This window comes from Stenotrophomonas sp. TWI819 (assembly GCF_039673075.1).
Classification (GTDB): Bacteria; Pseudomonadota; Gammaproteobacteria; order Xanthomonadales; family Xanthomonadaceae; genus Stenotrophomonas; species Stenotrophomonas rhizophila_B.
In genome coordinates this window covers 518,328-575,998 of record NZ_JBDJKY010000001.1, presented here as the reverse complement: position 1 = coordinate 575,998, position 57,671 = coordinate 518,328, and the positions used below count along the sequence as shown (strand labels likewise).

General features: G+C 66.1%; 43 protein-coding genes. 26 read left to right on the top strand and 17 right to left on the bottom strand.

The window, feature by feature from the left end; genetic code table 11:
* Nucleotides 1–75: 75 nt before the first annotated feature.
* The 3 genes from aat to trxB all read right to left on the bottom strand — a co-directional run bounded on the left by aat (nt 76) and on the right by trxB (nt 3,026).
* Nucleotides 76–825, bottom strand: coding sequence for a leucyl/phenylalanyl-tRNA--protein transferase (aat, locus tag ABE463_RS02505; RefSeq protein ID WP_346467145.1), 750 nt, complete (start codon nt 823–825; stop codon nt 76–78).
* Nucleotides 822–1,949 (bottom strand): GNAT family N-acetyltransferase, encoded by a 1,128-nt coding sequence (locus ABE463_RS02500; RefSeq protein WP_346467144.1) that lies wholly within the window; start codon nt 1,947–1,949, stop codon nt 822–824. Before ABE463_RS02500 ends, aat begins: the two co-directional genes overlap by 4 nt.
* A gap of 114 nt (nt 1,950–2,063) precedes the next feature.
* Complete coding sequence (gene trxB / locus ABE463_RS02495) at nt 2,064–3,026, bottom strand: thioredoxin-disulfide reductase (RefSeq protein WP_102788476.1); 963 nt, start codon at nt 3,024–3,026, stop codon at nt 2,064–2,066.
* Between the two features lie 256 nt (nt 3,027–3,282).
* Between trxB and ABE463_RS02490 the strand changes: the two genes are divergently transcribed.
* From ABE463_RS02490 to ABE463_RS02465, 6 genes are all read left to right on the top strand, one after another.
* Nucleotides 3,283–5,640, top strand: coding sequence for a DNA translocase FtsK (locus ABE463_RS02490; RefSeq protein WP_121036781.1), 2,358 nt, complete (start codon nt 3,283–3,285; stop codon nt 5,638–5,640).
* Nucleotides 5,641–5,709: 69 nt separating this feature from the next.
* Nucleotides 5,710–7,683 (top strand): DUF3857 domain-containing protein, encoded by a 1,974-nt coding sequence (locus ABE463_RS02485; RefSeq protein ID WP_346467143.1) that lies wholly within the window; start codon nt 5,710–5,712, stop codon nt 7,681–7,683.
* A gap of 107 nt (nt 7,684–7,790) precedes the next feature.
* Nucleotides 7,791–8,429, top strand: coding sequence for an outer membrane lipoprotein chaperone LolA (gene lolA, locus ABE463_RS02480; RefSeq protein ID WP_346467142.1), 639 nt, complete (start codon nt 7,791–7,793; stop codon nt 8,427–8,429).
* A gap of 95 nt (nt 8,430–8,524) precedes the next feature.
* Nucleotides 8,525–9,826, top strand: a complete 1,302-nt coding sequence (locus ABE463_RS02475) for a replication-associated recombination protein A (RefSeq protein WP_346467141.1) — start codon at nt 8,525–8,527, stop codon at nt 9,824–9,826.
* A complete protein-coding gene (gene crcB, locus ABE463_RS02470; protein WP_346467140.1) occupies nt 9,826–10,224 on the top strand; it encodes a fluoride efflux transporter CrcB in 399 nt (132 codons plus the stop codon). The genes ABE463_RS02475 and crcB overlap by 1 nt, the downstream gene beginning before the upstream one ends.
* 97 nt (nt 10,225–10,321) lie before the next feature.
* Nucleotides 10,322–10,594: a hypothetical protein gene (locus ABE463_RS02465; protein ID WP_019184750.1), complete on the top strand. Its 273-nt coding sequence runs from the start codon at nt 10,322–10,324 to the stop codon at nt 10,592–10,594.
* On the opposite strand, the gene ABE463_RS02460 is transcribed toward ABE463_RS02465, so the two are convergent.
* Nucleotides 10,587–11,480: a LysR substrate-binding domain-containing protein gene (locus tag ABE463_RS02460; protein ID WP_346467139.1), complete on the bottom strand. Its 894-nt coding sequence runs from the start codon at nt 11,478–11,480 to the stop codon at nt 10,587–10,589. The genes ABE463_RS02465 and ABE463_RS02460 overlap by 8 nt on opposite strands.
* Before the next feature lie 53 nt (nt 11,481–11,533).
* A complete protein-coding gene (locus tag ABE463_RS02455) occupies nt 11,534–12,553 on the bottom strand; it encodes a WYL domain-containing protein (protein ID WP_346467138.1) in 1,020 nt (339 codons plus the stop codon).
* A gap of 123 nt (nt 12,554–12,676) precedes the next feature.
* Here ABE463_RS02455 and ABE463_RS02450 point away from each other — a divergent pair, with 123 nt between their 5' ends.
* Complete coding sequence (locus ABE463_RS02450) at nt 12,677–13,255, top strand: glutathione S-transferase family protein (protein ID WP_346467137.1); 579 nt, start codon at nt 12,677–12,679, stop codon at nt 13,253–13,255.
* 122 nt (nt 13,256–13,377) lie between these two features.
* Nucleotides 13,378–14,823 carry an amidohydrolase family protein gene (locus ABE463_RS02445; protein WP_346467136.1) on the top strand — a complete coding sequence of 482 codons (1,446 nt, stop codon included), beginning with the start codon at nt 13,378–13,380 and terminating at the stop codon, nt 14,821–14,823.
* A gap of 59 nt (nt 14,824–14,882) precedes the next feature.
* Here ABE463_RS02445 and ABE463_RS02440 read toward each other — a convergent pair whose 3' ends face one another.
* On the bottom strand, nt 14,883–17,051 hold the full coding sequence (locus tag ABE463_RS02440; protein ID WP_346467135.1) for a glycoside hydrolase: 2,169 nt from the start codon (nt 17,049–17,051) through the stop codon (nt 14,883–14,885).
* A gap of 186 nt (nt 17,052–17,237) precedes the next feature.
* Between ABE463_RS02440 and ABE463_RS02435 the strand changes: the two genes are divergently transcribed.
* Nucleotides 17,238–17,768, top strand: a complete 531-nt coding sequence (locus ABE463_RS02435) for a hypothetical protein (RefSeq protein WP_346467134.1) — start codon at nt 17,238–17,240, stop codon at nt 17,766–17,768.
* Nucleotides 17,769–17,843: 75 nt separating this feature from the next.
* Here the strand turns inward: ABE463_RS02435 and ABE463_RS02430 are convergent, their stop codons facing one another.
* Complete coding sequence (locus ABE463_RS02430; RefSeq protein WP_346467133.1) at nt 17,844–18,452, bottom strand: NAD(P)H-dependent oxidoreductase; 609 nt, start codon at nt 18,450–18,452, stop codon at nt 17,844–17,846.
* 72 nt (nt 18,453–18,524) lie between these two features.
* Here ABE463_RS02430 and ABE463_RS02425 point away from each other — a divergent pair, with 72 nt between their 5' ends.
* The 7 genes from ABE463_RS02425 to ABE463_RS02395 all read left to right on the top strand — a co-directional run bounded on the left by ABE463_RS02425 (nt 18,525) and on the right by ABE463_RS02395 (nt 25,502).
* Complete coding sequence (locus tag ABE463_RS02425) at nt 18,525–19,133, top strand: TetR/AcrR family transcriptional regulator (RefSeq protein WP_346467132.1); 609 nt, start codon at nt 18,525–18,527, stop codon at nt 19,131–19,133.
* A gap of 174 nt (nt 19,134–19,307) precedes the next feature.
* A complete protein-coding gene (locus ABE463_RS02420) occupies nt 19,308–19,985 on the top strand; it encodes a hypothetical protein (RefSeq protein ID WP_346467131.1) in 678 nt (225 codons plus the stop codon).
* 82 nt (nt 19,986–20,067) lie between these two features.
* The gene (locus ABE463_RS02415; protein ID WP_346467130.1) at nt 20,068–21,075 is read left to right on the top strand and encodes an alpha/beta hydrolase-fold protein; all 1,008 of its coding nucleotides are present in this window, start codon (nt 20,068–20,070) and stop codon (nt 21,073–21,075) included.
* A gap of 121 nt (nt 21,076–21,196) precedes the next feature.
* Complete coding sequence (locus ABE463_RS02410; protein WP_265307917.1) at nt 21,197–22,579, top strand: ATP-binding protein; 1,383 nt, start codon at nt 21,197–21,199, stop codon at nt 22,577–22,579.
* A 69-nt stretch (nt 22,580–22,648) separates the two neighbouring features.
* Nucleotides 22,649–23,683, top strand: a complete 1,035-nt coding sequence (locus ABE463_RS02405) for an ABC transporter substrate-binding protein (protein ID WP_346467129.1) — start codon at nt 22,649–22,651, stop codon at nt 23,681–23,683.
* 20 nt (nt 23,684–23,703) lie between these two features.
* Nucleotides 23,704–24,738: an iron ABC transporter permease gene (locus ABE463_RS02400; protein ID WP_346467128.1), complete on the top strand. Its 1,035-nt coding sequence runs from the start codon at nt 23,704–23,706 to the stop codon at nt 24,736–24,738.
* Entirely contained in the window at nt 24,735–25,502 is a 768-nt protein-coding gene (locus ABE463_RS02395) for a heme ABC transporter ATP-binding protein (protein WP_346467127.1), read from the top strand. The genes ABE463_RS02400 and ABE463_RS02395 overlap by 4 nt, the downstream gene beginning before the upstream one ends.
* A gap of 84 nt (nt 25,503–25,586) precedes the next feature.
* Here the strand turns inward: ABE463_RS02395 and ABE463_RS02390 are convergent, their stop codons facing one another.
* Both ABE463_RS02390 and ABE463_RS02385 read right to left on the bottom strand, forming a co-directional pair.
* Nucleotides 25,587–25,796: a hypothetical protein gene (locus ABE463_RS02390; protein ID WP_346467126.1), complete on the bottom strand. Its 210-nt coding sequence runs from the start codon at nt 25,794–25,796 to the stop codon at nt 25,587–25,589.
* A 331-nt stretch (nt 25,797–26,127) separates the two neighbouring features.
* A complete protein-coding gene (locus ABE463_RS02385; protein WP_346467125.1) occupies nt 26,128–28,326 on the bottom strand; it encodes a TonB-dependent siderophore receptor in 2,199 nt (732 codons plus the stop codon).
* 573 nt (nt 28,327–28,899) lie between these two features.
* On the opposite strand from ABE463_RS02385, the gene fusA reads away from it, so the two are divergent.
* The 4 genes from fusA to ABE463_RS02365 all read left to right on the top strand — a co-directional run bounded on the left by fusA (nt 28,900) and on the right by ABE463_RS02365 (nt 35,508).
* Nucleotides 28,900–30,942 carry an elongation factor G gene (fusA, locus tag ABE463_RS02380; RefSeq protein WP_346467124.1) on the top strand — a complete coding sequence of 681 codons (2,043 nt, stop codon included), beginning with the start codon at nt 28,900–28,902 and terminating at the stop codon, nt 30,940–30,942.
* Between the two features lie 165 nt (nt 30,943–31,107).
* Entirely contained in the window at nt 31,108–32,034 is a 927-nt protein-coding gene (locus ABE463_RS02375; RefSeq protein ID WP_346467123.1) for a M14 family metallocarboxypeptidase, read from the top strand.
* Nucleotides 32,035–32,165: 131 nt separating this feature from the next.
* Entirely contained in the window at nt 32,166–32,723 is a 558-nt protein-coding gene (locus ABE463_RS02370; protein WP_346467122.1) for an ECF-type sigma factor, read from the top strand.
* A 31-nt stretch (nt 32,724–32,754) separates the two neighbouring features.
* Nucleotides 32,755–35,508 (top strand): serine/threonine-protein kinase, encoded by a 2,754-nt coding sequence (locus ABE463_RS02365; RefSeq protein WP_346467121.1) that lies wholly within the window; start codon nt 32,755–32,757, stop codon nt 35,506–35,508.
* Nucleotides 35,509–35,538: 30 nt separating this feature from the next.
* Here ABE463_RS02365 and ABE463_RS02360 read toward each other — a convergent pair whose 3' ends face one another.
* Nucleotides 35,539–37,092: a thioredoxin family protein gene (locus ABE463_RS02360; protein WP_346467120.1), complete on the bottom strand. Its 1,554-nt coding sequence runs from the start codon at nt 37,090–37,092 to the stop codon at nt 35,539–35,541.
* A 295-nt stretch (nt 37,093–37,387) separates the two neighbouring features.
* Between ABE463_RS02360 and ABE463_RS02355 the strand changes: the two genes are divergently transcribed.
* A complete protein-coding gene (locus ABE463_RS02355; protein WP_346467119.1) occupies nt 37,388–40,381 on the top strand; it encodes a TonB-dependent receptor in 2,994 nt (997 codons plus the stop codon).
* Nucleotides 40,382–40,513: 132 nt separating this feature from the next.
* Nucleotides 40,514–41,212, top strand: coding sequence for a hypothetical protein (locus tag ABE463_RS02350; RefSeq protein WP_346467118.1), 699 nt, complete (start codon nt 40,514–40,516; stop codon nt 41,210–41,212).
* Nucleotides 41,213–41,366: 154 nt separating this feature from the next.
* On the opposite strand, the gene ABE463_RS02345 is transcribed toward ABE463_RS02350, so the two are convergent.
* Nucleotides 41,367–41,606, bottom strand: a complete 240-nt coding sequence (locus ABE463_RS02345) for a hypothetical protein (RefSeq protein WP_346467117.1) — start codon at nt 41,604–41,606, stop codon at nt 41,367–41,369.
* The gene (locus ABE463_RS02340) at nt 41,603–50,314 is read right to left on the bottom strand and encodes a glucoamylase family protein (RefSeq protein ID WP_346467116.1); all 8,712 of its coding nucleotides are present in this window, start codon (nt 50,312–50,314) and stop codon (nt 41,603–41,605) included. Before ABE463_RS02340 ends, ABE463_RS02345 begins: the two co-directional genes overlap by 4 nt.
* Nucleotides 50,315–50,727: 413 nt before the next feature.
* Between ABE463_RS02340 and ABE463_RS02335 the strand changes: the two genes are divergently transcribed.
* The gene (locus ABE463_RS02335; RefSeq protein ID WP_346467115.1) at nt 50,728–51,363 is read left to right on the top strand and encodes a hypothetical protein; all 636 of its coding nucleotides are present in this window, start codon (nt 50,728–50,730) and stop codon (nt 51,361–51,363) included.
* A 715-nt stretch (nt 51,364–52,078) separates the two neighbouring features.
* On the top strand, nt 52,079–52,687 hold the full coding sequence (locus ABE463_RS02330; protein WP_313210995.1) for an autotransporter outer membrane beta-barrel domain-containing protein: 609 nt from the start codon (nt 52,079–52,081) through the stop codon (nt 52,685–52,687).
* 47 nt (nt 52,688–52,734) lie between these two features.
* On the opposite strand, the gene ABE463_RS02325 is transcribed toward ABE463_RS02330, so the two are convergent.
* The gene (locus ABE463_RS02325) at nt 52,735–53,382 is read right to left on the bottom strand and encodes a hypothetical protein (protein WP_346467114.1); all 648 of its coding nucleotides are present in this window, start codon (nt 53,380–53,382) and stop codon (nt 52,735–52,737) included.
* Between the two features lie 302 nt (nt 53,383–53,684).
* On the opposite strand from ABE463_RS02325, the gene ABE463_RS02320 reads away from it, so the two are divergent.
* Together ABE463_RS02320 and ABE463_RS02315 are read left to right on the top strand one after the other, a co-directional pair.
* A complete protein-coding gene (locus tag ABE463_RS02320; protein ID WP_282261720.1) occupies nt 53,685–54,065 on the top strand; it encodes a hypothetical protein in 381 nt (126 codons plus the stop codon).
* A gap of 181 nt (nt 54,066–54,246) precedes the next feature.
* Entirely contained in the window at nt 54,247–54,393 is a 147-nt protein-coding gene (locus ABE463_RS02315; RefSeq protein ID WP_282261718.1) for a hypothetical protein, read from the top strand.
* A gap of 191 nt (nt 54,394–54,584) precedes the next feature.
* Here the strand turns inward: ABE463_RS02315 and ABE463_RS02310 are convergent, their stop codons facing one another.
* The 4 genes from ABE463_RS02310 to ABE463_RS02295 form a co-directional block, all read right to left on the bottom strand.
* A complete protein-coding gene (locus ABE463_RS02310; RefSeq protein WP_313218340.1) occupies nt 54,585–55,142 on the bottom strand; it encodes an isochorismatase family cysteine hydrolase in 558 nt (185 codons plus the stop codon).
* A gap of 15 nt (nt 55,143–55,157) precedes the next feature.
* Nucleotides 55,158–55,796, bottom strand: a complete 639-nt coding sequence (locus tag ABE463_RS02305) for a DUF6766 family protein (protein ID WP_346467113.1) — start codon at nt 55,794–55,796, stop codon at nt 55,158–55,160.
* Between the two features lie 459 nt (nt 55,797–56,255).
* Nucleotides 56,256–56,753: a ferritin-like domain-containing protein gene (locus tag ABE463_RS02300; RefSeq protein ID WP_313218342.1), complete on the bottom strand. Its 498-nt coding sequence runs from the start codon at nt 56,751–56,753 to the stop codon at nt 56,256–56,258.
* 84 nt (nt 56,754–56,837) lie between these two features.
* Entirely contained in the window at nt 56,838–57,260 is a 423-nt protein-coding gene (locus ABE463_RS02295) for a low affinity iron permease family protein (RefSeq protein WP_282261711.1), read from the bottom strand.
* Between the last annotated feature and the right edge of the window lie 411 nt (nt 57,261–57,671).

Sequence of the window (57,671 nt, the reverse complement as noted above, 5' to 3'; positions counted from 1 at the left end):
CAGTTCTGTAACCGGCCGAGCTGGCCTGAAGAGCGGGCATTTTACGCGCGTCGGACGTTTGATGCAAAGTTTTGGTTAAGGCGGTCCCGGATCAGCGAGTTCGGCGGCGGTCAAGGCGCCGAACAATTCCGCCCAATCGCCTGCGGGGGCTGGCTGTTGGACCTGTTCACGGACCAGGGCGAGAAAGCGCTGCCGGGGCCAGTGTTCGGCCCCCATGCGCAGCAGGTGGTCGTTTTCGACCTGCGCATCGATCAGTGGCCATCCCCAGCTGGCCAGCCGATGGGCCAACCCGGCCAGGGCGACCTTGGAGCCGCCCGATGCGGCACTGAACATACTTTCCCCGAAAAACACCCGCCCGATCGCCACCCCGTAGATGCCACCGACCAAGGCATCGCCATCGAATACCTCCACCGAGTGCGCGAAGCCGAGCCGGTGCAGGTCGACATACGCATCGCGCATGTCACGCGTGATCCAGGTGCCGTCCTGGCCGGGGCGCGGGCTGGCTGCGCAGGCATCGATCACCTGCTCGAAACACGTATCGGCGCGCAGCGTCCAGGTGCTCTGGCGCAGGGAGCGACGAAAGCGGCTGGACAGGTGCACGCCGTCGGTGCGGAACACCATGCGCGGGTCCGGCGACCACCACAGCAGCGGTTGGCCCTCGGAGAACCACGGAAAGATGCCGCCGGCATAGGCGTTGAGCAGCCGCACCGGGGAGAGATCGCCGCCGAGGGCCAGCAGGCCGTCGGGATCGCGCAGGGCGGTCTCGGCGGGCGGGAACGGGGCATCGGGCGCGTCGTCCAGGCGCCAGGGCAGGTGGCGGGTCACGCCGGGTCGGCCTTGAACGGACTGTGCGACGCCAGTACACGTGCGTAGTGGGCGACCTCGGCACGTTCCTGTGCGCACCACGCGATCAGTGCCTCGGCGAAGGCCGGCTCGGCGATCCAGTGCCGGCTGCGCACCCGGTGCGGCAGGAAGCCGCGCGCCAGCTTGTGCTCACCTTGGGCGCCGGGCTCGAAGCGGGCCAGTCCTTCGCGCAGGCAGTAGGCGATGCCCTGGTAGTAGCAGGTCTCGAAATGCAGGCCGGGCAGGGTGGCGCCGCCCCAGTACCGCCCATAGAGCGTGTCCGCACCGCGCAGGCACAGCGCACCGGCGACCGGCTCGCCATCGAGCACGGCCAGGAAAATCACCAGCGCGCGCGGCATCGTGCGGGCGAGATGCTGCAGGAACGGGAGCGTGAGCGCGGGCGAGTTGCCGTACTCGGCGAAGGTCTGCAGGTAGAAGCCGTGCATGGCGCGCAGGTCAGCCTCGGTCGCCTCATCGCCATGCACGATGCGATACGTGACGCCGCTGCGCGCGAGCTTGGCCCGTTCCTGGCGGATGTTCTTGCGGTGCTTGTGGTCCATCGCGCCGAGGAAGTCGTCGAAGGTCTCCCAGCTTCCGGGGTTGTGCCACTGGAATTGGATGTCCTCGCGCAGCAGCCAGTCCGGGCTGAAGGCGGGGTCTTCGTCGGCGGGGTGGAAGTTGATGTGGGCAGAGGGCCAGCCCAGGCGCGCCACTTCGCCCGCCAGCGTTGCCAGCAGCGCGCCACGATCTTCTGTCGTGCGGGCGAGCAATCGCGGGCCTGTCACCGGCGAATACGGCACCGCGCCCAGCCACTTGGGGAAGTAGTCCAGCCCGTGCTGGGCGTACGCGTGGGCCCAGGCGTGATCGAACACGAACTCGCCGTGGGAGTTGTCCTTGAGGTAGCCGGGGATCGCCGCGACCAGGGTGTCCCCGTCCCACAGGGTGAAGTGGCGCGGGCGCCAGCCCCACTCCGGGCGCAGGCAACCGTGTTCTTCCAGACCAGCCAGGAAGGCATGCGACAGGAAGGGGTTGCGGCCGTCGTGCAGGGCGTCCCAGGCAGCGGCGGGGACATCGGACAGGCGATGCAGGAAACGTGGATCGGGCATGGGCAGAGGATAGAGCAGGCGGGACGGACGCAGGGCGTGCGGAACGTACCGGTCAGTAAAAAGGCCGGTGAATGATTCACCGGCCTTCGTGTGCTGCGCGATACGGGCGGCAGATCAGCTCGCCTGACCCTTCGCATCCAGATAGCGCTCGGCATCCAGCGCGGCCATGCAGCCGAAGCCGGCCGAGGTGATCGCCTGGCGGTAGTGCTGGTCGGCCACGTCGCCGGCGGCGAACACGCCCTCCACCGACGTCTGGGTGGCGTTGCCGCCCAGGCCCGAGCGGATGTCCAGGTAGCCGTTGTTCATGGTCAGCTGGCCATCGAACAGGCTGGTGTTGGGGTGGTGGCCGATCGCCACGAAGAAGCCATGGGCCTCGATGTCACGGGTGCTGCCGTCCAGCGTGGACTTGACGCGCACACCGGTCACGCCGGCGTCGTTGCCCAGCACTTCGTCCACCTGGTGGTGCCACACGGTCTCGATCTTGCCGGCGGCGACCTTGGCGAACAGCTTGTCCTGCATGATCTTTTCCGCCTTGAGGGTGTCGCGACGGTGGACCAGGTAGACCTTGCGGGCAATGTTGGACAGGTACAGGGCCTCTTCCACGGCGGTGTTGCCGCCGCCGACCACGACCACGTCCTGGTCACGGTAGAAGAAGCCATCGCAGGTGGCGCAGGCGGACACGCCGCGGCCCTTGAAGGCCTCTTCGCTGGGAATCCCCAGGTACTTGGCGGTGGCGCCGGTGGCGATGATCAGGGCGTCGCAGGTGTACTCGGCGCTGTCACCGATCAGCTTGAACGGGCGCTGGGAGACATCGGCGGTGTGGATGTGGTCGAAGATGACCTCGGTCTCGAAGCGCTCGGCGTGCGCCTGCATGCGGGTCATCAGGTCCGGGCCCATCAGGCCGTGCGCATCTCCAGGCCAGTTGTCCACCTCGGTGGTGGTCATCAGCTGGCCGCCCTGCTGCAGGCCGGTGATCACGACGGGCTTGAGGTTGGCGCGCGCGGCGTAGACGGCGGCGGTCCAGCCGGCCGGGCCGGAACCAAGGATCAACAGGCGGGAGTGCTTGGAGTTGCTCATGTAAGCTCGCAATAGAAGGTAGGGCGGGACGCTGGCAGGGTGATTGCGCGGCGTCCGAGCGAAGTCATAGAGTGGCGGCAGGGGCGGGGCGATTCAAGGCGCGCAGTGGAACGCGGCGACCCATCGGGCATCGGGACATCGGCGCCGCCGGGTTTTTGACGGCGATGGCGGGGCCCGGTGTGCGAGGGGACTGAAAAGCGCAGCCCAGTCGTTTATTATCAAGCACTAACAGTGCATTCCCAAGGTGTGGTCTAAGGTGGCGAAACAGGTCCCGGAACGAGCCAAGGCGTCCGACAGCAAGGCAGCGCCGCGCAAACCGGCTGGCGAGGACAATCCGCGCCGGCAGCGCTTGTGGCGCGACCTGGGGTTGATCGCGGTCGCCCCGGCATTGCTGTATCTGGTCGCCAGTCTTTTCACCTACTCGGCCACCGACCCCGGTTGGTCGCATACCGGCAGCGTGGTCGCCCCGGTCCACAACATGGGCGGTCGCGCCGGTGCCTGGATCGCCGACGTCCTGCTGCAGCTGTTCGGCTACATGGCCTTCGTGCTGCCGATCGTGCTGGGCGCACTGGCCTGGATCGCGATGTTCGGGCTCAAGCGCGAGGCCAAGGGCGAGCATGATCTGGATCCGGCGCTGCGCCTGGTCGGCCTGGTCGGCTTCCTGATCGCAGGTACCGGCTTCCTGCACCTGCGCCTGTTCGTGGCCGACGTGGCCCATGCCGGTGGCATCCTCGGCAAGCTGGTGGGCAGCTCGCTCAGCGTCGGTTTCGGCGCGTTGGGCGCCAACCTCTTCGTGCTGGTCCTGTTGCTGGCCTCGATCACGCTGGCCACGGGCATCTCCTGGTTCGTGGTGATGGAGAAGATCGGCAATTGGGTGCTGGCACTGCCGCCGCTGTTCAACAAGAAGAAAGAGCAGGCCACCGAGTGGCAGCAGACCCGGGCGATGCGCGAGGAGCGCCAGGAAGTGCGCAAGGTCGATGCCGAGGTCCGCGCCAAGCGCGAGCCGGTCAAGATCGAGCCGCGCCCGGAGCCGGTGCTGGAGAAGAGTGATCGCGCCAAGCGCGAGACCCAGATTCCCATGTTCCGCGGGGTCAATGGCGATGGCTCGGATGTGCCGCCGCTGGCGCTGCTGGATGATCCCAAGCCGCAGCCCAAGGGCTACGACGAAGGCACGCTGGAGACGCTCTCGCGCCAGATCGAGTTCAAGCTCAAGGACTTCCGCATCGATGCACAGGTGGTGGGTGCCTATCCCGGCCCGGTCATCACCCGCTTCGAAATCGAGCCGGCCCCGGGCATCAAGGTCAGCCAGATCAGCTCGCTGGACAAGGACATCGCGCGCGGGCTGTCGGTGAAGTCGGTGCGCGTGGTCGATGTGATCCCGGGCAAGTCGGTGGTGGGTCTGGAAATCCCCAACGTCACCCGCGAGATGATCTATCTGTCCGAGCTGCTGCGCTCAAAGGAATACGACAAGTCCGCCAGCGTGCTGACGCTCGCGCTGGGCAAGGACATCGCCGGCCGCCCGACCGTGGCCGACCTGGCACGCATGCCGCATCTGCTGGTGGCCGGTACCACCGGCTCGGGCAAGTCCGTGGCGGTCAATGCGATGGTGCTGAGCCTGTTGTACAAGGCCTCGCCGAAAGACCTGCGGATGCTGATGATCGACCCGAAGATGCTCGAGCTGAGCGTCTACCAGGGCATCCCGCATCTGCTGGCGCCGGTGGTCACCGACATGAAGGAGGCCGCCAACGGCCTGCGCTGGTGCGTGGCCGAAATGGAGCGGCGCTACAAGCTGATGAGCGCCGTGGGCGTGCGCAACCTGGCGGGCTTCAACAAGAAGGTCAAGGATGCCCAGGACGCCGGGCAGCCGATGATGGACCCGCTGTTCAAGCCCAACCCGGAACTCGGCGAGGCCCCGCGCCCGCTGGAGACGCTGCCCTTCATCGTCATCTTCATCGACGAATTCGCCGACATGATGATGATCGTCGGCAAGAAGGTGGAAGAGCTGATCGCGCGCCTGGCGCAGAAGGCGCGTGCGGCCGGCATCCATCTGATCCTGGCCACCCAGCGCCCCTCGGTGGACGTGATCACCGGCTTGATCAAGGCCAACATCCCGACCCGTATCGGCTTCCAGGTCAGCTCGAAGATCGATTCGCGGACCATCCTGGATCAGTCCGGCGCGGAAACGCTGCTGGGCCACGGCGACATGCTGTACCTGCCGCCGGGCACCGCGTTGCCGGACCGCGTGCACGGTGCATTCGTCTCCGATGAGGAGGTGCACCGCGTGGTCGAACACCTCAAGGCCAGCGGCCCGACCGACTACATCACCGGCGTGCTGGACGAGGTGCAGATGATGGGCGATGGCGTCGTGGTCGGCCCCGGTGGCCTGCCCGAAGCGGGCGGCGGTGGCGGTGATGAGTCTGATCCGCTGTACGACGAGGCCCTGCGCATCGTCACCGAAACCCGTCGTGCCTCCATCTCCGGCGTGCAGCGTCGCCTGAAGATCGGCTACAACCGTGCCGCGCGCCTGATCGAAGCGATGGAGGCGGCTGGCGTGGTCAGCCCGCCCGAGCACAATGGCGACCGCAGCGTGCTGGCGCCGCCACCGCCCAAGTAACGCCGGGCCCGGCCTGGCTGCTTAGAACCCGGGCGCGGCCCGGGTGTTGCCGAGCACAAGGAACCTGCAATGAAGCCGATGATCTGGACGATGCTGGGCGCCATGACGCTCTCGCCGGTAGTGGCGTGGGCCGATGCCCAGCCCGTGCCGGTACCCGCGCCACCCGTGGCGCCGCCCACCCCGGGCGGGCAGGGCGGCCCGGCCGCGGGCGGTGAAGCGCAGGCCAACAACAACTTCAGCTTCGTGCGCTATCGCGCCGACTACGTGGTGCGCCCGGATGCGGGCAACACGCAGACCGAAGCGTACGAGATCCTGCTCAAGACCACATCGGCGGTCGAGCAGTTCAGCCAGGTGCGGCTGAGCTACAGCGAGAAGATGGAAACGCTGGAGGTGCTGCAGGCCTACACCCTCACCGCCGATGGTCAGCGTCGAGACGTGCCGGCCGACCGCATTTACACGCAGGAAAGCTATTCCAGCGCGGCTGCGGCGATGTACGCCGACCGCAAGGTGCGCGTGGTGGTGTTCCCGAATCTGGCGCCCGGTACGCGCGTGGTCTACCAGACCCGGCGCACCCAGAACACGCCGTACTTCCCAGGCTACTTCGGCCTGTGGGAAACCTTCAGCGTGTTCACCCAGTACGACGATGCCCGCGTGACCCTGAGCGCGCCTGCCGATCTGCCCATGCAGGTGGAGCAGCGGGGCGTGCAGGGCAGCCAGGTGCCGCGTGTGCGCAATGGCATGGCGCGCTGGGAATGGACGTACCGGCGCACGGATCCGCTGAAGGCGCAGAACTGGTCCGCCGCCGCGTGGGAGTACAGCCCCACCATCATGGCCAGTACGTACCGTGACTGGTCGCAGGTGGCGCAGGCCTACCAGCTCAAGGGTGGCGAGGCCGCCGCTGTCACGCCGCAGATCCAGGCGCTGGCCGACGAGCTCACCCGTGGCATCACCGACCGTCGCGAGCAGGCCGCCGTGCTGTACCGCTGGGTGGCGCAGAACATCCGCTACGTGGCGGTGTACCTCGGCAACGGCGGACTGGAGCCCAACCCGGCGCAGAGCATCCTCGACAACCACTACGGCGACTGCAAAGACCATGTCGTGATCCTGGAGGCGTTGTTGGCAGCGCGTGGCATCCAGAGCACGCCGGCGCTGATCGGTGCCGGTGGTGGGCCGACGCTGCCGGCGATTCCGCTGCTGGGCCGTTTCGACCACGCCATCACCTACATCCCCGAGTTCGACCTGTACCTGGACTCGACCGCGCCCTATGCGCGTGTTGGCCAGCTGCCCGAGGGCGATCTGGGCGTGCCGGTGCTGCATACCCGCCAGGCGGTGGTGGCGCGCACCCCGGCCAACGATGCCTCGCGCAACGGCACCGGGATCGAGGCGGCGTTCCGGTTCGATCCGGCGGGCAATCTGTCTGGCCAGACCGTGCTGCACCCGAGCGGCGTGACTGAAATTGGCATGCGCGGCGCGTTCGCACGGCTCAATGCGCAGAACCGGGCGCGTGCCGAAGAATCGATGATGGCCGCGTCCGGCTTCGACGGCAGCGGTGTACTGACACTGCTGGGCGACCCGCAGGATCTGACCCGGCCGTTCAACTTCCGCTATGACTTCCTGGCCAGCGACTACGTCGATTTTGGCGTGGTCGGCGGCATGGTGCTGCCTGACGCCCCGGGCAGCCAATCGTTCCGTGACCTGTATGCCAGCACGTCGGCGCCGGAAAACGCCACGCCGTTCTATTGCAACGACAGTCTGCGCGATGAGCGCTACCAGCTGACGTTCCCGGCGAACGTGCCGATCGTAGCGATCCCGCGCAGCCAGCACTTCGCCAATGCGGCGGGTGAGTACCAGGTGGACTGGACGCGCGAGGGGCAGGTGATCACCGCGCACCATCGACTGCACCAGCGGGCCGTGCGTGGGGCGGATGCGCTGTGCCAGCCGCAGGATTACGCCGCCTTCCGTGAGCTGTACCAGCAGGTCCGTCGCGGCTTCCGCGGGCAGGTGGTGTATGGGGATCTCAAGACGGTGCAGGCCGGGCCGTAAACCGCGTTAGGCAAGCGGCTTGCAGCGCATAATGTGCCCCTGATCGCCCATTCAGGATTGAATGGGCACACTGCCTCCCATCCTTCCCATTCGCCTGGATACCTCGCATGCACATCACCTTCCGCCGCTCCCTGCTTGCCGCCACCCTGGTCGTGGCCAGTGTCGGCTCGGCTTCGGCCTGGGCAGGCGCCCGTGATGAACTCAACCGCTTCACCCAGGGCCTGAAGGGCCTGGACGGGCAGTTCAGCCAGCAGGTGTTCGACAGCAAGGGCAAGGTCAAGGAAAACACCAGCGGCCGCGTTGCACTGTCCGCGCCGCGCCTGTTCCGCTGGGAGTACATCAAGCCGCACGAGCAGCTGATCGTGGCCGACGGCAAGAAGGTCTGGGTCTACGAGCCGGACCTGGAGCAGGCCAGCGTGCGCCCCCAGGGGCAGGAGGAGCAGAACAGCCCGCTGACCGCGCTGATCAATCCGGCCCTGCTGGACAAGCAGTACGACGTCAGCGAAGAGGCTGCCGTACGCGATGGCCTGCAGTGGCTGTCGCTGAGCCCGAAGCGTGAGACCGACACTGCCTTCCAGTACGCCGCATTGGGCTTCAATGGCCAGGGCCTGGCTCGCATGGAAGTGGTAGATGCGGTGGGCCAGCGCACGGTGATCAACTTCACCGGGTGGAAGCGCAACCCGAGCTTCGCCTCGGGCACCTTCAGCTTCACCCCGGCCAAGGGTGTGGACGTCATCGGCGAGTAACGGCCGCGGGCGTTCGGCCGCGATAGAATAGACACGTGGCCAGAAACCGAACGACTTTCAATGGGCCCGATCTGCTGACCGCGGATCGGGACAACATGCGTCCGCTCGCCGAGCGGATGCGCCCGCAGACGCTGGATGAGATGGTGGGCCAGAAGCGCCTGCTCGCACCGGGCAGTGCGCTGCGCCGGGCGGTCGAATCCGGCCATGTGCACTCGATGATCCTGTGGGGTCCGCCGGGCTGCGGCAAGACCACACTCTCGCTGCTGCTGGCGCATTACGCCGATGCCGAGTTCCGTGCGATCTCGGCCGTGCTGTCCGGCCTGCCGGAGGTGCGCCAGGTGCTGGCCGAGGCCGCGCAGCGCTTCGTCGAGGGGCGCCGCACGGTGCTGTTCGTGGACGAGGTGCACCGCTTCAACAAGGCCCAGCAGGATGCGTTCCTGCCGCATATCGAACGCGGCACCATCGTGTTCGTGGGCGCCACCACCGAAAACCCCTCCTTCGAACTGAACTCGGCGCTGCTGTCGCGCTGCCGCGTGCACGTGCTGGAGTCGGTTTCTCCAGCGGACATCGTGGAGGCGCTGGAGCGTGCGCTGCAGGACACCGAGCGTGGCCTGGGCGCGGAGCAGCTGCAGGTCGCGCCGGAGGCGTTGCTGGAGATCGCGACCGCCGCCGATGGCGATGTGCGCCGGGCCTTGACCCTGCTGGAGATCGCGGCCGAGCTGGCCACTGGCGACGGCGGGCGGATCAGTCCGGAGATGCTGGTGCAGGTGCTGGCCGATCGCACCCGTCGCTTCGACAAGGGCGGCGAGCAGTTCTACGACCAGATCTCGGCGCTGCACAAATCCGTGCGCAGCTCCAACCCGGATGCCGCGCTGTACTGGCTGACGCGCATGCTCGATGGTGGCTGTGATCCGTCGTATCTGGCACGTCGCCTGACCCGGATGGCGATCGAGGATATCGGGTTGGCCGATCCGCGCGCGCAGTCGATGGCGCTGGAGGCCTGGGACATCTACGAGCGGCTGGGCAGCCCGGAGGGCGAGCTCGCGTTCGCGCAGCTGGTGCTGTATCTGGCCAGTACCGCCAAATCGAACGCCGGCTATGCCGCCTTCAACAAGGCCAAGCAGGAAGTGCGCGAGACCGGTACCCAGGAGGTGCCGCTGCACCTGCGCAACGCGCAGACCAAGCTGATGAAGGAGCTGGGCTACGGCAAGACCTATCAATACGATCACGACGCGGACGGTGGGATTGCGCTGGATCAGACCGGCTTCCCCGATGCGATGGGCGAGCGCGTGTATTACGAACCGGTGCCGCGCGGGCTGGAAATCAAACTGAAAGAGAAGCTGGACCGCCTGCGTGCCGCCCGGGAACAGGCGCGCGCCGAGAAGGGCGTGGACTGATGGACAGCGCCGGCGTCTGGTGGCAGCAGCTCGGCCTGGTGATGGCCGGGGGTGCACTGGGCGCGGCACTGCGTTTCATGATCGGCGATGCGATGCTGCGCCAGTTCGGCACTGGCTTCCCGTGGGGCACGCTGACGGTGAACCTGGTGGGTGCCTTTGTGGCGGGTTACGTGATGATCTGGCTGCAGAGTCGGGGCACGGCTGCGGTGTACTGGCGCGCGTTTCTGATCGTGGGGATCGTGGGCGGGTTGACCACGTTTTCGTCGATGATGCTGGAGTCGCTGGTGTTCACCCGCGCGGATCGAAGCCTGATGGTGCCGCTGTATCTCGGCATCAGTCTGCTCGGCGGCATGCTGCTGGTGTGGGCTGGCGCGCGCGTGGCCGAGGCGTGGCGCTGAGGTTCACACGCCGCCATCGCAGAAATCCACGGAAAACGCTGGATTAAAGTGATGTCTCACGATATCGTGCGCGCCCCCGTTTGCATCCTCGTCCGTCATGCGCGATGAACAAGACCCCGGAACACTGGAACTGACGCTGCCGCGCAAGCGCGGCCGTCCGCCCACGTTCGGCTACGCGATGACCGATGCACAGCGTGCGGCCCGTTACCGTGCGCGTCGCGCCGGCCAGGCCGGGCATGCCGATGTGCGCAACTGCAGCGACATGGTGCTGTTGGACAAGATCCGCGCCTCGATCACCAGCAAGGACCCGGAACTGACCGGCTTCCTGGTGCACGTGCTCTGGCAGCGCTACCCGCTGCAGCTCAAGTAAGGGCGCCCGCCCGCTCCTGATCGAGCAGGCCCGTCAGACGCACGGCCAGGGCTTTGACCAGCGGGTCGGCCGTGGTGCGGTGGAGCAGGGCGATTTCGAACGTATCGATCGGCGGCAGACCCTGTTCGGCGCCCAGGACGGTGTGCTCTCGACTCAAGGCGCGCGCCGGCAGCAGGCTGATGCCCATGCCATCGGCGACCGCGCCCTGGATGCCGCTCAGGCTGGAACTGGTGAAGCTGATCCGCCAGCGGCGGCCGAGTGCTTCGATGGCATCGATGATGTCGTCACGGTACAGCCCGCGCGGCGGGAAGGTGACCAGCGGGACCGGATCCAGACCGATGCAGCCATTGCGGGCACTGTCGATCCAGACCATGGTCTCCGGCCAGCAGGCCACGGCGGCGCGGCTGTTGCGGCGCTGCTTGACCAGGATCAGATCGAGCTCGCCGTGATCGTAGCCATTGGCCAGGTCGCGGCTGAGGCCGCTGGTGACTTCGAGCTTGACCTGCGGGTGTTCCCGATTGAAGGCGCCGAGCAGCTGCGTGGTCGCGGCGCTGACGAAGTCTTCCGGAACCCCCAGCCGGACGGTGACGGCCACCGTGGTGCCGGCCAGCGCTTCGAGTAGTTGGTCGTTGAGTGCCAGCAGTTGGCGAGCATGGCCGAGCACGAGCTGGCCTGCATCGGTGGGATGCACATCACGGTTGCCCCGCACCAGAAGTGGATGGCCGGCCATGTCCTCCAGCCGACGGATCTTCTGGCTGATGGTGGATTGCGTAGAGTGCAGGCGCGCGGCGGCCGTGGTGAAGCTGGCGCAGTCGGCGACCATCACCATGGCGCGCAGCAGGTCCAGATCGAACAGGGTGCGATTCGGTTTTTCACTTGCGGTCATGCCGTCATTGTGAATCGCAATGGCTGTCGGCGCCAACACCGACGCGCATGCGGTCAGGTGCTGTTGGTGCCTGCCGAGGCCTCCGACGGTTCGCTACGGGCCAGGCTGCGGCTGATCCGCTCACCTGCCTCGCGCATGGCCTGGTGCAGTGCAGGGGGTCCCAGTACCTCGAAATCCAGACCCAGCGCCAGCAACCAATACACCACCGTGCCCAAGGGGTTGGCGGCGCAGCGCAGCAGGCAGCGCCGGTCATCGACCGCCTCAAGTTCTCCGGCTGATGCCGGGATCTGCTGGCGCATGACCGACAGCGGTGCGTGCAGGATGATCCGCGCCAGGTCGTGGTGCTGGCCCAGCGAGAGCGCGCGGGCGACCCACTGGCGCAGATCGCCCTCTCCGGGCCCTGCGCGCGGCGCGAAGTGCGCACCCACCACCGGTGCGCTGGCGATCCGGTCGATGCGGAAGGTGCGCCAGTCGTTGCGCCCGGTATCCCAGGCGACCAGATACCAGCGGCGATCGGCATGCACCACGCCCTGTGGCTCGACCTGGCGTGCACTGGAGATGCCCTCACGGTCGGTGTAGTCGAAGCGGAGTTGGACCTGGTCGCGGCAGGCGCAGGCCAGGGTGGTCAGCCGCCCGGCATCCACCTGCGGGCCGATTGGATTGGCGGGCAGGAGCGTCGAACGTAGCGCGGCCAGCCTGGGGCGCAGTCGCGGTGGCATGGCCTGTTCGATCTTCACCAGCGCCGTGATCGCGGTCTGCTCGATGCCGCTGATGGTGCCGGTCACGGCGGTGCGCAGCGCAACCGCCGCCGCCAGCGCTTCCTCGTCATCCAACAACAGCGGCGGCAATGCACGCCCCGGGCGGAACGCATAGCCGCCGGCGATGCCGGTGCTGGCGTGGATGGGGTAGCCAAGCTGCCGCAGGCGATCAATGTCCCGCCGCAGCGTGCGCGGGTGGATGGCCATGCGTTCGGCCAGCTCGCCGCCGGCCCAGTGCGGGCGGGATTGCAGCAACGAAAGCAGGCTCAGCAGGCGGGCGGAGGCGGTCAGCATGCGCGGCAGCGTAGCAGTCATTGCGGGCCGATTCTGTCCGCAATGCTGCCTAGTCTTGAGCGCACGGTGCAGCACCGGTTCCGCCGCACCTTTCCACCCCTCTCAAGGAGTTCTTCGATGTCCCTCGTTTTCTATTGACACCCCATGTCCAGCGCCACCCCGGTCGCGTGCGCCCTGGCCGAGCTGTCCGTCCCGCACGACCGGGTCAAGATCGACATCCGCAACGGCGAACAGCGCACGCCGGCGTATCTGGCGATCAATCCGAACGGCAAGGTCCCGTGCCTGGTGGTGGACGGCACGCCCCTGTTTGAAGGTCTGGCGATCCACCTGTGGTTGGGCGAGCAGTACGGGGTGGGCCAGGGCCTGTGGCCGGCGGTGGGGACCCCGGCTCGACTGGAGGCGATGTCCTGGTGCACGTGGGCGTATGTCACCTACGCAGCAGTGCTCGGGCGGGTATGGCTGGCGACCGTGGACGATGCGCTGCGCAGCGTGGAGCATGCTGCGGCGGGCGTCCGTGCCGCCAACGAACTGCTGGATCTGCTGGAGGCGCGCCTGTCGCAGCAGTCGTGGATGCTTGGCGAGGCGTACTCGTTGGTGGATCTGGTGGTAGGCCAGGTGGTGGGCTACGGCACCCATCTGGGAGCGGTGGTGGATGCGCATCCGGCGGTGGCCGGCTGGCTGCAGCGGGTGCAGGCCCGCCCGGCGATGCAGGGCGAGAATTGAGGCAGCCGGATCCGCCAGCTCGCAGCATCGCAATCATGCATGTGCCTCATGCTGAAATTTAACTGGTGAATGTGCCGGGCCTGACCGTAAGGTGGCCCGGTTCTCTCTCCGGTGTGCACTCCATGTCTTTGCGTCTTGCGATCCCGGTGCTGCTTGCACTGACCCCTTCCGCGTTCGCGGCCGAGCAGGCGGATCTGATGATCCGGCATGCCACCGTTGTCGACGTCGAGCACGCCACGACGGTGGCCGACCAGACGGTCGTGGTCCGTGGTCAGGACATCGTCGCCGTCGGCAATGACCGGGCGATGCGCAAGGCATGGCGGGCCAGGCAGGACGTCGATGGCAAGGGGCGCTACCTCATCCCCGGGCTGTGGGACATGCATGTGCACTTCGGCGGCGGGCCGGCGCTCATCGAAGAGAACAAGGCGCTGCTGCCGCTGTACATCGCCCATGGCATCACCACCATCCGTGATGCGTCCGGCGATCTGCCCGAGCAGGTGCTGCAGTGGCGCGGTGAGATCGCCAGCGGCCAGTTGGCCGGCCCGCAGCTGTTCACCTCGGGCGCCAAGATCGAAGGCATCAAGCCGGTCTGGAAGGGCACCATTGAAGTGGGTTCGCAGGCGGATCTGGATGCGGCGTTCGTGCGCCTCAAGCGCGACCGCGTCGATTTCGTCAAGATCACCGACAGCACGCTGACGCCTGAGTTGTTCCTGGCTGCCGTGCGCGGGGCGCGCGCCAATGGGCTGCGTGCCTCCGGCCACATCCCGATGGCGTTGACCGTGCAGCAGGCCGTCGATGCCGGTATCAGCTCGATCGAACACCTGGACTACGCCTACAAAGCCGGGGTCAAGGATGAGGCGGCCATCGCGGCGGACTTCGCGGCCAAGCGGATTGATCGCGCGCAGGCCAACGCGCGGCTGGATGCTGGATTTGATCGCGACACCGCCATGCTGGCCTACCGTGGCTTCGCAGCGAAGGGGGTGTTCGTGACGCCCACGCTCAATGGCGGCCGCATCCTGGACTTCCTGGATCAGGATGATCACCACGACGATCCTTACCTGGCCTACATCGGCCCGAAACTCCAGGCCACCTACGCCTGGCGTGTGGAGCGCGCGGCCAAGGCAACCCCGGCGCAGATCCAGGCCCGCCATCAGGAATACCACCAGGTCGCCGCAGTACTTCCGATGCTGCAGCAGGCCGGGGTCACGATCATGGCCGGTACCGATGCGGGCTTCCTCAACTCGTTCAACTATCCGGGCATCGGCCTGCATGACGAACTGTCACTGTTCGTCAAGGAAGGGCTGAGCCCGGCGCAGGCACTCTCGGCGGCCACCCGCGCAGGCCCGGCCTGGTTCGGTACGCTGGACCGCTACGGTGCGGTGGCGCCAGGCAAGGCCGCCGATCTGGTGTTGCTGGAGCGCAACCCATTGGAGGACATCGAGGCCACGCGTGGCATCCAGTACGTGGTGCTGCGCGGCCAAGGGTATGACCGCAAAGCGCTGGATGCGCTGCTGGAGCAGACCAAGGCGAAGGTCACGGCGTGGAAGGCTGAAGAAGCGAAGGAGTAGTGGCTTCGGGCGCGCTCACCGGTGTGGTGGGGGCGCATGGGGCTGGACAGTGAGCCGGCCTACGGCGATGTCGGCGAGGTGAAGGTGAACGTTCGGCCGTCGGCAAGACGCGCGGTCGCGCTGCGCGGGGGCAATGCGTGCGCATCGACCTGCTGCGGTTGATCGGAGAAATTGGCCACGATCACGCTGCCATCGGCGAAGGTGGTCTGCTGCACCTGGCCATTGGCATCGCGCCAGCGGAAGTCCACCAGTGCCTGGTCGAACAGGGCCTCGTGCAGTGGCCGGAAGAAGGCGTCCAGATGGCGCAGGTAGGCGATCCGCCGCGTAGCGGTATCCACGCTGAGGTTGAGCAGGGGCGGCACGTTGTAGAGCTGCTGCAGCAGCTCGGTCGTGCTTCGGCTTTCGCGGAACTTCAGGCTGTCCAGGGTCCAGTGATGGGTGCTGACCACGCTGTCGTGGAAGGCAGCCTGCAGCAGCGGCAGGCGTCGCGACGGGTTGAAGTAGAGCTGCTGATAGCGCGGTTTAAGCTGGCTCTGCTTGAAGAAGAAGGCCGGCCGGTGCTCGGGCGCCCAGGCGCCGAGGTAGTAAGGCGAAGCGCGTTCACGGCGCATCTGCGGGTCGCCCCAGCCGAAGCCGGCGGTCTGCGCACCGTGGGCAAAGGCGACGTGGCGATTGACCGCCGCTGCGCCGACTTCCGAGCCGACCACCAGCTTTTCGCTATCGGCCAGCCAGGCCAGCGCGGCACTGCGGTTCGCCGCGTCCTGCGCCTGCGAGGTGGGCTTGGCCGGGTCGCTGTCGTCAAACAGCATGCCGGTGGCAGCGACATCGAGGAACCAGCTGTTGTAGGGGGTATCAGCGCGCAGGGCGCGCACGCGCCGTTCCATCAGCGGGCGGACGCAGGCAGCATTGGTGTACACCCCGTTGCCCTGGAAGCCTTTGATGCGCTGGCCGTCGGGTTTCATGATCCCGCAGCGTTCGAATGCGTCCTGCCCCAGCTGTGCTGAGAGCCAGGAAGGATTGTCGTTACCGTCGGGCAGGGCGGTGTCATAGGAATCGTAGGGCGCGACCAGATAGCCTGCCTGTATGGCCGTGGCCACCGCGCCCGGGCTCGCCCAGGCGGCGGTCCAGTCCGGCAGCCCGAGCCAGAGCCGTGGCAGACCCGCGGCCTGCAGCGCGTGGATCATCCGCGGCGATGCCGTGTCGCCGCGTGCTGCTTCCGGCTGCAGGGCCTTGCCCAGCGTCGCGTCCAGCGCGTGTCGACGCCGCTGGAGAGCGTCGGCGGTCTCACCGGGGAACTGCTCGGCCAGTGCGGCGTTGATGGCGCTGACCAGCACCTGCTGCACGTAGGGGCCACTGTGCGGGGCGGTCACTGCCTCGCGTGCCTCCTTGTCCTTGCCGACCCACGCGTGCGGCAAGAGGGCTTTCAGCTGGCGCCAGTCGCGCACGTCCTGTTCGGCCAGTACCCGGTCGCCCCAGAGGTACAGGTGGCTGGCGCCGATCAGTTTGTCGCCGTCCGGCACACGCGCCAGTTTGTCCTTGAGCGTGATGAAGCCGCCTTGCGCCTGCAGCCATTGCCGGTAACGTTTGGCTGGCGCCAGCCAATCCGGGGCATCCAGGTTGACGATCACAACATAGGGGTCGGTCTGGTTGAGGGGATGGAAGTCGTGCTCTGCCGTGAGCGCGAGGGTCGCCTCATCGGCGCTGAAGCGCACGGTGTTGTTGAAGGGCGTGGCGAACAGGATCGACAGCACCCGGTCCGGCCAGGCGAGGCCGATCACGGGCAGGGTCAGGTCTTCGGTGGTATTGACCTCCCCATAGGCGCTGAGCAGTTCATCGCGCCAGGCGGTGTCGCCGGCGGGAATGTAATAGCCCTCGTGCAGCGGAAGCAGCAGCGCGCCGGCACCGGTCGGCAGCGTGGGCCATGTCACCACACCGGCGGAGCTGCGCTCAAAGCGCAGCTGCAGGGCGTCCTTCTCCAGTGTGGCGTGGATGGTGGTGGCGACGCCGCGCTGCCACTGCGCACTCACCGGTGTCTGCACCAGGTCCAGGATGGTGTCGCGCGCTGTGGCGGAGGAGATCACGGTTTCCACGCCGTCGCGGGTGGTGGCGGTGACTGCAAGCGTCGCCGGGTCGATGTCCACCTGCCAGCGTGCATTGGCCAGCGTGAGTGCGTGGGCGGCGGGTGAGGCAGCCAGCAGGAAAAGGGCAAGCAGCCTGGCAAAGGGCATGGGTCGTCTCACTTCAGGGTGTGGCGGCCTGCCATCGCGTCACAGCGACCGGAGGGTGGGCCGAATCGGTGTCGAGCCTAGCGATGATTCGGCGGCTGTCGAGCGCGGCCCATCACAGTTGCACGCACCGAAGGCCGCAGATGTGCTGGAATTGTGATCCGGTCAGGTAAAGCAGGAGGTAGAACGATGGGCAAGCTTGCTGCTGCGGCTCCCCGGTTGAGGCATATTCCTGTTGTTTCCGTGCTGGCAGGGATCGCGACGGCGATCACAATGCCTGCGTTCGCTGCAACGGGTGATCCTGCGCGCGCGGTGGTGGATGCGCTGTATGGGTTTCGTGCGACACACGGCCCGGCGTATCCAGATGCATTTCCGGCGTTGCGGCCCATGCTGAGCCCCGGATTGCTGGCGCGATGCGCTCGTTACCAGCGGGCGCTGGACGCCCCGGGCGCACCGACGGATCTGGTCCCGACCATCAACTACGACCCGTTGACCGGTTCACAGGAGGCGCTGTCGCCATCGTATCCCGCGACCGAAGTGGCGCGGCGGAAGGACTGGGTCCGCTACCGTGTCCGTGCGACCTACCCCGATGGCGCGGCCTGGAATGACATCGATGTGCAGGTGGTGAAGTTGAGTTCAGGGCAGTGGCGCATCAGCAATATCAATCGGCTGCGGCAGGATTGTGCGCTGGGGCCGTATCCGGATGTCCCTGGGCGATAGGTCGCAGGCCCCGCGTTGCGGGGGCCTGGTTGTCGCGCGCGGAATGCCTGGGCTTGGCAGCGGCATCGGATGGGCTCAGTGGGCTGCCGCGCCGGGCAGGGTGGCAATGCGCTGTCCCAATGCATGCGCCGTCTGCAGATGGGCTTGTGCATCGCCGTTGTCCGTTTCCAGCAGCAGCGTTGACGACAGCACCGGTGCGCCGCAGTAATCGAATATGCCGGTCTCGATCTGGGTCTTCATTGCGTCGGTATAGCCGCGCTTCTGCCACGTGCGTTGGTCGGCGCCGCCGAGGCCGACCAGGTGGATGGACAGGTGGCCCAGTTTCTTGACCACCCCCTGCCCACTGCTGTCGTCATAGGCCCAGCCATTGGAGAACACGCGGTCGATCCAGCCCTTCATGAGGGCCGGCATGCTCCACCAATACACAGGGAAGACCAGCACCAGTGCAGTGGTGCGGTCCAGGCGGGCCTGTTCGGCCAGCACATCAGCGGGAAAGGGCGCCAGGCGTTGATGGCCCTGCATGTCGTCCTGATTGAAGCGGGGGTCGAAGCCCTCGGCACTCAGATCGGCCAGTTCGGCCGTTGCACCGGCAGCTGTCGAGGTGATGCCCTCGGCAATGCAGCGGGCAACGGCATGGGTCAGTGCGTCTGGATTGGGGTGGGAGGTAACGATCAGGGTGTGCATCGGCGTCCAAAATTGGGGAGGCTGTATACTTTCGGTAAGTTAATGACTGTAAGTTACGATTGGTATATAGACATGTCAAGCCCGCCCAAGCCTGCCGCCCCCACCACGCCACGCCGCCGCATGTCTCGAGAGGAGCGCCTGCGCCAGTTGCTGGAGGAGGCCTGGCGACTGGTCCGCGAAGAGGGCACCGACGCACTGACGCTGGGGCGGCTGGCTGAGCAGGCCGGGGTCACCAAGCCGGTGGTGTATGACCATTTTGGGACGCGGGCGGGTCTGCTGGCCGCGCTGTATCGCGATTTCGATGCGCGGCAGGGGGTGGTGATGGAGGCGCTGTTTGCCAGCAGTGGTCCGACACTCGCGGCGAAAGCGCAGCTCATCGCCGAGGCCTACGTGGCCTGCGTGATGAAGCAGGGACGCGAGATTCCCGGTGTGATTGCTGCGCTGGCCGGCTCGCCTGAACTGGCGCGCATCAAACGCGACTATGACGTCGTGTTTCTCGATCAGTGCCGCGCGTTGCTGTCACCCTTCGCGCCTGCGGGAGCGCTGGCGCAGGCAGGGTTGTGGGGCATGCTGGGTGCTGCTGAAGGGCTCTCCGTTGCGGCGACCACCGGCGACATCACGCCCGTACAGGCCGAGCAGGAGCTGGCCGCGACGATCGAGGCGATGGTGATGCGCGGTTGAGCATCGCAGTGCGACAGCGCGCTTGAGCGATGTCGCGGTGCCCTGGGCGGACGCGATCGGGCGCGTATGATGTCCCGCCCTTCTGGACTGGATGCCATGCGCGCTTTTGTCACTGTTGCTGCACTCACCGCTGCGATCACTGCGGCCGTGCCCACCAGCGCTGCGACACTGTCGTTGAACGAGCGCCTGAAGAACGCATCGAGTGTCGAGGTGAATCAGGTCCCGGCGAGCGGCGCGCCCTTGATCGGCCGGGTGCAGCAGTTCCGCAATGGCGACAGCCTGGTCCGCCTCGGCGAGGGTGGGGGTGAGCCACTGGTGCTGACGCTGTGCAATGGCAAGGCACATATGAATCTCGACGCGAGCTGGCCCGGCGCGCCCGCGGCGAAGACGCAGGAAGAGAAGCAGATGCGTGCGTACGGCCTGTACATGGCGGTGATGGGCGGCATGGCGATGGCGCAGGGCATCGCGGGCGACACGCTGGAGCTGCCGGCCGAAGGGCAGGCCTCCACGGTGCAGCGCGAGACTTCCTGGGCCTATGGCAAGGAGCAGTACGCGGTGACGGTGAACAATGGCGTCGACGGCGAGCTGCGGATCAGGGTGGCCAAGAAGGGAAACACCACGAGAACCCCATCGTCGGGGCCGGATGACATCGTCAGCACCGACGGTGACAAGGCCGCGCGCCTGGCCGAGCTTGAGCCGGTCGGCACCGCGCGCGAGCTGGTGATCGCCTCATCGCCGATGGGGGCGTCCGTGCCGGACGACATGTCCTTGAAAGGCTGGATGTCCGCCAGTGGCAAGGGTGGCGCGACGGTAGGTGCGGCGCGCAAGGCGTCGGGCGATTGCGCGCGCTGAACCCGGTGGCGCAACGTCAGTGATACCCATTCGCATTTGAGTTACACTGGCGCGATAGCACCGTCCCTCGCTCCGGGTAGTCATGATTGTTTCGTCGTCGCTGATCTCTTCCGTATCGCCGTGGTTGCGCACGCTGGGCGTGGCGACCGCCATCGGCATGGCGGCGTTGTCGCCTGCCTCGGCGCAGCAGCGCAATCCCGAACAGAAGGTCGGCGAGACGGTGCTGGATCAGCCGGCGCAGAGCTATCGTTTCGAACACTTCGTGCTCGACAGCCCCGACAAGGTGCGCCGCTGGCGGGTGAACATCGGCGTGCCGGCCAAGGCCTCGGCCACGCCGGCACCGGTGCTGTACATGCTGGATGGCAACGCCGCGGCGATGGTGCTCGACCAGTCCATGCTCGCCGATCTGGCTGCGCATGCCGCGCCGGTGCTGGTGTTCATCGGCTACGACAACGACCTGCGCATCGATTCCGCGGCGCGTACCCGCGATTACACCGCGTGGATCGATACCGCCGACGACGAGAACGGCACGTCGAAGTCCAGTGGTGGCGGTGCGTATGCGTTCCTGGATCTGATCGAGCGCCGGATCAAGCCGGAAGTGCAGCGCCGCGCCAGCATCGATCTTCAGCAGCAGTCGCTGTGGGGCCATTCGCTCGGCGGCCTGTTCGTGGTCAGCACGCTGTATACCCGGCCGGCCGCGTTCCAGCATTACGTGTCGGCGAGCCCGTCACTGTGGTGGAGTCAGGGCGCCCCGCTGGGTGACATGGAGCGCCAGTTCATCGCCAACGCCCAGGGCCAGCCGGCACAGGTCACGGTGATGCTCGGTGGCGACGAGCGCACCGGCAACCGGGGCGTGCGTGACATGACCAATCCGCGTGTGGTCGCGCATCTGCGCCGCATTGGTGGCGCCACTCCCGATGCCGCGCAGCAGCTGGCCACGCGCCTGGCGAAGGTGCCGGGCCTGACCGTGCAGTACCGCGAATTCCCCGGCCTTGGCCATGGGCCGATGCTGCCGGCATCGCTCAAGGCGACGCTGAGCCAGTTGTATGGCATCGCCGATCGCAGCGGCACGCCCGCGCCGGCCCCCTGATTTTTCGTTACCCAGGCAGTTCCGTGGCCCTGTGCCACCGCCGCAACGGACCGCGGCCACGCCAAGGCAAGCACTGTGACAACGCGCCAACCGGCGCGCCCCCAACAGAAGGAGTCTGCTGATGTACACCCTGAAAACCCTCCCGCGCGTCGCCACCCTGGCCCTTGCGCTGTCGCTGGCCAGCCCGACCGTGTTCGCCCAGCCGGTGTTCGATGCGCCTGCCAACGGCTTCCGTGGTGAAGTGGTCAGCCGCGGCCAGAACGTGGTCCCGGGCAGCGACGCCGAGGTGATCGGCCGCCAGTTCGTGCCGGGCCAGCAGGTGACCCTGCTGCGCGGTGAAACGGTGCTCAACGCCACCCCGTACGTGGTCGATGCCGAGGGCAACTTCAAGGGCAAGGTCGCGATTCCGGCCGATGCCGTGCCCGGCCAGCAGCCGGTGATCGTGCGCGCCAGCCAGCCGTCCGCCGCCGCGGTGCTGTCGCTGCGCGTCTCGCCGAACCTGCCGCTGAGCGGCCAGCAGAACTTCAACCAGACCTCGGCCAAGCTGGTCCAGGGCCTGTACCAGTCCGCGTACAGCGCGGCCAGCAATGCGGTGTTCGTCACCGCTGCCGTCGGTCGCCCGCCGGTCACCCAGTCGCAGCTGCTCAAGCTGGACCCGAAGACGCTGAAGGTCACCGCCAAGATCACCCCGGCGGAAGTGCCGGGTGGCAAGGGCGGTGCGGTGTTCGCGGTGTATGGCGTGGGCGTGGATGATGCCAACGGCAACGTGTGGGTCACCAACACCCGCCAGGACACTGTTGCCGTGTATCGCCAGAAGGATCTGTCGCTGGTGCGCCAGTTCGATGTCGGCACTGTGCCGCATGCTCGCGACGTCGTGGTCGATGGCCGTCATGGCAAGGTATTCGCCTCGGCCGCCGGTGAGGATCATCTCTCGGTGTTCGATGCCCGCACCCTGCAGCCGCTGGAGCCGATCACCCTGGCCTCGGGCGTGGACGACAAGAAGTTCGTCCCGATGAGCCTGGTGCTGGATGAAGCGGCCGGCAAGCTGTTCACCGTCAGCATCGGCACGCCCGAAGCGGCCGTGATCGACACCACCACCGGCAAGGTGGAGAAGGTCATCGATCTGGGCAACTCGATCAGTGCCTCCGGCGTGGCCTATGACGCTTCGGCAGGTCGCCTGTACGTGGCCTCGCAGGGCACCGACAACCTGCTGATCGTCGATGTCGCCAGTGGCAAGGTGCTGCACGACGTGCCGGTCGGCGCGGGTGCGCTGAACGTCGCCTTCGAGCCGGTGTCCAAGCTGGCCTATGTGACCAATCGCGGTGCCGGCACGGTGACCGTGGTCGATGGCAACGGCAAGGTGGTGGGCAACCTGGATGGCGGCACCTTCCCGAACCATGTGCGTGAAGATGGCAAGGGCAACGTGTTTGCCGTCAACAAGTCGCGTGATGCCCAGGATCCCAAGGGCGACCGCATCACCCGCATCAGCACCCGCGCGAACTGAGGTTCGCGCAGTGCGTTGCACTGGCGGCGGGGCGAACAGCCCCGCCGTTCTGATGGAAGAGGAACTGCCATGAAGTCGATTGTTGTCCGCCGCAGCCTGCTGGCGCTGTCCCTGGTCGCTGTGATCGCCGGCTGCTCGAAAGAGCCTGCCGCGCCGGCCGCCGATACCGCTGCGTCCCCCGCCGTGCAGGGCGCCGAAGCACTGCCGGAGGGCTGGCAGCGCGTGGTGGGCGTGGACGTGCCGGATATCGACGGCGCCACCCAGCAGTTGCCGGCACAGGTCACCTCCGATGATGGTGTGGCCACGACGGTGACCGATACCTCCAAGATCATTGCCGGTGGCGATGACATCATCGCCGTGCTCGAAGCGCTTGGTCTGGACGACCAGGTCTACGCCGCGCCGCTGCGCTCGGCCACCGCGTCCGGCCGCAAGGCCCCCAAACAATTTCTGTTCAACCGCACCACCGGTGTGGAAGGCGTGTTGAGCCTGCAGGGCACCCTGTTCCTGGGCAACAGCCTGCGCCGCCATTCCGATCTGGCCGCCAAGCTGCGCGGCGCAGGCGAAGCAGCGGTGATCGTCGACGATCTGCAGCCGGCCGGGGACAAAGTGCGCAAGGTCGCCGCCGCCGTCGGCATGGCCGAGCAGGGTGAAGCACTGGCCACGAAAGTGCAGTCGCAGTTGGATGCGGCCAAGGCCAGTGGTGCCGCATTGGCATGGCACCCGCGCGTGATCCACGTGTCCGCGACCGGTGCCGGCGGCGCGCCGACCGTGGCAGGCTCGGACAGCGCCTCGGGCAAGCTGATCACGCTCGCCGGCGGCATCAACATCGGCGACGAAGCCGGTGTGGCCAACTACTCCGCGCTGAGCAACGAGGGCGTGGTGGCCGCTGCGCCCGATGTGATCCTGGTGACCGAAAATGATCTGGCCCTGTTTGGTGGCCAGGCCGGGCTGTGGCGCGCCTATCCGACGCTCCGGCAGACGCCGGCCGGTGCGGCCAACCGCGTGTGGGTGATGCCGGATGTGGAGTTGAAGTCCGCCAGCGTCGCCTCGGGCAGTGGTGCGGTGGCGCTGGCCGCGGCATTTGCAACCGTTCCGCGCCCGTGAGTGCTTGAGGTATGGCGGTGTTGAGTCCTGCGCGTCGCCGCGGCGCGACCGTGTTGATCTGGGCCGCGGTGGGGCTGCTCATCGCAGTGATTGCGTCGTTCGCGGTGGGCCCGTTGCGGTTGCCCCCGATGGAGGTGCTGCAGGCGATCGGCGTGAAGCTGGGGCTGGCCGATCCGGCCAGCGTCAGTACCCGCGATCTGGCCGTGGTCTGGCAGCTGCGCATTCCGCGTGCCTTGCTGGGTGCGATGGTGGGCGCCGCACTGGCGATGGCCGGTGCGAGCCTGCAGGGGTTGTTCGGTAATCCGCTGGCCGACCCCGGCATTGTCGGCGTGACCCAGGGCGCTGCCTTGGGCGCGGTCTCGGCGATCGTGTTGGGTGCCGGCGCCTTCGGTGCGTGGACGCTGCCCTTGGCGGCGTTCGCCGGTGCCGGTGGCGCGATCACCTTGACGTATCTGCTGGCGCGGCCGGGGCACGGCACCGGCACGGCGACATTGCTGCTGGTCGGCATTGCGATCGCGGCATTCTGCTCGGCGATGATCGGGTTCCTGACCTACATCGCCAGCGAGAGCGAGCTGCAATCGCTGGTGTTCTGGCAGATGGGCTCGTTGGCCCAGGCCGACTGGATGGATGTGGTCGCGGTGGCACCGGTGTTCGTGCTCGGCACGATCGCGCTGCTGCGGCTGGCCACCCCCTTGGACATGCTCGCGCTCGGTGAGCGTCAGGCCCAGCACCTGGGGCTGGATGTGAAGCGCACGCGGCTCAAGTTGATTGCCTTCAGCGCGCTGCTGGTTGGTGCCGCCGTCGCCTTCGCCGGCTCGATCGGTTTCGTGGGTCTGGTGGTGCCGCACGTTGTGCGTCTGCTGGTCGGCCCCGGCCATCGCTGGTTGCTGCCGGTCTCGGCCGTCGCCGGTGCGCTGCTGATCGTGGTCGCCGACACCGCCGCACGCACGCTGGATCCGCCGTCGGAGATTCCGCTGGGCCTGTTCTCGGCCGCGCTGGGTGCGCCGTTCTTCCTGTGGCTGGTGATGCGTCAGCGCCACCGGAGCGGCGCATGAGCGCGCTGCTGCAGTTGCAGTCGGTGCAGTTGAGCCGCGGCGCGCGGCGCATTCTGGATGACATCACGCTGGATTTCGTCCCGGGCACGGTCACGGCGCTGGTCGGGCCGAACGGCGCGGGCAAGTCGACGTTGCTGGCGGTAGCCGCAGGCGATCTGGAAGCGGAGCAGGGCAAGGTGCTGCTGCGTGGGCAGGCGCTGGCGGACTGGAAAGCCAAGCCGCTGGCACGCGAGCGCGCGGTCATGCCGCAGGAGCACGCGGTGCGGTTCGCCTTCCGTGTGCATGAAGTGGTGGCGATGGGGCGGCTGCCGCATCCGCCGGATCCGGTCAAAGATGCGGCCTGCATCGCCGATGCGCTGGCGCGGGCGGACCTGCATGCGTTGATCGAGCGGGAAGTGGAGCATCTGTCCGGTGGCGAGGCGGCGCGCACGACCTTCGCCCGCGTCCTGACCCAGGACACCCCGTTGCTGCTGCTGGATGAGCCGACGGCTGCCCTGGATCTGCGTCATCAGGAGCGCACGCTGCGCGCGGTCCGCGAACTGGCCGATGCCGGCGCCTGTGTGATCGTGGTGCTGCATGATCTGAATCTGGCCGCCGCGTATGCGGACCGGATCGTGTTGCTGGAACAGGGTCGCGTGGCGGCCGATGGCACGCCGACCGAGGTCCTGACGCGCGAGCACATCGAGCGTGTCTACCAGCAGCCGGTGCTCGTGCTGCGGCATCCGCAGCGCGATGTTCCGTTGGTGGTGGTGACCGACGCGTAGCGCCGGGAGTTATCCCGGCGCCATCGCGATGTCACCGGAGCCCGTCAGCGGCCGGCACGACAAACGACGCTGATGCTAAGCGCGTCATTGACGGTAGTCATCGCGGCTGCTGATGTCGCCGGCCTCATCTCCCACGTGGGCGCGTTGGGACACGTGGGCCCGTTCGGACACATGGGCGCGTTCGGAGACATGGGCGCGTTCGGAAATGTGGTGCCCGCCATCATCAAAATGCGAGCAGCCGGCAAGGATCAACAGCGCCGCTGACATGGCAAGCGTGACAAGAATCGATTTCATCGCAGGTTCCTTCGGTGGGTGGGGTGCAGCCCCTGTTGCTCGAAGGTCTGTGTTTGGCAATGAACTCCCCATTAACTCCCGCTGCTGCGTGGCATGCCGATCTGTAGCGTCATGGCATTGAGAAATTCCGATGCGGGCGCAGAATCGAAACGGGCATTACGGGCGCCCAGAAAAATGGAAGTGCCGATACCGATTTTGCTGCTATATGAGCCAGAGATGTCGTAAGCAGCCCGAAACCGCGAGGCGAACTGGCACTCGCGTAGCGCCGGGTTGCCCGGCGCGCTGACGGTGTGACGGGAGCCGGCCAGTGGCCGGTCCCGTCGATGACGGATTACCAGCCCAAGCGCGCGGTTGCCATCACAGTGCGGCCGCTGCCGTAGTAGCACGACGACACGCCGGTGCAGGTCGACACGAAACGCTTGTCAGCCAGGTTGCTGGCATTGATAGCGAGCTGCACCTGGGTGCTGCCGATCTGGCCCACGTCATAGCGGATCGCCGCATCGAACAGCGTGTAGGACGGGATCCGGTACAGGTTGGCGCTGTCGCCGTAGCTCACGCCGTTGTAGCGCGCGCCAGCGGCCAGGCTCAGGCCCTGCAGCGCGCCGGCCTGGAAGGTGTAGTCCGCCCAGAACGAGGCGCTGTAGTCGGGAACCATCGCCAATTCCTTGCCCTGGTAAGGCGCCGAACGGGTCATCTCCGAGTCCATTCGGGACGCGGCGCCGATCAGGCTGAAGCCCTCGATCGGCGTGATCCGGCCTTCCAGTTCAATGCCGCGCACGCGGCCCTCGTCACCCTGGATCGAGCAGGTGGCGGTGCCGGTCGCCCCGCAGTTGCGATGCGACGCCACTGGATCATCCACGATCATGTTCTGCTGGCGCAGGTCGTACACCGACAGTGTCACCAGGCCGTCCACCGAGGCGGGCTGATACTTCAGGCCGGCTTCCCACTGCGAGCCGGTCACCGGCTCGAACGCGGTCTGGGTGAAGCTGTCCAACGGCGATTTGGTCGACGGCTGGAACGATTCGGCGTAGCTCACATACGGGGTCAGACCGTTCTCGAATACATACAGCACGCCCGCGCGACCGGTGAAGGCCTCGCTCTTGATCACATTGCGCCCGCCCGGCGTGGAGATGCCGGTAGCGATATTGCGGTTGGCACTGCTGCTGTCGTCCTTGGTCCAGTCGTAGCGGCCGCCGAACGTCATCCGCCAGTTGCCGAGCGCCACTTGGTCCTGCAGGTAGACGCCGCTCTGCCGGTTGATGCCGGCGGTCGGGGTTTCCGTGCTCACCATCGGGCGGTAGGTCGAATACACCGGGTTGAAGATGTCGATCGGGCGGGGGCTGCTCATGGCACTGCGCACGCCCTCCCAGTCCGCACGCTGCCAGTCCCAGCCAAGCAGCACGGTGTGATCCACCGCGCCGGTGCTGAAACGGGCCTGCAGGCGGGTATCGAAGGTGTCGCCATCGGAGTCGCCGGTGCCCATTACGCCGCGACGGTTCTGGGTGCGGCCATCGGCATTGAGTGCGCCGAAGGTGACCACGCTGCGGAACAGCGAATCAACATGCGTGCGGCGCGCGCTCTGGGTCAGCGTGAGGTGGTCGTTGAACTGGTGCTCGAACATCCAGCCGGCCGTCCACAGCGTGCGGTCGAAGGTGTTCCAGTCCGGCTCGCCGATGAAGGTGCTGTTCTTCATGTAGCCCGACGCCGTCGGATGGAGCGTGCCGCCGGCCGGCAGGAACTGGTAGGTCGAGCCGCCATCGTCCTTCTGGTACATGCCCAGCAGGGTCAGGCGGGTGCGCTCGGCGAGCTGCCAGGTGTAGCTGGGCGCGAGGAACCAGTGTTCCTGCTCAGTGCGCTTGATCTGAGTCTGGCCGTCGCGATAGAGGCCGACCAGGCGGAACAGGTGATCATCACCGGCCGTGCCGGCGCCCACGTCAAAGGCAGCGCTGTACTGGCCATTCGCATCCACGCCCAGGCGCAGTTGCTGCACCTGATCCGGCGTCGGCGTCTTGCTGACCTGGTTGACCATGCCACCCGGGGCCACCTGGCCGTACATCACGGCAGATGGGCCCTTGAGCACTTCCACGCGCTCCAGGTTCCAGCTGTCGAACATGCTGCGGTTCCACTGACTGCCCTGCGGCGCGCGCATGCCATCCAGGGTCACATTGTTGGACCAGCTGCCGGCATCGAACCCGCGGATGCGGAAGTCGTCCACGCGGTTGTCGATGCCCGAGCTTTCCAGGCTGACGCCGGCGACATAGCGCATCGCATCGTTGAGCGACTGCACGCCACGGGCATCCAGTTCGGCACGTTCAATCACCGACACCGATTGGGGGGTTTCAGCCAGCGCGGTGCTGGTCTTGGTCGCGCCGCTGGTGCTGTTGGCCGCCCGGTAGGCATTGACGCGTACGGCGTCCAGATCGGTGGCGGTCTGGGCGTGGGCGGTGGGAACGATCGCAGCGGCCAGACAGGCCAGGGCCAGCAGGTTGGGGCGCAATCGGCGCGGATACAGGGTCAGGGAGCAGGGCATGGGCAACAACTCGACAACGCGGAGGAAGGGGGCGCGGGCGCTGGCTCGGCTTCCGGGGTCGGGGGGCGCCAGCCTCGCGGGCGTCGTCAAGGCGACGCATATGGCCCCATTTTAAGGATTGTCGCCGCATTCGCAATTGCGACACATTCGCACATGCGGGGTGGGCCGACCCAGCATCGCCGCCATGAATGGTGTAAATGTGTGTAAATGACGATCAGTGTTGCAATGGTGCTGCTAATTGGGGCTTGTGGCCGGCCATCAGAGGTCTACAATGCCGGCTACACCCCAGGTGACCCTCATGACTTCGATGCCGCTGCTGACGTTTTTTACCCTGACCCGCGATGTCGCGGCACGGGCGCGTCTGCCAATCGGAGTGCGAGGCTGCTGACCGGAACACCGGTCACCCTGGACCCCACGCAGAGCGCCCACCGGGCGCTCTTTTCGTTTCCACGCAGCAGAACTGTTTGAAGGAGAACGTGCCATGCACCAGATCGCCGAGCCCCAAACCTGGCCGCACGCCCGTTAGCCAACGGCGGCGTGCGGCTCCCCGATGTTGGCAGCGAGACCTATCCCATGAACACCCATACCCAGACCCTTACCCTCCGGCGCAACCTCGGCATCATTGCCCACATCGACGCCGGCAAGACCACCCTCACCGAGCGACTGCTGTGGAAAACCGGCGAGATCCATCGCGTCGGCGAGGTGCACGACGGCGCGGCGACCACCGATTTCTCGGCGATCGAGCGCGAGCGTGGCATCACCATCGGCGCGGCCGCCGTGCAGGCCCATTGGGCCCCGCGCGACCAGCCCATCCATCACCTGACCCTGATCGACACCCCCGGCCACATCGATTTCGCGATCGAAGTGGAGCGCTCCCTGCGCGTGCTGGATGGTGCGGTCGCCGTGTTCTCCGCGGTGGACGGGGTGCAGCCCCAGTCCGAATCGGTCTGGCGCCAAGCGCGTCGCCACGGGGTGCCGCTGATTGCCTTCGCCAACAAGATGGACCGCACCGGGGCGTCCTTCGAACGCGTGCTGACCCAACTGCGCGAGAAACTGCGTGCGACGCCGTGGGCGCTGGGCGTGCCGATCGGGACCGAAAGCCAGTTCAATGGCTGGGTGGACCTGGTCGACCGCAGCACCGTGCATTGGGATGACAAGGGCACCGCCCTGCGGCATGCCTGGACGACCGATGAGGCGGCGCAGTGGCTGCCGCAGCGCGAGGCGCTGATCGAGGCCGTGGCCGATGCCGACGACGTGCTGGCACAGGCGTGGCTGGAAGGCACGGTGATCGACAACGCACAGCTGCGCGCGGCGATCCGTCGCGGCACCCTGGCCGGTGCAGGCGTCCCGGTGCTGGCGGGTTCGGCGTTCAAGAGCAAGGGCGTGGAGACGCTGCTGGATGCGGTGGTCGACTATCTGCCTTCGCCACTGGATCGGCCGGCGGTGGTCGCCGCCGAGAACGGCAACGACGTGCTGCTGCCACCGGACCCGGAGGGCCCGCTTGCGGCGTTGCTGTTCAAGATCACGCACCAGAACCACGGTGCGCTGAGCTTCGTGCGGGTGTATTCGGGCACGCTGAAGGTGGGCGACGCGCTGGCCAGTTCGCAGCATCCGCAGGGGCGACGGGTCAGTCGCCTGGTGCGGGTGCAGGCCGACCAGACCCACGACATCAAGCAGGCCGTGGCCGGTGACATCGTCGCGGTGCTGGGCTGGAAGGATGCGGTCAGCGGTGAAACGCTGAGTGCACCATCGCGCCCGCTGCTGCTCGATACGATCCAGGCGCAGCATGCGGTGCTGGCATGGCGGTTGACGGCGGAGAAGGCCTCGGACCTGATCCGCATCAGCCAAGGATTGGCCAGCCTGGCGCAGGAGGATCCGTCGTTCCGTGTCGAGACCGATGCGGACAGCGGTGAAACCCTGATCTGGGGCATGGGCGAGCTGCATCTGGAGGTGATGGTCGAGCGCCTGCGCACGGAGTGGGGCGTCACCATCCGCACCGGCGAGCCGCGCGTGGCCTATCAGGAAACGCCGAAGCGTGCGGTGCAGCGGGTGGAGGGCAAGGTCGCCAAGCAGACCGGCGGCCAGGGCCAGTTCGCCCAGGTGCTGATCGATGTGACGCCGCGCGAGGATGGCGAGGTGACCTTCGTCGACCGCACCGTCGGCGGTGCGATCCCGCGCGGGTTCGTCAACGCGGTGGAGAAGGGCGTTCGCGCTGCACTCGGCGAAGGCCCGCTGGGCCATCCGGTGGTCGGTATCGAGGTGACGCTGGTCGACGGTCAGACCCACGTCAAGGACTCCTCGGACATGGCCTTCCATCGCGCCGGCAGCGAGGCGGTGAAAGCGGCGCTGGCCCAGGCGGGCACGCAGCTGCTGGAGCCGGTGATGGAGATCGCCATCCACGCGCCGTCGGGCAATGTCGGCGATGTGGTGGGTGACCTCAACCGTCGCAGCGGACGGGTGGCCTCGATCGAGGACCAGGATGGCCAGGCGGAAGTGCTCGGCTATGCACCGCTGGCGCGACTGGGTGGCTATACCACCTCGCTGCGTTCGCTGACCCAGGGGCGCGCGTCCAGTGACATGCGCTTGAATGGGTATGAGGCGGCGCAGACGGCCTGATCGTCGATGTGGAAAGAGAAGAGGGCCGGGCAACCGGTCCTCTTTTTTCGTGTCAGCGTTGGCAGCGCGCACACCGCCGGATGCCCGCACGCAGCTAGAATGTCCCCCGTAATGTCGCACGCAGCCAACGGCCGCAGCGACCGGATTTCTCTTTGGAGCACGGCCATGAGCAACACGCATTTCTACCCGATCGGCACCCCCGGCCACCCCTGGGGCGACGCCGAGCGGGCGCAGTGGCGTGCCGCCCAGCAGCGACAGCGCAGCTACCACGATGATGTGGTGGCCGCGCTCGAGGGCCTGGAGGAGCGCTTCGAGGTGGTCCAGTACGGCCAGCTGGACTATGCACCGGATCATTACCCGCTGTTCGCGGTGGTCAGCCACGAATGGAATCCTGCACTGCCGACCGCGCTGATCACCGGCGGTGTGCATGGGTACGAAACCAGCGGCGTGCATGGCGCGCTGCAGTTCCTGGATCAGCACGCCGAAGCCTATGCCGGCCGCATCAACCTGATCGTGGCGCCCTGCGTCAGCCCGTGGGGCTATGAGCGCATCCAGCGCTGGAATCCGGATGCGATCGATCCCAATCGCAGCTTCCGCGGCGAGGGCCTGATCGAGGAGGCGGCCGCGCTGATGCGCTGGATGGCCGCGCGGGGCGACACGCTGCTGGTCCACATGGACCTGCACGAAACCACCGACAGCGATCTGCAGGAATTCGACCCGGCGCGCTGCGCCCGCGATGGCATCGCGCTGGTACCGGACATCATTCCGGACGGCTTCTATGTGATCGGCAACAGCGAAGACCCGCAGCCGGCCTTCCAGCAGGCGCTGATCGCCGCGGTTGAGAAGGTTACCCACATTGCCCCGGCCGATGCGAACGGCGAGTTGATCGGCATGCCGCTGCAATCCCCGGGCGTGGTCTGGGGCGAATCGCGTTCTATCGGCGCCTGCGCCGGGTTTACCGACGCGTTGTACGCCACCACCACCGAGGTATACCCGGACAGCCCGCGCACTTCGCCCCAGGAGTGCAATGCGGCGCAGGTCACCTCGGTGTGTGCGGGGCTGGACTTCGCGCTGGCCCATCCGCGGGGCTGATCAGAGAGGCACAGCCATGATTCCGACGGCGGCACCTGGCGTGCTCACGGTCCAGCAGCCTTGCGCTATGATCGAGCGTCAGGGACGAGGTCCGCCTGGCCGGGGAGGCCGGGTGAGATGGAGCGGGAATCATGAGTGGAGAGGTCACGCAGTGGCTGCACCGGTGGCGCCGCGGGGATGTCCAGGCGCAGGCATACCTGTTTGAACTGATCTATCCCGCGTTGCGCGAGATGGCGCAGGCGCGTATCGGCCAACACCGTGACGATGTGACCCTGCGGCCGACCTCGCTGATGCATGAGGCGTTGTTGCGGGTGATGGGGTCTGAGGTGGAGTTCTCCGATCGCGCGCATTTCTTCGCCTTGGCAGCACTGAAGATGCGTTCCGTACTGGTGGATTTCGCACGCAACGGTGCGGCCGCCAAGCGCGGGGCAGGCGCCTTGAACCTGACGCTGTCGCACGCTGATCGCGATCTGCCATATGCGCCGACCTGCGATTACGAAGTGCTGGCATTGCATCAGGCGTTGAACCAGTTGGCCGGGCACGATGCGCGGGCTGCCCGTGCGGTGGAGTACATGTACTTCGGTGGGATGGACCGCGCAGAAATCGCGGTCGTGCTGGAGGTGTCGGTGCCGACAGTGGATCGCGATCTTCGCTTCGCGAGGGCGTGGCTCAATCAACGCCTGGCGTAAACCGGGCCGTTATCGTGACAGGGGATGGGCAATGACGGATGAGCGCTGGCAACAGCTGCGCACGATGTTCGATGCGGCATGCGAGCTGCCGCCTACCGAGTGGCGCAGTGAACTGGGACGCATGACGAACGATCCAGCGTTGCTGGATGAAGTCATCGAGCTGCTTCAAGCCCAGACCGTGGCGTTGGATAGTGCGCATCGCCCGTTGCGCGAACTGATCACGCACCTCGCCGAGCCTGATGCGCAGGTGGGTGAGCGGATCGGCCCGTGGCGGCTCACCCGACGCGTGGCCAGCGGTGGGATGGGCGCGGTGTTCCTTGCCGAACGAGCCGATGACACCTACCAGCAGCGCGTGGCGATCAAGCTGCTGCGCGGATTGGCGAGCGCCGAGTTCAGTCAACGGCTCGCGGCAGAGCGGCAGATCCTGGCCGGACTGGAGCACCCCAACATTGCGCGGCTGTACGACGGTGGCAGCACCGCCACCGGCCAGCCCTATCTGGTGATGGAGTTCGTGGACGGCGAGCCGCTGGACCGCGCATGCCGCGAGCACCAGCTTGGATTGACCGAGCGCCTGCGTCTGTTCGTGCGGATCTGCCGCACCGTCCAGGCCGCGCACGCGCGCCTGGTCGTGCATTGCGATCTCAAGCCCAGCAACGTGCTGGTGCGCGCGGACAACGAGCCGGTGCTGCTCGATTTCGGCATCGCCCGCTGGCTGGGCGGCGCCGCCGAGTCCAGCATCGACCGCTTCTACACGCCGGTGTATGCCAGCCCTGAACTGATCGCCGGGGAGCACGTAGGGGTCACCACCGACGTGTACAGCCTGGGCGTGATCCTGGTGGAGATGCTGAGCGACCGCCGCCTTGGCAACGACGCTGGACAGCCTGGCGCGATCGTGCCGCTGCCCAGTGCCTGGGCGCTGCCAACGTGCCCCTGGCACAGCCGGCTGCACGGGGATCTGGATGCGATCGCCGGCAAGGCCTGCGCACGTGATCCATCCCAGCGCTATGGCTCGGTGGAAGCACTGGCCGACGACATTGAGCGGTGGCGGATGCATCACCCGGTGCGTGCCCGCGCCCCACGCGCAGGCTACCGTGTGCAGCGCTGGCTGCGCCGCCACTGGCAGGCGGCGGGCGTAGCCGTGGCGGTGTCTGCCATGGCGGGTGGCTTCGTTTGGCGTTTAAGCGAATCCAATGCGCGCGCCCAGGAAGAAGCGGCGATCGCCGAGCAGGTGAGCGAGTTCCTGGTGGCGGCCTTCGACGCAGCCGATCCACGGGAGCGCGGTGCGCGCGGCACCGAGGAGGTGAGTGCGCGTGCGGTGCTGGATGCCAGCGCTGCGCAGGTTGACGCCGAATTGGCGGACTCGCCGGCGTTGCGGGCACGGCTGCAGAGCGTATTGGGACGCGCCTATCAGAACATCGGCCTGCCCAAACAGGCCGAGGCGTTGCTGCGCAGCGCCGCCGAAGGCCTTTCGTCGCCATCGGTCGGTCGCGCCCGGCTCGCAGCCCAGACTTACAGCGACCTGTCGGTGGAGATGAGCAACGGCAAGCGCGGCGAAGAGGGGTTGAAGTTCGCGGAGCGGGCACTTCAGCTGCTCGACCGCGACGACGATCCGCGGACGCGTGCGCACGCACTGAACTCCCTGGGCCTGGCGTACAACCAGCTGGAGCGGTATCCCGAAAGCGAAGCGGCATTCCAGCAGTCGTTGGGGATGCGCGGGAGCCTGAGCGAGCCGGGAACGGAAGGTGGTACCGCGACCGTGATGCAGAACATGGGACTGATGTACCGCAACCGTGGCGACCTGGCGAAGTCGGAGCAGCTGCTGCGCGAGTCGCTGGCGCTCAAGCGCCGCCGCAGCGATACCAGCGCTGATTATCAGCACGGTCTGCATGCGCTGGCGATGACCCTGCAGGAGCAGGGCAAACCGAATGATGCCGCGCCGCTGCTGCTGCAGTCGCGCGAACTCAGCCTGCTGTTGTACGGTCGGGACAGCTCCCGCACAGCGATGGCGTACTGCGAACTGGCGCTGCTGCACATGGATCTGGGCCGTTATACGGAGAGCGCGGCAGGCTTTGATACCTGCCTGCGCATCAGTGCACTCACCAATGGCGAAGACAGCATCGACCACGCGATCAACCTCAACAACTATGCCAACCTGGAGGAGGCGCGCGGCGACATGGCCAACGCAGAGCAGCTCTACCGCCGCTCGCTGGCAATCCGCCGCCAGGTGTTGGGGCGGGACAAGCCCTCCAGCCTGCGCGCCGAAATGAATCTCGCACGGTTGCTGATGCGCAGCGGACGTGCCGAACAGGCAGGCCCCCTGATCCAGCGCGTCCTCCCGATCTGGCAGCGGATCAGCCCAGCCGATGCGCCGGATCTGCGCATCTCACGTTTGGGTGAGATCGAATGGATGATCCAGCGCGGCGACCCTGCCCAGGCCGAGGCAGCGCTGCTGGAGATGGCGCCGCTGGTGCCGTCGATGTCGCCGCCGCTGCAGCTGCGCTATCAGCAGATGCAGGCCGAAGCAGCGCTGCGTGCCGGTGAATCAGCCCTCGCAGCCAGCCGATGGCGCACGGTGGTCGAGGGCAATGCAGCGCTGTTTGGTGACGGCGCTGCGTCGGTTGCGCGTTGGCGGGTTCCATTGGCCGAGGCTCTGCTGGCCAATGGCGAGCGCGATGCGGCCCGCCGCCAGGTGGCACGGGCAAAACCGCTGCTGGAAACCGAACTGGTGCCGACCGCACCGTATCTGCAGCGACTGCATGCGCTGGAAACGCAACTGAAAGGGTAGCGGCTGCGGTATCACAGGCATTTGGCTGGGTCAGCTTTTCAGCCAGCGCTCGCAGCCTGCTGTGCCCTCGGCAGAGGAGGCGGCCTTGGTGCAGCTCGCGGTCATCTGTGCCTGCAGGCGGGTCAAGCTCGCCGCACCGTGATGCGTGCGGCTCCACGCCTGCAGCGCGCCGCCCAGCCGTTCAAAGCGCTGACGCGTGCGCTGGTGGTAGCCCGCCGGCTGCGCTGCGAGATCGCCAATCACCTCGCCGGTGGCCTGCTCGATGGCCGGCGCATCGTCCGGTGCCAGGCGGAGCAGGCCTTCGACGTACAGCACACCCCACTGCACGCGCGTAGCTGGGCCCTGCGCGCCCTGGTAGGCCTTGTGCAGCCACGAGAGGGCAGTGGCCTTGTCGCCACGTTCCTCGGCAAGGTCGGCCAGTTCAGGCATGTAGTAGTACGGCGTCTGACTGCGGTCGAGCTCGGCCAGCAGCAGTTTTTCGGCCGCTGCGTCGTCCTTGATCTGGCGCAGCACATACACCGCGGTGCTGACCGTGGCCTGGCGTTCGTGCGGGGTGGTCGCGGCAGCATCGGCAGCGGCGACGCGCTGCTGCGCCCTGGTCTTCAGTGCCGCCGGAATGGCCTGGTCGGGATGCTGCTGGCGCTGCAGCGCCAGCTCGGTGATCACGGTGCCCAGCCGCGCGTCCGCTTTGTCGCCCAAGGCGTGGTCGGCCGCATCCAGCGCGGACAGAAGCTGCGTGCCCAGTTGCTGGGCCTGCGCCGGGGTGGCGCTGGCCTGCTTCACCAGTGCCGGCCCTTGATACCCGAGCAGCTCGCGGTTGGCACGGACTTCCGCGGGCGCGGCAAGCACTGCCTCCAGCACGCTGCGGGTGGCGTCGCGCTGCGCCGGCGTTGCGGTCGCATCTGGCGTGCCTGCACCCAGCGCCAGCAACGTGAAGCGACGCCGCAGGGCCGGCTCGGGCGCCGCCTTGGCCAACTGCTGCAGCAGTGAGGCCGCATCGCGCTCGCCGGCCAGGCGATTGGCATCCACCTCCCAGCCGTAGTCACCCAGCACGCGCCAGTCCTCCGCGCTGACGTCCTGTGGTGCCGTCAACGCGTGCTGCAGGACCTCGCTGACTGCGGTGCGCCGGCTGACGGCCAGGGTCAGGGCGCGGGTCAGTGCTTCACTGTCATTACCGCCGGCCAGGCGGGTGAGCTCATTGCGCTGGGGATCGAGCACGATCAGGGTCGGGTAGCCGCGTACACCGAAGCGTTCGCCCCAGGCCTGGGCGCCTTCCTCATCGCCATCCAGGTAGACGGGCACGTACTGGCGCGTCAGCGCGATGAAGGCCGGGTCCTTGAACAAGGTCGCCTTGAGCTGGTTGCACGGCGGGCACCATACCGCGCCCCAGTACAGCAGCACCGGCTTGCCGCTGTCGCGCGCCTCGGCAAAGGCGTCGTCTACGTCGCCGTGGCGCCAGGCGATTTCCGCAGGCGCCTGCTCGGTCGCAGCAGGCGTGGCGGTGGCGGCGGGGGAGGGGGTAGGCGTGCAGGACGGCAGCAGGGCGACCACACCCAGCAGACCAAGGGACAGAGCAAAGCGCATTGAGGAATCCAGATAGGGACGCAGAGCGGGAGGCGTGATTGATTGTAGGAAGCGCGGGACCCTGCGATTGCATCAGCCTGATGCGGATTGCTCATGACGGCAGGCGCTGGCGTGATAAGGCGCTTGCGCGCTTCGCCCGCGTAGCGTCCTGATGCAGCCCGCGCGGTGACGAATGTCATGTTTTGGTCGCGCGCGATATCGCCATCGGCAAACACGACATAACCCCTGCGCATTTCTCGATCGGGCCATGAGCAGGGTTAATGAAATCGTTTCCCCCACCATCGATTGCCCCACGATGACGACAGCTCGTTCTTCCCTGCGCCCGCACCTGCTGGCGTTGGCGGTGTTGCTTGCCACCGCATCTCCCCTGGTACATGCACAGTCCACCACCGGCGCGATCACCGGTCAGGCGCCTGCATCGGCACAGCGCATTTTCGTTCGCAGCGACACGGGTTTCACTCGTGAAGTGTCGGTCGATGCGCGCGGCCGCTACGCCATCCCCCAGCTGCCGCTTGGCCGTTACTCAGTGGAGGCACGTGATGCCAACGGCAACGTAGTGCAGACCCGACAGGATGTCGCGCTGACGGTTGGCACCAGCACCGACGTCTCCTTCGCCGAGGTCACCCGGTTGGATGGCGTCCAGGTCAGCGCAGACCGCGCGGCGGCGGCCATCGATGTCAGCAGCGTGGACTCGCGCACCGTGATCACGGCCGAGCAGCTGCAACGGCTGCCGCTGGGCCGCTCGGCCGAGGCCATTGCACAGCTCGCGCCCGGCGTGATCGGCAACAGCGGCAACGGCACGTATGCCGGCCCGACCGGTGCGCAGCTGGTGAGCTTTGGCGGTTCGTCTGCCGCAGAGAACGCGTACTACATCAACGGCTTCAACAGCACCGATCCACTGCGGGGCCTGGGCGGCCTGACGCTGCCTTACGGCAGCATCGACCAGCAGGAAATCTATACCGGCGGCTACAGCGCCAAATACGGCCGATCCGACGGCGGGGTGATCAATGCGGTCGGCAAGCGCGGCACGAACGAATGGCATTTCGGCGGCCAGGCGACCTGGGAGCCGGCCTCCACGCGCTCGGACAAGGACGACGTGCGTTATCCCGGCGACGGTGCGTTGTATGCGCCGGAGAGCAAGGACCGCGAGTGGGTCAGCACGCAGAGCATCTACGCCGGCGGCCCGCTGATCGAAGACCGGCTGTTCTTCTTTGGCTCCTACGAGCTGGAGCGCCGTGAGGGCACCGACGTCAAGAATGTCGAGGCCACCAATGCGTACTCCAATTACGCGTACGAGCGCCCCCGCTGGTACGCCAAAGTGGATTGGAACATCACCGACAACCACCTGCTCGAAGTGACCGGCGCCTCCAGTCGCAACGTCTTCCGGGGCGACATCTTCGCCTACGACTACGACACGCTCACCCGTGGCGCCCAGCGCGGCAAGGAAGACGCCACCAAAACCGGTGGCGACCTGTGGACGGCCAAATACACCGGCTACCTCACCGACCGGCTCACCGTCAGCGCCCAGTACGGCGAAATGCGCACGGATGACTACATCGGCAACCCGGCCTACGACGGCAGCCTGACCTACATCAACAGCCCCACGTTGCAGAACCCGGCACTGACCGGTGGCGCGCCGATCACCAACGCGCAGACCACCTCGCTGCTGGTCAACCCCGACCGGGGCAACCGCAGCAACAACCTGCGGCTGGATGCCAACTACGTGTGGGGCAACCACAGCATCACCGTCGGCATCGACAACCAGAACGCGCGTGCGCTGAATCGAGGCTCGGTCGCGTCGGCCGATGGCTACTACTGGATCTACGGGCAGTCCAACCCGAACGTGCCGATCAATACCGGCCTGGGCGTGCCGGCCACCGGCGGGATCCGTAATGGCGAAGACGGCTACTACGTGCGCCAGTACATCTACAGTGCGCTGGCCTCGGTGCGGGCGTCGCAGCGGGCGCAGTACATCGAAGACAACTGGCAGGTGACCGATCGCCTGCTGCTCAATCTCGGCCTGCGCCTGGATCAGTTCACCAACTTCAACCGCGATGGCGATGCCTACATCAAGCAGACCAGCGGGCAGTGGGCGCCACGCCTGGGCTTCAGCTGGGACGTCGAGGGCGATGGGCGGTTCAAGGTGTTCGGCAACGTGGGGCGCTACTACCTCGCACTGCCGCTGAACCCGGCCTTCAATGCAGCGGGTGCGACGCTTGCCACCTCGACGTACTACACCTACGGCGGCATCGACAGCAACGGCTACCCGACCGATCTCACCCAGTTCTCCGGCGCGGTGTCGGCCAACAACAACTACGGCCTGCTCCCGGATGCGAAGACGGTGGCCACCTCCGGCATCGAACCGTCCTACCAGGACGAATTCATCCTCGGCTTCAGCAAGGCATTGGGGCAGAACTGGGTGTACGGGGCCAAGGCAACCTACCGCGTGCTGCGCAGCGGTGTGGACGATTACTGCGATATCGATACCGTGCTCAGCAAGGCCAGCAGCCTGGGCTACAACGTGACCAAGGACAGCAACCCGGTCAGCTGCTGGCTGATCAACCCCGGGCGCGCCAACACCTTCAATCTGGTCGACACCGGCGGCAATTACGTGACCGTCCCGCTGAGCAACGCGGAAATGGGCTTCCCGCAGTTCAAGCGTAACTACTACGCGGTGAACCTCTCGCTGGAACATCCGTTTGATGGCCGCTGGTATGCCCGCGGCGACTACACCTGGTCGCGCAGCTACGGCACCACCGAAGGGCAGCTGCTCTCCGGCATCGGCCAGACCGCCGTGTCCACGACCCAGGCGTGGGATTACGCCCAGCTGATGGAGCACACCAACGGTCCGCAGAGCAACGATCACACCCATCAGTTCAAGCTCCACGGCTATTACCAGCTGACGCCGGAGTGGCTGGTCTCGGCCAATCTCAAGGTGCTCTCCGGCTCGCCGTTCAGTGCGCTGGGCTCGTATGGGCCGGACTTCGAAGACCCTTCCGGCTATGGCGTCGCGTATCACTTCTACAACGGGCAGCCGGCGCCTCCGGGCAGCCAGGGGCGCCTGCCGTGGCTGAAGCAGCTGGACCTGGGAGTGTCCTACCGCCCCGCGCTGGCCGAGGGGCGGCTGGGCTTCAATCTGGACGTCTTCAACGTGTTCAACAGCCAGGTGGCGCTGTGGAAGTCGCCGTATTCCGAGCTGGATCCGGGCCAGCCCGATCCGCTGTATGGCGCAGCGACCATCCGGCAGGCGCCGCGATCGCTGCGGGTCAGCGTGAGCTATGACTACTGAGGGAGCAGGGCGGGGCGGGCGGGGGAGGGACTCCCTGCCCGCCGGCGCTGGCGCGGGCGCCTTTCACGGAGAACGTGGCGCGCCGTTAACGGTGGGCGATGCAGTCTGGGACCATTGCCAGTGGAGCCCCTCATGCAGAACCAGATCCGCATCAAGGCAGGGTTGGCCGCGGTCGGTTTGACGATGCTGCTCTGCGCCTGTTCGCCGCAGGGTCAGGGGGATGCCGCCCCGATCGTGTCGCCCAGCGGCGCGGACCCGGGGGCGGCGAAGGCGGCAGACCCAGCGGCCGCTGCGACCACAGCCGGGCGGCGGCCGGCCCCTGTGTATCAGGAGGGGTCGTCCGGCATCGCGGTTGGCCCGGTTGCAGGGGGGCGGGTGGAGCACGACTTCCAGCGTGACTACCTGGCGTCGCCCACGTGGAAGCTGTTTGCTTCGCCGGACAGCGTGGGCACACCGCTGGTGGCGCTGGTGCTGGAGGGCTCGGATCGTGTTACTGCCGGGGAGTTGCGGATTGGGCGCAGCGAGGATGCCGCGGCGGTCAGCGCCTGTCTCGAGCTGCCCGCCGAAGCGACCGGCCCAGCGGCGGCGACCACGGTCGATATCGGCGGCGTGCCCTTTACGCACTTCACCGTGGGTGATGCGGCGATGAGCCATTACGTCAACGCGGAGAGCTATCGCGCGGTACGAGATGGCAGTTGTTATGCCATCGACCTCGTCGTGGCTGGCACGCGCCCGGAGGTCTACGATCCGCCGCGCACGCCACCGTTCACGCCGCAGGAGGCGGGATCGCGACTCGCGGAGGCGCTCAAGGCGGTCTACTGGGTGGAGTGACGGGCGCTCTTCTCAGGCGGCTTCCGATCTGAATCTGGTCGTTGGGTTGCTCAACTGGATGGAACTTTCCTGTTCAGCCGGAGAAACGCTATTCGGCTCTTGCCATGAGCTGAATCGGTGCAGGTATTCGGCTCATGCGATGCCAGCTGGCTGTCTACGACAAGGACTGGCCATCGTGCCCCGGCGGCGGCTCCAGCCCATGGCGTCCGAGCATTTCCTGGAGGCGTGCGCGCACCTGCTCCCTCTCCGTGGGCGCACATTGATCCAGAATCTCGGCCGCAAGGGTTTCGAACTGCGGCCAGAACTGCGCCGGATGGCGCACGCGCGCCACCCAGTGGGCCAGCATGTCGGCCAGCGCATCGAGCTGCTCCTGTATGTCGGGACGAACGTTCATCTCGGGGGTGCGTCCAGGTCAAGGGCGACCTTGTAGTAATGGCCGTCGTCGCGGAGCAGGACGCTGAGGTCCGGCTGCAGGACGTCATCCACATGCAGTGTCGGCCGACCCTGCGCCGTGCGGGTCACCACGAACTCGTACAGGCTGCGCCCGAAGCGGTAGCTCAGTTCGAATGACGGCCAGTGATCGGGCAGGCACGGTTCAAGTGACAGACGATCGCCGTCGCGACGGATGCCGAGCAGGGATTCGACCAGCAGGCGATACATCCAGCCGGCTGAGCCGGTGTACCACGTCCAGCCGCCTCGGCCGACGTGCGGCGACACGGCATAGACATCGGCTGCCAGCACATAGGGTTCGACGCGGTAAGTCTGGACTGCTTCCGGATCCAGCGCGTGGTTGAGGGGGTTGATCATGCCGGCCAGCTCCCAGGCACGCACCGCATCTCCCTGTTGTGCGAATGCCATGGCCGCCCACACCGCCGCGTGGGTGTACTGGCCACCGTTCTCGCGCACGCCCGGTACGTAGCCACGAATGTAACCGGGGTCCTCCGTGGTCTGGTCGAAGGGCGGGTCCAGAAGCTGGATCAGCTTGGCGTCCTTCCGCACCAGATGCGTGTACAGCGAGTCCAGGGCCTGCGTGGCGCGCTCAGGCGCGGCAACGCCGGACAGCACCGACCAGCTCTGGGAGATCGAATCGATGCGGCACTCCTGGTTTTGTGACGAGCCCAACATGGCGCCGTTGTCGAACCAGGCGCGGCGATACCACGCCCCGTCCCAGGCATGCTGTTCCAGGTTCTGACGCAGGCGTTCGGCTTGCTCTTCGCACCATTGTGCACGGGAGGCATCGCCACGGGCGTTGGCCAGCCCGATGAAGCGGCGAAGCGTGTCGTGGAGGAAGAACCCGAGCCACACACTCTCACCGCGCTGCTGGTCGCCGACGCGGTTCATGCCGTCGTTCCAATCGCCGCTGCCCATCAACGGAAGCCCGCGTTCGCCGAGCAACCGGCACCCGCGTTCCAGCGCGACGACGCAGTGCGCATACAGGGTGCCGCGCTGCGCCGACAGGGTGGGCATGTCGTAGTAGCCTTCCTCCTCCGGGGTCACCGCGCGACCCTCGATGTATCCGACCACTTCGTCCAGCACGCTGGCGTCGCCGGTGACCTCCAGGTAGCGGGATGCGCCCTGGGGCAACCACAGATAATCGTCCGAGCAGCGGGTGCGCACGCCCCGACCTTGCGGCGGGTGCCACCAGTGCATCACATCGCCTTCGGTGAACTGGTGCGCCGCGCAGAGCAGCAGGTGTTCGCGGGTCAGGTCCGGGCGCGCGTGTACAAGAGCAAGTGCGTCCTGCAGCTGGTCGCGGAAGCCGAACGCGCCGCCTGACTGGTAGTAGCCACTGCGCGCCAGGTAGCGGCAGCCCAGCGTCTGGTAGACCAGCCACCCATTGGCCAGTGCGTCGAACGCCGGGTCCGGCGTGCGTACCTGCACCGTGGCCAGCACATTGCGCCAGTGGATGCGCACGGCGTCCAGCGCATCGATGGCTTCCTGATTCCCTTGGCGGCTTCGTGCCAACGCCAGCGTTTCCTCTCGGTCGCGCCCCGCGCCCAGACGGAACGTGGTTTCACTGCGGTCGCCCGGCGCCAGCTCCAGCGGCACCTGGATCGCCGCGCAGGGATCCAGGCCTGCGCCCGCCCGCGAATCCAGACGTTCGCGACGCAACGCGGCCGGTGCGTGCAGGCCGCCGTTGCGGCCGATGAACTCCAGGCGATCGCAGGTCCAGCCGCAGCCCTCGGCATCGGTGTCGAAGAAGGCCATCCGGCCGCCGAACTCGGTGCTGTAACTGTTGCGCGCCATCAGCGCCCCGGTCTGCGGGTCGCGTTCGGTCACTACATGCATGCGCGACTTCGGGCGCAGGTCACCCATGACCCATTCCACGTAGCCGATGGCCGACAGCCGCCGCGGCCGGCCCGAGAGGTTGTGCAACCGCAGGACCGAGAACTTCAGCGGGGCGGTGACGTCGACGAAGACCCACAACTCGCTGACGATGCCGTCCTCGATATGCTCGTAGACGGTGTAGCCGAATCCATGGCGCGTGCGGTACGCCCCGGTGCCCCGGCACGGCAGCGGCATCGGCGACCAGACACGGCCGGTGTCCTCGTCGCGCACGTAGAAGGCTTCGCCGCCGGTATCAGACACCGGATCGTTGAGCCAGGGCGTCAAGCGGAATTCGTGTGCATTCTCGAACCAGGTGTAGCCCGGTGCGCTCTCGCTGACGACCGTGCCCAGACGGGCGTTCGCGATCACGTTGGCCCAAGGCGCCGGCGTCGGGGCACCTTCGCGCACCACCACCACGTATTCGCGGCCGTCCTCGCTGAAACTCCCGGTGCCGTTGTCGAAACGGCCGGCGCCGCGGTACGGAAGGAACGGCCACGGGTCGTCCACCTCTTCGTCGTGCTCGGCACCCGGCGGCAGCCCGGGTTCGGGCCCCGGGTCGGCGACGACGGGAAGCCCTGTCGTCTCTTCCATCGCCAGGGCCAGCTCCTGTTGCTCCGCCTGCGGCACCAGGGCCGGAATGCGTCGCACAGGTAGCGGCTGACGCCCCACCTGGGCGGCCAACGTGCCGTCCTCGTCGCTGAGTACCACCCTCGCAACCGCCTGCAACAGAATGCGGTCCTCGTGGCTCATGTTCTGCACCGGCCGCACGAAAATGCCGCCAGGACGATCGAGCAGGCCCGTCTCGGAACTGGCGGCGACCATTCCCAGAATCTGGTCCTGCAGTTCCTGCCGATAGCCGGCCTTGCTGTCGTTCCAGATGACCAGGTCGGTGTTGAGTCCCTTCTGGCGCCAATACGCATGCGCCTGCACCAGCTGCCTGACCAGTTCTATGTTCTCCGCGTCGGTGACTTTGAGCAGGACGATGGGCAGGTCGCCCGAGATGGCATGGCCCCACAGCCCGGATTGTCCGCGCTGGTTCTGCTGCAGGACGGCGTCGCCCGCGCGAAGCAGCGGATTGGCATACAGCACGTGGCTGGCCAGGCGCTCGTACAGCGACGCTTCGGCCTGGCTGGCGTTGATCTGCCGGCGCACCACCTGGCTGTGTGTCCACGACAGGTCGAAGACACGGTCGGCCAAGCGGCGATCACGGTATTTGTCGACCATCGCCTCGCAACCGGTGCGGTCCGCGCCAATGCCATACACCATGTCCAGCTGCACGGTCTGCTCGGGCTCCAGCACCACGCGGACGCGGATGGCCACGATCGGGTCGAGCACCGAGCCGTCCGTGCCGGAGAGGTCGGTATCGGTGGTCAACGCCTGCGGCGTCCGCGGCGTGTTGCCACGCCCCAGGAAGCGCGAACGGTCGGTTTCGTAGGAGATCGACACCACCTCCGCGTCATGCACCGCGACCAGATGGAACATCCACGGCGGTATCTCGTCGTGCGAACGCGGCCGGCGCGTGCAGAGCACGGCCTGCTTGGCGTCCAGGATCTCGCTCTGCACGAAGAGGTTGCTGAAGGCCGGATGCGCGTCGTCCGACGCGGCGGGCGCCAGCACCACTTCGGCATAGGTGGTGATCTCCACCGTGCGCTGGCGACGGCCGCGGTTGGTCAGGCGCAGGCGCCTGAGCTCGATGTCGTCCTCGGCCGAAATGGCGACCTGCAGATGACTCTCGCAGCCGCGGCGGGCACCACGGAACTCTGCCTTGGCGTCGGAGAAGATCGCCTCGTAATGGTCCAGCGCCACGCAGGTGGGCTGGTAGGCGGCAGACCAGAACTCGCCGCTGTCCACGTCGCGCAGGTAGCAGAACGACCCCCAGGCATCGGTGGTGCCGTCTTCGCGCCAGCGGGTGAGTGACAGGTCGCCGTGGCGGCTGTAGCCGCCGCCGGCATGGGTCAGCATGCCGTGGTAGCGCCCATTGGAGAGCAACTGCACTTCCGGGCGCGGGCCCGCCGGGTCGCGCAGGACGCGCAGGGAGGTCTCGTGCTCGGCCATGGCGGAGTGCTCGCCCAGGGCTTCGACCTCATGCGGATGGAACACGCCGATGCGCGGAATGCGTTCCTGCAGCAGCAGCAAGGTCGCCTGGAACTCGGTATCGGCAACGAAACGGCGCTGCATCGGCTGGTCGCGCAACAGGTAGTCCAGCGACAGCAGGCCCATGCCCTGGTGGTGGGCCATGAACGAACGCAGCAGCACGTGATCCTGCCCCGGCGGCACCCGGGCGGGGGTGTAGTCGATCGCTTCGTACATGCCAAAGCGCCCGGAGAACCCGAGACCTTCAAGTGCCTGGAGGTTCTGGCACGCCGCCTCCGGTGCCACCATCAGCGCCATCATGCTGGCATAGGGCGCGATGACCCGATCCTGGCCCAGGCCGCGTTTGAGCCCCAACCCGGGCACGCCGAACGCGCGGTACTGGTAGTTCAGGCGGGCATCGACCGCGTTATAGCCGGACTCGGACACACCCCACGGCAGGTTCAAGGTGCGGCCGTAGACGATCTGTGCCTCCACCGCATGCCGCGCGGTCTGGTCGAGCAGCGTGTCGGGATAGCTGGGCATCACCAGCTGCGGCATGAGGTACTCGAACATCGAGCCACTCCACGACAACAGCGTCGGTGTGCCGTTGACCTCGGTGAGCATCCGCCCGAGCGCGAACCAGCTTTCCTGCGACAGCTGGCCCTGGGCGATGGCGACGAAGGCGCACAGCCGCGCTTCGGAAGCCAGCAGGTCGTAGAAGCTGTTGTCGAGGCGATGGTCGTCGACGTTGTAGCCGATCGAGAGCAGGTTCCGAGTGCGGTAGAACAGGAACCCGTACTCCATCAGTGAGAACTGTCCGGCGCGGTGCGCCAGCGCCTGCAGCTGCTCGATGCGCGCGCGCGCGTCCGCACCGACGGAGCCGGGCAGGGCGGCCAACTCGCGCAGGCTCGGTACTGGTGCCTCGTCGTCGGCGCCGGCATCGGCAGGGAGGTCGGCGAGTGTTGCGTGGGCGGCATGGCATTCGGCAGCGAACAGCGCAGGCCAGTGCAGCACACCTTCCTCGGGTGACTCCGGTGCCGGCCATTGCGCCAGTACGGCGTCGGCCAGGCCGGCCAGCTCCTGCAACCGGGCGAGCAGCTGTGCCGTCCCACGGGGTGGGTCGGTGCGCGTAGAGGCCAAGCGCTGGCGAAGGTGGTTGAGTGCCTCGCCCAGTGGCGCGTCAGCAGGGCGATGGCGCTGCCGTTCTTCTTCCAGCACGCCGAGCGTATCGGCCAGGCCGTCGAAGGTGTGCGGTGCCAGCACCGGCGCATCCACCAGCGCGAGCAGGCCCTGGCGCAGCGTCAGCAGGTGGCCGGCCAGGTTGCCGCTGTCCACGGTGGAGACGTAGCGCGGCTGCAGCGGCGCCAGGGTTTCGGTGTCGTACCAGTTCAGGAAGTGGCCGCGATGGCGCGGCAGCTGGTCCAGCGTATCGAACGTGAGGGCGGTGCGTTCCGCGACCGCGCCCAGCTGGAGCCAGCCGAAATCCCACGCAGAGAGATTGGCCAGCAGCGACAGGCCGATGTTGGTCGGCGAGGTGCGCCGCGCCACCACCAGGGTTGGATGCTCCTGGATGTTATCCGGCGGCAGCCAATGATCCTGCTCGCGCACCCACGCCTGGAAGAACGACCAGGTGCGCCGCGCCAGCCGGCCCAGGAATGCCCGCTGGGTCACGGACAGTTCGGCCACGCTTGCGGCCGGCGGCCGGCCGAGCCACGCCATCAACGCGGGCGCGAAGGTCCACGCCAACAGCAGGGGCAGGGCGACAGGCAGCGCCTGCGGAGCCACGCTGGCCACAACGGCCGCCAGCGCAATTGCCAGCAACGATGCTGGCGCCATCACCCGCCATTCCGCGCCGCGGTCGCTGCCGAGGCGGCGTTCGACTTCGCTGGAGGGGTTCCATTGCAGCAGGTGGCGGCGGGTGACGGTCATGCGCCAGAGCGTGCGCAGCACCGCGCCACCGGCGAGCAACGCTTCGTAGGGCAGACACGCGACCTGGGTGGCCGCGCGCAGCAACGACTGCAGCGTGCCGCGCCCAACCATGATGTAGTGCGCTTCCAGCGGGGTGTCGTCCGGAACGCTCAGCGCATCGCGCAGCATGCCGATCAGCGGCGGCGCGAACCACAGCGCCAGCACCCACGCCGTCCACGCAACCGGGCTTTCGGCATACAGCCAACCCGCCACCAGCAAGGCCAAGGCAGCAATCGGCACCAGGCTCCGGCGCAGGTTGTCCAGCAACTTGCCGCGCGACAGCAGGCTGAGCCGGTTGCGTTCCCAGCCCGATCCCGGGCGCGGTGTCCATGGCATCAACCAGGGCAGCAGCTGCCAGTCGCCGCGGATCCAGCGCGCACGGCGCTTGGCATCGGCGGCGTAGCGTTCGGGATAGTCCTCGTACAGGCGCACATCGCTGACCAGGCCGGCGCGTGCATAGCAGCCTTCCAGCAGATCGTGGCTGAGGATGCGGTTCTCGGGCAGGCGGCCTTCGAGCGCATGCTCGAACGCTTCGACGTCATAGATGCCCTTGCCCACGAACGAACCTTCGTCGAACAGGTCCTGGTAGACATCCGAGACCATGCGCGAGTACGGATCGATGCCGGGTTCGCTACCGAACATCCTGGCAAACCGCGAGGTGCGGCGCGTGCCCAGACTGGTGCCGACGCTGGGCTGCAGAATGCCGTAGCCCTCCACCACGCGTTGCAGCGCCGGATCGAAGCGCGGGCGGTTGAGCGGGTGCGCCAGGGTGGCGACGAAGGCGCGTGCGGCATCCCGCGGAAGCTGCGTGTCCGAATCCAACGTAATGACGTAGCGGACGCCGATCAGGGCCGCCGTGTCACCGACGGTGCGCATGAACGCGGCCGCATCGCCTTGGCGGAGCAGGGCGTTGAGCGCTGCCAGCTTGCCGCGCTTGCGCTCGTGCCCCATCCACACCCCTTCGCCCGGGTTCCATTGCCTGGGACGGTGCAGCAGGTAGAAGCGATCGCCGCGCTCAGTAGCATAGCGACTGTTCAATTCCTCGATGCGCTCCACGGCGTGCGCGAGCAGGGTGTCGTCCATCGGCGTCTCGGCTGCCGCGGCATCGAGAAAGTCCGTCAGCAGCACGAAGCGCAGCTGAGGATCGCGGTTGGCCAGGAAGCGGACCTCCAGCGCTTCGGTCAGGACATCGATGCCGTCGATGCTGGACAGCATCGAGGGGACCGCGACCACGGTGGAGCAGGCGGCCGGGATACCTTCGCTGAAATCGAGTTTGGGCAGCGGCCTGGGCGTGACCAGTACCGTCGCCGTCCAGTTCACCAGGACGATGCCCAGCTCGCTGAATACCAGCAGCCCGAACAGCGCGGCCAGCCATACGGGCACCGAGCCGCTGCCCGAGGCAAGCAGGCCAGCGGTGGCCACCACCGCCAGCAGGGCGATCGGCAGCAGGTACAGGGCAAGGGGCACGCGATGCGCCAGTCGCCTGGCCTTGCGGTGGCGGGGGGCCGCCTCGGCCACGGCATCAACGGTGGCGTTCACACCTTCGCCGACCAGCCAATAGCCCACGTGCGTACGTGGCCCATCGATCGGCGCAGCCGCCCGCGCCAGATCCAGCGCGATGGTCGCAACGCGCTCTTCGGCGACGCGGCTACCCCGCGCGATCTTCTCTACGACGTGGCGATAGGCGTCGCGGGTGCCGAAATCCATCTGCGGATAAACGGCCATCGGGTCTTCGCGCAGCCGCTGCTCGACCACACTCATGTCTTCGACAAAGGTGCGCCAATCCATGGTGGAGAGGAAGCGCAGGCTGCCGATGCTGTTGCCGATGGAGACCTGGTCAGCCGCCTGTTGCTGCCCCTCGGCGGCGACCAGTTCGTCGATGCGCTGCCCAGCCGCGGCGGCCCACTGTTCCAGCCAGGCGATGGGCATGGCCCACGCGCCGCCGCGCCCCTGCAGCGAGCGGGTCAGCTCGGCGATGAACGCGCCGGTCAAGGGTGGCTCGGAGCGTGCCATGTCGGCCACCACGAGGACGACATCGGTCGGGGTGTCCGACGCCGCGCGATTGAGGCTGTCCGCCCATTGGGCAGCCAGGCCACGGTCCGTGCCGTCACGCATCACCCGCGCCGCCATGCGCCGCAGATTCTCCAGCAGGGCCAGGCGCAGCATGATCGGAACGGCCCACAGTTCGCCCAGGCTCAGCGGCGCGAGCGACTGGTACGAGGCGATGAAGCGGCCCAGCGTATCGCCGTCAATGCGGCCATCGCCGTGCGCGATCGCCTGCATCGACAGTTCATACACGCGCGGCAACCCGGCCGAGGGGCCGGCGACCAGCGACGGCAACTGCCGGCTGTAGCCGCGCGGCAGGTGGCGTCGCGCGGTCTGGATCTGTTCTTCGATCAGGTAGTAGTTGTCGAGCAGCCATTCCCCGGCCGGGGTCACCGGCCGCTGTTCGCGCACTACGTTGCTGAGCAGCGTGTTGGCGTCTTCGAGGACACGCTCGTTGGCCTGCAGGCGATCGAGCAGGCGCTCTGCGCCAGGTCGCATCCGCACCCGGTGCTGGCGCGCCAATGCGCGGCCGTACACCTCCATCTGTTCAACGCTGTACAGCGCGGCACGCAGTGGGACCTCGGTGGCTTCGATGGCCGGGACCGAGGCCTGGCGCTCACGCCAACGCCAACGGACAAGACGACGCAGGCGGAGCCAACGACCAAAAAGACGGCGAAAGTGTGGCATGGTTTACCGAGGGGGGCAGGTCGCGGCCTTCATAGTTGCATTCGGGGTGGCGTGGTAGTTGTGAAGGCGGGCTTGATTGCCGGACCGCCATAGACGCGCGACAGGCGTTTGGCGCTCTCCACTTAGCGGCGCGTTGTGACTGGTTCTCGTCAGGGAGCCAGCGGGGGCGGCCATGGTGCTAGCCGCCCGGACGGTGGACCAGCAGGAGGAGGGCTGCCACGCTGTGTTTCAGGTCGCGCGCCTGACGGAATCCAGCCTCGTTACGAGGCTGCCTTAGGCAACCATCTGCCTGGGTGAGATCTAGATGTTGACCTGCCACACCTGGTCGGTGATCGTTCGAGTAACGCATCGATCGTGGCCGGGGGAATATGGAGCATTTGATAGGTCTGGCTGGGGGTCAGCTCAAGATGGTCATGGGTTTGGCTATCTTGGTACTTGGGGGCGTTCGGTGGCTGATTGGACGAAGAGATCTTCAGTTCGTCCGCCGACGCGAATTCCTTCAGTACTGGAAGAATCCGTGGGAACTCGACGCATTAAGTGTGGAGGTTCTTTCTCGCCAGTTGTTCGGCGCCTATTTACCGGCAGCTGTGGTCAGAAGGGTCTGTGATCGATCAGGTGCTGAGGTTTGTCGGATGCTAGGTGATCTCGCCGACGTATGGAGCTTGGTTGAGTGGGAACAGAAAACCCAGCGGGTTGGTTGGAAGGCCAAGGCGGCATCGGCTGCGAAGCGAGCGAAGTGGAATCTGGCCTTCTGGGGTATCTACTTCGTGTCGGCTTTCTCAGGAGCAATGATTCTTTTTGTGCTTATAGCCGGTTCCACCAACGTAAGCATTTCGGCTTCTGTTGCCTCTTCCTTGTGGGGCATCATCCTGATAGCCGTATCGGGCGTTGCTTTATTGCGAACCGACGCTTGGTCAGCGGCAGTGAGGCTTGGTGATGGTTTCTTGGAAGATGTGAACAGGCTAGCGGTAGGTGACAGGGAGGAGTCTCACCTTGGTCCTAGTGAGCGACTGCTGGCTGAAGCGAAGCATGGTGTGAGCGCATCCTAATTGATGCTCCGGGAAAAATGCCTATGGAAAACCAATGATGTTCAATGGAATTCATTGACTTGGCAGTGCCTTTCGAAGGTGATCTGAGCTGCAGGGACACTATCTCAGTGCAAATCAGAGGCCGCACACTCGAACTCAGGACATGCAAAATGGAACTTGAACATTTGTTGCGATCCGGCTCAAGACGGCTCCGGATCAAGCGCTGATTGCTGCTCTTCTCGAAAAAGCGGCTTAGACTCCAGAGCGGCTTAGACTCCAGAGCTGCTCGGGAGTGGTGACAGACCGCCATCGTCAGTGTGTCGCTGCCTTCCCGAGCGCAGGAATAGATCCTCGGCACATCCCCCTGTCAGCTAAGAGTGACGGGATTACGGGGATTAGGGGGCGTTATCAGGGGTAGGGCGGAGGTCCGCTTCTGGCCGGAAGCAGACATGCGGTCGCCGCAGGTGACTAGGGTTCTTTATCAGCGGTAGGGCGGTCGCGTTTAGTCTCTGAATGGCGTGTAGCAGCCGGTTGGCACCGTGGAAATCAGTAAACATACTGGCGAGTAACCGGCAGTTGTGCGGATGCGCGTGGCAGAAGGCAAAAATAGACTCGATGCTCCCAAGTGGAGCTCGACATGTCGTCTACGCCGATGTGTATGGCAAAGGGGACGGGGGATGTCCGGGGGGGCTCTCGAGAGGTGTTGCGGCTGACCGCGTTGGCATCCGCCTGCTTCATGAGCTACGCAACCTTTGCGGCCCCGCCTCCAGACCATGGGTTGGAACCCTTGCCCACGCTGCCCGACACCTTCACCAACGGCGATGGCACGGTTCTTTCGCTGGAGGGCGGGTGGCCCTTCGCCCTGGGTTCGGGTGACACCGCGGAAGATCTGACCGGTTGGAGAATCGAACCCCAGGCGCAGGTGATCTGGCAGCGCGTGGACGTCGACGACCTGGTCGATGACATCGCGCGCGTACGCTACAGCGACGGCGTTTCCACGGTCGGCCGGTTGGGCATCCGGCTCAATCGCATCGGCAGTGGCCAGGGCCGCAACGGCGGGCCCCGGGCCAGCGACGCGTGGCTTCGCCTGAACGCGTGGCACGAGTTCAACGGATCACCCAGGACAGAGTTCTCCAGCGCAACGGGGTATGTGCCTTTTACGGCCGAGCAAGGTGGGCATGCGTTGGAACTGGTGACGATGATGGGCAAGGCAGGACAGGAAAGGCGGGGCCAAGCCCCAAGGCGCAGCACCTGGTCATCTGCGCGAATGGCGCAAGGGGTGATCGACGCCCAGCCAAGCCAGGATACCGATGGACCGTTGCAGATCAACGCGCACAGTGCTTAGCAGCGTCGTCCGAATCGGCGTAAGTGCGTCAATGGCTGCAATGCTGACTATGCTGCATCCAAGGACTTCAACTGCGCGGTCAACAGGCGAGTCAGGCTGCGGCGTGCAAAGTACCCCTGCAACTGTCGGGCCTTGATGGTTCTTGCTCTCAGGCGAGCCTGGCCACCCTCGCGATGCTCAATGCGATAGCAACGTGACGCCCCGCACAGCTCTGCCTGGCTCGCGGTGACCGTCACCACGGTCACTTCCAGGCTGGTGAAGGCAACCTCCGCGGCGATGTCGGGGTTCTCAGTGCTGGCGCGTTCGATCAAGGTCCGGAATCGCCCCAAGTCTCGTTCGCCGCCGCTGCTGAGCGCTCCGACATTGGTTGCACGGCGGACATCATCTTCGTCCCCGGGAACAGCTTGACTCCACCGCTCGGTGCGTTCGGGAATGACTGCTCGTACGACCTTGCCACTTGGCTCAGTCAGGTCGATGACCACATCGAGCAAGTACACCGGTTCCAATCCCAAATTGGTCACGAAGCAGTGCGCATCCAGGTCCTTGCCCGCGCCCGAGGTGATCAGGATGGACGGTCGCTGCTGGCGTCGGTAACTGCGAAGGAAAAAACCCAGATAAACGACCCATATCAACGCTGTCACGCACGTCATGGCTGCGGTTATAAGGGGCGCGAAATGAAGCAGGTTCTGTAGCACGTTGAGGTTGATCCCATCGCTTCGATGCGTGTAAGCAGGCGGATGCCAATACTCGCGTTTGAGCCGCTTTCATCTTGTGAAGCGTTCAGCACCTGCGGTTAGGGCCTGCGGGCACGCGCAGCTGAATTAGCTCCGTTTCCTGCTCAGGGGCATCCTGCAGCGCATGACACTTCAGCTTCACCCGCGCTGTGCAGAAGGACGCGCACCTTCAGGTAGGTGTCATCCATCTGGCCTCGAATTTTGACGTAGCCTTGGCACGGGCTGCGCATACTTTCCGTCCATTGCTCTGGAGGAGAACGGCAGTGGGCAACTCATCACAAATTTTGTCGACTCCGAAGGTCCTGAGGCTCGAGGTGATGCCGCTGGACTTCGGCGAAGCTGCGGTGGTGGTGGAGCTGAAGTCTGAGCCGCCTAAGCGTTGGCTTAAGGCGCTCAAGCGCGAAATGTCCGACACGGAAGGGCTTGAGTCTGCCTCTGCCAAGTTCGACGGTTGCTTTGTCTACGTTCTGGGACTGGAACCGAGCATCGGAGACGCTGCCCGCCGAGTCAGCCGACTGCTTGCCGCAGTTCAGGAAAGGCTGGTGCCGGGCAATGGCAATTCTCCGGAGACGGAGATGGCTACAGCACGCCTTCCGACCCCATCAAATGCTGGCCTGGCTGCCCGCGTGATCAGCGGTGCCTGAAGGAATAGATGCAACGCTGGGCCCGCGGCCTACTCGCGCGGACGGACTGCTGAGCAAATGAACTGTTTAACTACGTGGCGATTTCGTTCGAGGACTTGGATAGGTTTCAACGGACGCATAACCCAAGCTCCGATAGCCTCATCGTCAGCATCAATGCCGATGCTGTCAATGGAGAACTGACATGGGCAACCAGAATCAGCAGGGTCAGCAGAACCAGCAGGACCAGAAGGGTCAGCAGGAGCGGGACAACCAGGGTCAGCAGCAACAGGATCAGGATCAGAAGCGGGAGCGCTCCGGCCAGCAGGGCAGCCAGGACGAAGAGGAATAAGCAGCTGCCAATCGCCCGGACCTGAATACCAGGATGGCCCGGCTCGATGTCGGGCCATCGTCGTTGTTGGGGCCGTAACGCAAAAGAGCAGCCGCGCCTGCCTTCAGTGGAGGGCGCGCACGCCCGCGATCGCTCTTCAGTCTTTCGATGCCTTCGTTCAAACCGCATGCATTCGGCGGGAATGAGTCATCCTAAGTCCCAAGGCGGCGCAGGTAGCTCGCAAGCTTGAGAACGGTCGCTGCCTTGGACTCTTCAAGCAATCGGAGTGCCGTGATCTTTCGAGAGCCGATGCCGGCAACCGCTTCCTGCACCACGATCGTGTCGTATTCCCTGGCGTTGCCATCGAAACATGTGGCCGTGATACACGACTCCGCCGTCATTCCTGCAACGAGGAGCTCCCTTACGCCAAGCTTGGCAAGCAGCACGGCCAGTGGGGTGGCGAGAAATGCGGAGTGCTTGGGTTTGAGCACGAAATAGTCACCGTGTTCCGGTTCCAGAATCTTCGCGATCGCCGATGACTCCCCCTCGGTGGCCAAGCACAGCCTCACCAACTCCTTGAAATCCATCTGCCAGTTGGCGAAGTTGTCGTTGGCGTAGATGACCGGATGGCCGAGCGCCCGGAAGCGCTGGGCGAGCGTCGCGATGTGCCGAGCGGCTTCCAGCGCCTTCGGCTTCACCTGGCCGGCTTCTGGGAAGTCGAACAACGTAAACATGTCGATGATCAGGAGCGCTGGGCTGGGTGTATTCATAGCTGCTCTTGCCCCTCAATCGCCCGTTTGGCTGTGAGGCGCCGCCAGCGGTTTGGACTGCGGTGAGTCCTTCTGACGAAGGAATATGGTCAGGATAACCAAGGCAAGCACGGCCAAGAACTCACTCTGCCAGTTCTGGAAGGATTCGAACCAGAAGCTGCTGCTCCACAGGTGTTCCCAGCAGGTGGGAGCGGGCAATCCCTTCGCGAGCTGCTCATCGACCTCCTCACGCCAGCTGCCCGCAAGATGCAGCGAGAAGCTCAGCAGGAACAAGGCCGTGAATGCGATCGCCAAGGAGTGACCGTAAAGCATTTTCCAGATCCCGCCTCTCCGAACGGCCCAAGGCATGGGACCCGGCTCAACTCGCTCTTGCTCCTGCGCATCATCCAGTGGGCGCGATTCGGCCGAACCCTTCTGGCGGAGGCTGACGGTCAGCAGGACATACATGCCCATCTGAAGGAACTCGCTTTCCCAGTTCTCGAAGGTTGCGCTGAAGAAATGGCCGCTATGCAGGTAGTCAAATAGGCTCAGTGCAGCGCGGTGCGTTTCAGCGAGTTCCTCGTTGTGGGTCAAAAAGCCAGTCCATATCTGGCCTCCCAAGAAGACTAGGAGAAAAGCCAGAAGCACGATCGACAAACCGTTTCTCTTCCACATGCCCACACTGCCTACAGTTGAACGAACGTCTCGACAGTAGTCCTGCGACTAGCGAATTGCAGAGAAGGAGCGGCGATCCACGCCGCTCCCCGGTTCAGCCACTAAGTCCTGGCTTTTTGCCTAACGTGTTGCCTTGCCCAAAGTCGGGCTGAGTTTTTCCATCGCGCTCGCCCGCGCCTTCGGGCTCTCCCTCTCCCGCCTTACCGCCCTTTCCATGCCCACGCTGGTTGTAGCCAGCGTTCTCGGTGGCACGGTTGGCGGCGCCTTCATCCGCAGCAGGCGGCTTGGCAGGAACGAACGGCGAAATCGGGTCACTCGCGGGGAACGTCTCCTCCAAGGCCTCTTCGTGGTTCCTGTCCGTCCGGGTCTTCCGGTGATGTTCCTCAGCCGGTGTTTCGCTACGGGCCTTCTCCCCGGGCACAGGGAGATCTTTCTCGTCTCGGCTCATAACCATGCGCCTCAAGCGGCCTTCGCGGCCTTGGCGTTGCCACCCGACTTGGCCAGGATCGTCAGCTTCTCGTCGGTTACCTTTTCTTCTTCCAATGTTTCCAGCAGGAGCGGGAGCGCGTCCTTGTAACCCAACTGCTTGGCGAGGGCCGAGATGGTGCCGTAGGAAGCGATTTCGTAGTGCTCGACCTTCTGGGCACCGCCAATAAGGGCGGCATCCCGCACCGGGCCTTCCTCGATACTGTCGATGGCTTCCTTACCCTCCTCAACCAACCCCTCCATGGCGGCGCACTTGATGCGCTTGAGACGGATGCCCAGCAGCTCGACAACCTGGTCGATGCGTTCGATCTGACCCTGTGTCTCTTCCAGGTGAGTTTCGAAGGCGGCGGCCAGGTCCGGATTGGAGGCGGCTCGCGCGAGGCGCGGCAGTGCCTTGGTCAGCTGCTTCTCCGCGCTGTAAATGTCCGACAGTTCGTGGATGAACAGGTCTTCAGCGGTCTTGATCGCCATGATGGTTCTCCGGGCTCGTGGTGGGTGGAGCCCTGAAGCTAAGCGCCCTCTCGTTAGGTTGGTGCGCAAATCTGTGAAGGCCTGCTACACGCCTGCAACGTCTTCTTGCGCGCACGGCATGCACAGGTCTTTTTTCGCTTTGAGATGGGCCGCAGTCTTGGCCAACTGCTCGTATCGAAGGCGGATTTCCTCCAGACGCTCCTGGTCCATCTCCTCCAGATTCAGCAACTCGTTGTTGGCGTTGCTGGTCACTCGGATCAGCTCATCCAGCTTGATGTGGATGGCGGCGGTGTCGGCATTCTGGGTGTGCTGAATCAGAAACACCATCAAGAAGGTCACGATCGTCGTTCCGGTATTGATGACCAACTGCCACGTGTCGTTGAACCTGAAGAACGGTCCGCTGCTCGCCCAGACAATAACCACACCCAAGGCCGCTACGAAGGCGCCCAACGATCCCGAGGCGCGCGAAGCAGAACAGGCAATTTTGCTAAAAAACGGTTTCGACATGGTCCACTCATGCGTGTTGAGTGGAAGAGAACCTACGACCGCGAATGTCGAGGATTGGTGACTTTCAGCATCGTAGGAAACCCGAAGTGAACGCTTTCGAGGGGACGCTTACGGCAAAAGGGATGTGTGCGGGCCGTTGACAATGTCCTTTCGCCGTTTTCACGCATTTAGAACGAGGATTGCCGGCTCATGCCAGCGGAGGATCCGAGGATGATGGCCGACGCATTGAGGCGTTTGAGTGACTGGACTGCCCAGCCTGCGTTCCGAGAGTTGACCGTGCGGGAGGCTGCCCTGCACCTGCAAGAACTTGCACCCAGCTACCCAGATCCTTTCGATCAACCGGTGGAGATTTGTAAATGGGTGCCGGTGGTTTGCCGAGGAGGTCGAGGCAGTCGCGGACGCTATCCACAG

Bases quoted from the DNA above. Each gene is read 5' to 3' on its own strand.
- ABE463_RS02500 (WP_346467144.1), bottom strand. From the start codon at position 1,949: ATGCCCGATCCACGTTTCCTGCATCGCCTGTCCGATGTCCCCGCCGCT.
- trxB (WP_102788476.1), bottom strand. From the start codon at position 3,026: ATGAGCAACTCCAAGCACTCCCGCCTGTTGATCCTTGGTTCCGGCCCG.
- ABE463_RS02485 (WP_346467143.1), top strand. From the start codon at position 5,710: ATGAAGCCGATGATCTGGACGATGCTGGGCGCCATGACGCTCTCGCCG.
- lolA (WP_346467142.1), top strand. From the start codon at position 7,791: ATGCACATCACCTTCCGCCGCTCCCTGCTTGCCGCCACCCTGGTCGTG.
- ABE463_RS02475 (WP_346467141.1), top strand. From the start codon at position 8,525: ATGCGTCCGCTCGCCGAGCGGATGCGCCCGCAGACGCTGGATGAGATG.
- crcB (WP_346467140.1), top strand. From the start codon at position 9,826: ATGGACAGCGCCGGCGTCTGGTGGCAGCAGCTCGGCCTGGTGATGGCC.
- ABE463_RS02465 (WP_019184750.1), top strand. From the start codon at position 10,322: ATGCGCGATGAACAAGACCCCGGAACACTGGAACTGACGCTGCCGCGC.
- ABE463_RS02460 (WP_346467139.1), bottom strand. From the start codon at position 11,480: ATGACCGCAAGTGAAAAACCGAATCGCACCCTGTTCGATCTGGACCTG.
- ABE463_RS02455 (WP_346467138.1), bottom strand. From the start codon at position 12,553: ATGACTGCTACGCTGCCGCGCATGCTGACCGCCTCCGCCCGCCTGCTG.
- ABE463_RS02450 (WP_346467137.1), top strand. From the start codon at position 12,677: ATGTCCAGCGCCACCCCGGTCGCGTGCGCCCTGGCCGAGCTGTCCGTC.
- ABE463_RS02445 (WP_346467136.1), top strand. From the start codon at position 13,378: ATGTCTTTGCGTCTTGCGATCCCGGTGCTGCTTGCACTGACCCCTTCC.
- ABE463_RS02440 (WP_346467135.1), bottom strand. From the start codon at position 17,051: ATGCCCTTTGCCAGGCTGCTTGCCCTTTTCCTGCTGGCTGCCTCACCC.
- ABE463_RS02435 (WP_346467134.1), top strand. From the start codon at position 17,238: ATGGGCAAGCTTGCTGCTGCGGCTCCCCGGTTGAGGCATATTCCTGTT.
- ABE463_RS02430 (WP_346467133.1), bottom strand. From the start codon at position 18,452: ATGCACACCCTGATCGTTACCTCCCACCCCAATCCAGACGCACTGACC.
- ABE463_RS02425 (WP_346467132.1), top strand. From the start codon at position 18,525: ATGTCAAGCCCGCCCAAGCCTGCCGCCCCCACCACGCCACGCCGCCGC.
- ABE463_RS02415 (WP_346467130.1), top strand. From the start codon at position 20,068: ATGATTGTTTCGTCGTCGCTGATCTCTTCCGTATCGCCGTGGTTGCGC.
- ABE463_RS02410 (WP_265307917.1), top strand. From the start codon at position 21,197: ATGTACACCCTGAAAACCCTCCCGCGCGTCGCCACCCTGGCCCTTGCG.
- ABE463_RS02405 (WP_346467129.1), top strand. From the start codon at position 22,649: ATGAAGTCGATTGTTGTCCGCCGCAGCCTGCTGGCGCTGTCCCTGGTC.
- ABE463_RS02395 (WP_346467127.1), top strand. From the start codon at position 24,735: ATGAGCGCGCTGCTGCAGTTGCAGTCGGTGCAGTTGAGCCGCGGCGCG.
- ABE463_RS02390 (WP_346467126.1), bottom strand. From the start codon at position 25,796: ATGAAATCGATTCTTGTCACGCTTGCCATGTCAGCGGCGCTGTTGATC.
- ABE463_RS02385 (WP_346467125.1), bottom strand. From the start codon at position 28,326: ATGCCCTGCTCCCTGACCCTGTATCCGCGCCGATTGCGCCCCAACCTG.
- fusA (WP_346467124.1), top strand. From the start codon at position 28,900: ATGAACACCCATACCCAGACCCTTACCCTCCGGCGCAACCTCGGCATC.
- ABE463_RS02375 (WP_346467123.1), top strand. From the start codon at position 31,108: ATGAGCAACACGCATTTCTACCCGATCGGCACCCCCGGCCACCCCTGG.
- ABE463_RS02370 (WP_346467122.1), top strand. From the start codon at position 32,166: ATGAGTGGAGAGGTCACGCAGTGGCTGCACCGGTGGCGCCGCGGGGAT.
- ABE463_RS02365 (WP_346467121.1), top strand. From the start codon at position 32,755: ATGACGGATGAGCGCTGGCAACAGCTGCGCACGATGTTCGATGCGGCA.
- ABE463_RS02360 (WP_346467120.1), bottom strand. From the start codon at position 37,092: ATGCGCTTTGCTCTGTCCCTTGGTCTGCTGGGTGTGGTCGCCCTGCTG.
- ABE463_RS02355 (WP_346467119.1), top strand. From the start codon at position 37,388: ATGACGACAGCTCGTTCTTCCCTGCGCCCGCACCTGCTGGCGTTGGCG.
- ABE463_RS02350 (WP_346467118.1), top strand. From the start codon at position 40,514: ATGCAGAACCAGATCCGCATCAAGGCAGGGTTGGCCGCGGTCGGTTTG.
- ABE463_RS02345 (WP_346467117.1), bottom strand. From the start codon at position 41,606: ATGAACGTTCGTCCCGACATACAGGAGCAGCTCGATGCGCTGGCCGAC.
- ABE463_RS02340 (WP_346467116.1), bottom strand. From the start codon at position 50,314: ATGCCACACTTTCGCCGTCTTTTTGGTCGTTGGCTCCGCCTGCGTCGT.
- ABE463_RS02335 (WP_346467115.1), top strand. From the start codon at position 50,728: ATGGGTTTGGCTATCTTGGTACTTGGGGGCGTTCGGTGGCTGATTGGA.
- ABE463_RS02330 (WP_313210995.1), top strand. From the start codon at position 52,079: ATGAGCTACGCAACCTTTGCGGCCCCGCCTCCAGACCATGGGTTGGAA.
- ABE463_RS02315 (WP_282261718.1), top strand. From the start codon at position 54,247: ATGGGCAACCAGAATCAGCAGGGTCAGCAGAACCAGCAGGACCAGAAG.
- ABE463_RS02310 (WP_313218340.1), bottom strand. From the start codon at position 55,142: ATGAATACACCCAGCCCAGCGCTCCTGATCATCGACATGTTTACGTTG.
- ABE463_RS02305 (WP_346467113.1), bottom strand. From the start codon at position 55,796: ATGTGGAAGAGAAACGGTTTGTCGATCGTGCTTCTGGCTTTTCTCCTA.
- ABE463_RS02300 (WP_313218342.1), bottom strand. From the start codon at position 56,753: ATGGCGATCAAGACCGCTGAAGACCTGTTCATCCACGAACTGTCGGAC.
- ABE463_RS02295 (WP_282261711.1), bottom strand. From the start codon at position 57,260: ATGTCGAAACCGTTTTTTAGCAAAATTGCCTGTTCTGCTTCGCGCGCC.